This is a genomic window from Streptomyces sp. NPDC054834 (assembly GCF_053611185.1).
In genome coordinates this window covers 170,671-223,612 of the sequence record NZ_JBSGZV010000012.1, presented here as the reverse complement: position 1 = coordinate 223,612, position 52,942 = coordinate 170,671, and the positions used below count along the sequence as shown (strand labels likewise).

The 52,942-nt window shown below is 71.3% G+C and carries 46 protein-coding genes and 1 pseudogene (1 of these 47 cut by a window edge); 24 read left to right on the top strand and 23 right to left on the bottom strand.

Annotated elements, in window-relative coordinates; genetic code table 11:
* Positions 1-322: 322 nt before the first annotated feature.
* Both ACWGJM_RS19060 and ACWGJM_RS19055 read right to left on the bottom strand, forming a co-directional pair.
* Positions 323-1,537 carry a hypothetical protein gene (locus tag ACWGJM_RS19060; RefSeq protein WP_453412824.1) on the bottom strand — a complete coding sequence of 405 codons (1,215 nt, stop codon included), beginning with the start codon at positions 1,535-1,537 and terminating at the stop codon, positions 323-325.
* Between the two features lie 112 nt (positions 1,538-1,649).
* The gene (locus tag ACWGJM_RS19055; RefSeq protein ID WP_453412823.1) at positions 1,650-2,777 is read right to left on the bottom strand and encodes an alpha/beta hydrolase; all 1,128 of its coding nucleotides are present in this window, start codon (positions 2,775-2,777) and stop codon (positions 1,650-1,652) included.
* 229 nt (positions 2,778-3,006) lie between these two features.
* Between ACWGJM_RS19055 and ACWGJM_RS19050 the strand changes: the two genes are divergently transcribed.
* The 6 genes from ACWGJM_RS19050 to ACWGJM_RS19025 all read left to right on the top strand — a co-directional run bounded on the left by ACWGJM_RS19050 (position 3,007) and on the right by ACWGJM_RS19025 (position 8,031).
* Entirely contained in the window at positions 3,007-4,824 is a 1,818-nt protein-coding gene (locus ACWGJM_RS19050; RefSeq protein WP_453412822.1) for a phosphatidylglycerol lysyltransferase domain-containing protein, read from the top strand.
* 89 nt (positions 4,825-4,913) lie between these two features.
* The gene (gene folP / locus ACWGJM_RS19045; RefSeq protein WP_453412821.1) at positions 4,914-5,774 is read left to right on the top strand and encodes a dihydropteroate synthase; all 861 of its coding nucleotides are present in this window, start codon (positions 4,914-4,916) and stop codon (positions 5,772-5,774) included.
* Positions 5,771-6,274, top strand: coding sequence for a nuclear transport factor 2 family protein (locus ACWGJM_RS19040; protein ID WP_453412820.1), 504 nt, complete (start codon positions 5,771-5,773; stop codon positions 6,272-6,274). The genes folP and ACWGJM_RS19040 overlap by 4 nt, the downstream gene beginning before the upstream one ends.
* Before the next feature lie 247 nt (positions 6,275-6,521).
* Complete coding sequence (folB, locus tag ACWGJM_RS19035; protein WP_390737177.1) at positions 6,522-6,881, top strand: dihydroneopterin aldolase; 360 nt, start codon at positions 6,522-6,524, stop codon at positions 6,879-6,881.
* Positions 6,878-7,489 (top strand): 2-amino-4-hydroxy-6-hydroxymethyldihydropteridine diphosphokinase, encoded by a 612-nt coding sequence (gene folK / locus ACWGJM_RS19030; protein WP_453412819.1) that lies wholly within the window; start codon positions 6,878-6,880, stop codon positions 7,487-7,489. The genes folB and folK overlap by 4 nt, the downstream gene beginning before the upstream one ends.
* 53 nt (positions 7,490-7,542) lie before the next feature.
* Positions 7,543-8,031 carry a DUF3180 domain-containing protein gene (locus ACWGJM_RS19025; RefSeq protein ID WP_453412818.1) on the top strand — a complete coding sequence of 163 codons (489 nt, stop codon included), beginning with the start codon at positions 7,543-7,545 and terminating at the stop codon, positions 8,029-8,031.
* 9 nt (positions 8,032-8,040) lie between these two features.
* On the opposite strand, the gene folE is transcribed toward ACWGJM_RS19025, so the two are convergent.
* The 6 genes from folE to dacB form a co-directional block, all read right to left on the bottom strand.
* Complete coding sequence (folE, locus tag ACWGJM_RS19020; protein ID WP_453412817.1) at positions 8,041-8,646, bottom strand: GTP cyclohydrolase I FolE; 606 nt, start codon at positions 8,644-8,646, stop codon at positions 8,041-8,043.
* Between the two features lie 103 nt (positions 8,647-8,749).
* A complete protein-coding gene (gene ftsH, locus ACWGJM_RS19015; RefSeq protein ID WP_453412816.1) occupies positions 8,750-10,789 on the bottom strand; it encodes an ATP-dependent zinc metalloprotease FtsH in 2,040 nt (679 codons plus the stop codon).
* A 196-nt stretch (positions 10,790-10,985) separates the two neighbouring features.
* Positions 10,986-11,546 carry a hypoxanthine phosphoribosyltransferase gene (gene hpt / locus ACWGJM_RS19010; RefSeq protein ID WP_453412815.1) on the bottom strand — a complete coding sequence of 187 codons (561 nt, stop codon included), beginning with the start codon at positions 11,544-11,546 and terminating at the stop codon, positions 10,986-10,988.
* Between the two features lie 75 nt (positions 11,547-11,621).
* Positions 11,622-12,653, bottom strand: a complete 1,032-nt coding sequence (gene tilS, locus ACWGJM_RS19005) for a tRNA lysidine(34) synthetase TilS (RefSeq protein ID WP_453412814.1) — start codon at positions 12,651-12,653, stop codon at positions 11,622-11,624.
* Positions 12,654-12,845: 192 nt separating this feature from the next.
* Positions 12,846-13,985, bottom strand: a complete 1,140-nt coding sequence (locus ACWGJM_RS19000; RefSeq protein WP_453412813.1) for a zinc-dependent metalloprotease — start codon at positions 13,983-13,985, stop codon at positions 12,846-12,848.
* Between the two features lie 113 nt (positions 13,986-14,098).
* A complete protein-coding gene (gene dacB / locus ACWGJM_RS18995; protein WP_453412812.1) occupies positions 14,099-15,769 on the bottom strand; it encodes a D-alanyl-D-alanine carboxypeptidase/D-alanyl-D-alanine endopeptidase in 1,671 nt (556 codons plus the stop codon).
* 79 nt (positions 15,770-15,848) lie between these two features.
* On the opposite strand from dacB, the gene ACWGJM_RS18990 reads away from it, so the two are divergent.
* Positions 15,849-16,340 (top strand): inorganic diphosphatase, encoded by a 492-nt coding sequence (locus ACWGJM_RS18990; protein WP_046730908.1) that lies wholly within the window; start codon positions 15,849-15,851, stop codon positions 16,338-16,340.
* Between the two features lie 115 nt (positions 16,341-16,455).
* Complete coding sequence (locus tag ACWGJM_RS18985) at positions 16,456-18,114, top strand: threonine/serine ThrE exporter family protein (RefSeq protein ID WP_453412811.1); 1,659 nt, start codon at positions 16,456-16,458, stop codon at positions 18,112-18,114.
* A gap of 3 nt (positions 18,115-18,117) precedes the next feature.
* Here the strand turns inward: ACWGJM_RS18985 and ACWGJM_RS18980 are convergent, their stop codons facing one another.
* On the bottom strand, positions 18,118-19,068 hold the full coding sequence (locus ACWGJM_RS18980; protein ID WP_453412810.1) for a VTT domain-containing protein: 951 nt from the start codon (positions 19,066-19,068) through the stop codon (positions 18,118-18,120).
* Positions 19,069-19,340: 272 nt separating this feature from the next.
* On the opposite strand from ACWGJM_RS18980, the pseudogene ACWGJM_RS18975 reads away from it, so the two are divergent.
* A pseudogene (locus ACWGJM_RS18975) lies at positions 19,341-19,478 on the top strand (heavy metal-binding domain-containing protein); the annotation flags it as partial.
* A 15-nt stretch (positions 19,479-19,493) separates the two neighbouring features.
* On the opposite strand, the gene ACWGJM_RS18970 reads toward ACWGJM_RS18975, so the two are convergent.
* On the bottom strand, positions 19,494-20,264 hold the full coding sequence (locus tag ACWGJM_RS18970) for a MerR family transcriptional regulator (protein ID WP_453412809.1): 771 nt from the start codon (positions 20,262-20,264) through the stop codon (positions 19,494-19,496).
* A 112-nt stretch (positions 20,265-20,376) separates the two neighbouring features.
* Here ACWGJM_RS18970 and ACWGJM_RS18965 point away from each other — a divergent pair, with 112 nt between their 5' ends.
* Together ACWGJM_RS18965 and ACWGJM_RS18960 are read left to right on the top strand one after the other, a co-directional pair.
* On the top strand, positions 20,377-21,666 hold the full coding sequence (locus ACWGJM_RS18965; RefSeq protein ID WP_453412808.1) for an ion channel protein: 1,290 nt from the start codon (positions 20,377-20,379) through the stop codon (positions 21,664-21,666).
* Between the two features lie 34 nt (positions 21,667-21,700).
* Positions 21,701-23,113, top strand: a complete 1,413-nt coding sequence (locus ACWGJM_RS18960) for a glutamate decarboxylase (RefSeq protein WP_453412807.1) — start codon at positions 21,701-21,703, stop codon at positions 23,111-23,113.
* 19 nt (positions 23,114-23,132) lie between these two features.
* Here ACWGJM_RS18960 and ACWGJM_RS18955 read toward each other — a convergent pair whose 3' ends face one another.
* The 3 genes from ACWGJM_RS18955 to ACWGJM_RS18945 form a co-directional block, all read right to left on the bottom strand.
* On the bottom strand, positions 23,133-23,669 hold the full coding sequence (locus ACWGJM_RS18955) for a DinB family protein (protein ID WP_453412806.1): 537 nt from the start codon (positions 23,667-23,669) through the stop codon (positions 23,133-23,135).
* A gap of 87 nt (positions 23,670-23,756) precedes the next feature.
* Positions 23,757-25,217, bottom strand: a complete 1,461-nt coding sequence (locus tag ACWGJM_RS18950) for an aldehyde dehydrogenase family protein (RefSeq protein ID WP_453412805.1) — start codon at positions 25,215-25,217, stop codon at positions 23,757-23,759.
* 169 nt (positions 25,218-25,386) lie between these two features.
* The gene (locus tag ACWGJM_RS18945) at positions 25,387-26,211 is read right to left on the bottom strand and encodes a helix-turn-helix domain-containing protein (protein ID WP_453412832.1); all 825 of its coding nucleotides are present in this window, start codon (positions 26,209-26,211) and stop codon (positions 25,387-25,389) included.
* A gap of 333 nt (positions 26,212-26,544) precedes the next feature.
* Here ACWGJM_RS18945 and ACWGJM_RS18940 point away from each other — a divergent pair, with 333 nt between their 5' ends.
* Positions 26,545-27,042: an ATP-binding protein gene (locus tag ACWGJM_RS18940; RefSeq protein ID WP_453412804.1), complete on the top strand. Its 498-nt coding sequence runs from the start codon at positions 26,545-26,547 to the stop codon at positions 27,040-27,042.
* A gap of 94 nt (positions 27,043-27,136) precedes the next feature.
* Here the strand turns inward: ACWGJM_RS18940 and ACWGJM_RS18935 are convergent, their stop codons facing one another.
* Together ACWGJM_RS18935 and ACWGJM_RS18930 are read right to left on the bottom strand one after the other, a co-directional pair.
* The gene (locus tag ACWGJM_RS18935) at positions 27,137-27,406 is read right to left on the bottom strand and encodes a DUF397 domain-containing protein (RefSeq protein WP_388793180.1); all 270 of its coding nucleotides are present in this window, start codon (positions 27,404-27,406) and stop codon (positions 27,137-27,139) included.
* Between the two features lie 159 nt (positions 27,407-27,565).
* Positions 27,566-27,787 carry an SRPBCC family protein gene (locus ACWGJM_RS18930; protein WP_453412803.1) on the bottom strand — a complete coding sequence of 74 codons (222 nt, stop codon included), beginning with the start codon at positions 27,785-27,787 and terminating at the stop codon, positions 27,566-27,568.
* Between the two features lie 336 nt (positions 27,788-28,123).
* Here ACWGJM_RS18930 and ACWGJM_RS18925 point away from each other — a divergent pair, with 336 nt between their 5' ends.
* Together ACWGJM_RS18925 and ACWGJM_RS18920 are read left to right on the top strand one after the other, a co-directional pair.
* Positions 28,124-28,609 (top strand): hypothetical protein, encoded by a 486-nt coding sequence (locus ACWGJM_RS18925; protein WP_453412831.1) that lies wholly within the window; start codon positions 28,124-28,126, stop codon positions 28,607-28,609.
* 81 nt (positions 28,610-28,690) lie between these two features.
* On the top strand, positions 28,691-29,206 hold the full coding sequence (locus ACWGJM_RS18920; protein WP_453412802.1) for a DUF4232 domain-containing protein: 516 nt from the start codon (positions 28,691-28,693) through the stop codon (positions 29,204-29,206).
* Positions 29,207-29,225: 19 nt separating this feature from the next.
* On the opposite strand, the gene ACWGJM_RS18915 is transcribed toward ACWGJM_RS18920, so the two are convergent.
* The gene (locus ACWGJM_RS18915) at positions 29,226-30,335 is read right to left on the bottom strand and encodes a DUF2786 domain-containing protein (protein WP_453412801.1); all 1,110 of its coding nucleotides are present in this window, start codon (positions 30,333-30,335) and stop codon (positions 29,226-29,228) included.
* 177 nt (positions 30,336-30,512) lie between these two features.
* Between ACWGJM_RS18915 and ACWGJM_RS18910 the strand changes: the two genes are divergently transcribed.
* From ACWGJM_RS18910 to ACWGJM_RS18900, 3 genes are all read left to right on the top strand, one after another.
* A complete protein-coding gene (locus ACWGJM_RS18910) occupies positions 30,513-31,139 on the top strand; it encodes a LysE family translocator (protein ID WP_453412800.1) in 627 nt (208 codons plus the stop codon).
* A gap of 61 nt (positions 31,140-31,200) precedes the next feature.
* On the top strand, positions 31,201-31,932 hold the full coding sequence (locus ACWGJM_RS18905) for a Clp protease N-terminal domain-containing protein (protein ID WP_453412799.1): 732 nt from the start codon (positions 31,201-31,203) through the stop codon (positions 31,930-31,932).
* Between the two features lie 35 nt (positions 31,933-31,967).
* Complete coding sequence (locus ACWGJM_RS18900; RefSeq protein WP_453412798.1) at positions 31,968-33,653, top strand: bifunctional 3'-5' exonuclease/DNA polymerase; 1,686 nt, start codon at positions 31,968-31,970, stop codon at positions 33,651-33,653.
* Here ACWGJM_RS18900 and ACWGJM_RS18895 read toward each other — a convergent pair whose 3' ends face one another.
* From ACWGJM_RS18895 to ACWGJM_RS18880, 4 genes are all read right to left on the bottom strand, one after another.
* Positions 33,654-36,866 carry a BTAD domain-containing putative transcriptional regulator gene (locus tag ACWGJM_RS18895; protein WP_453412830.1) on the bottom strand — a complete coding sequence of 1,071 codons (3,213 nt, stop codon included), beginning with the start codon at positions 36,864-36,866 and terminating at the stop codon, positions 33,654-33,656.
* 448 nt (positions 36,867-37,314) lie between these two features.
* Entirely contained in the window at positions 37,315-38,208 is an 894-nt protein-coding gene (locus ACWGJM_RS18890; RefSeq protein WP_453412797.1) for a glycosyltransferase family 2 protein, read from the bottom strand.
* A 256-nt stretch (positions 38,209-38,464) separates the two neighbouring features.
* The gene (locus ACWGJM_RS18885; RefSeq protein ID WP_453412796.1) at positions 38,465-40,849 is read right to left on the bottom strand and encodes an FtsX-like permease family protein; all 2,385 of its coding nucleotides are present in this window, start codon (positions 40,847-40,849) and stop codon (positions 38,465-38,467) included.
* Positions 40,846-41,607, bottom strand: coding sequence for an ABC transporter ATP-binding protein (locus ACWGJM_RS18880; protein WP_453412829.1), 762 nt, complete (start codon positions 41,605-41,607; stop codon positions 40,846-40,848). The genes ACWGJM_RS18885 and ACWGJM_RS18880 overlap by 4 nt, the downstream gene beginning before the upstream one ends.
* Before the next feature lie 221 nt (positions 41,608-41,828).
* Between ACWGJM_RS18880 and ACWGJM_RS18875 the strand changes: the two genes are divergently transcribed.
* Both ACWGJM_RS18875 and ACWGJM_RS18870 read left to right on the top strand, forming a co-directional pair.
* A complete protein-coding gene (locus ACWGJM_RS18875) occupies positions 41,829-43,196 on the top strand; it encodes a sensor histidine kinase (protein ID WP_453412795.1) in 1,368 nt (455 codons plus the stop codon).
* The gene (locus tag ACWGJM_RS18870) at positions 43,193-43,888 is read left to right on the top strand and encodes a response regulator (RefSeq protein WP_453412794.1); all 696 of its coding nucleotides are present in this window, start codon (positions 43,193-43,195) and stop codon (positions 43,886-43,888) included. Before ACWGJM_RS18875 ends, ACWGJM_RS18870 begins: the two co-directional genes overlap by 4 nt.
* 270 nt (positions 43,889-44,158) lie before the next feature.
* On the opposite strand, the gene ACWGJM_RS18865 is transcribed toward ACWGJM_RS18870, so the two are convergent.
* Positions 44,159-45,025, bottom strand: coding sequence for a choice-of-anchor K domain-containing protein (locus ACWGJM_RS18865; protein WP_453412793.1), 867 nt, complete (start codon positions 45,023-45,025; stop codon positions 44,159-44,161).
* A 20-nt stretch (positions 45,026-45,045) separates the two neighbouring features.
* Complete coding sequence (locus tag ACWGJM_RS18860; protein WP_453412792.1) at positions 45,046-45,657, bottom strand: hypothetical protein; 612 nt, start codon at positions 45,655-45,657, stop codon at positions 45,046-45,048.
* A gap of 636 nt (positions 45,658-46,293) precedes the next feature.
* Here ACWGJM_RS18860 and ACWGJM_RS18855 point away from each other — a divergent pair.
* The 5 genes from ACWGJM_RS18855 to ACWGJM_RS18835 all read left to right on the top strand — a co-directional run bounded on the left by ACWGJM_RS18855 (position 46,294) and on the right by ACWGJM_RS18835 (position 52,069).
* Complete coding sequence (locus ACWGJM_RS18855; protein ID WP_453412791.1) at positions 46,294-47,910, top strand: serine/threonine protein kinase; 1,617 nt, start codon at positions 46,294-46,296, stop codon at positions 47,908-47,910.
* 176 nt (positions 47,911-48,086) lie between these two features.
* On the top strand, positions 48,087-49,172 hold the full coding sequence (locus tag ACWGJM_RS18850; protein WP_453412790.1) for a hypothetical protein: 1,086 nt from the start codon (positions 48,087-48,089) through the stop codon (positions 49,170-49,172).
* Positions 49,165-50,817, top strand: a complete 1,653-nt coding sequence (locus ACWGJM_RS18845; RefSeq protein ID WP_453412789.1) for a polyprenyl synthetase family protein — start codon at positions 49,165-49,167, stop codon at positions 50,815-50,817. The genes ACWGJM_RS18850 and ACWGJM_RS18845 overlap by 8 nt, the downstream gene beginning before the upstream one ends.
* Entirely contained in the window at positions 50,814-51,491 is a 678-nt protein-coding gene (locus ACWGJM_RS18840) for a hypothetical protein (RefSeq protein ID WP_453412788.1), read from the top strand. Before ACWGJM_RS18845 ends, ACWGJM_RS18840 begins: the two co-directional genes overlap by 4 nt.
* 107 nt (positions 51,492-51,598) lie before the next feature.
* Positions 51,599-52,069, top strand: coding sequence for a hypothetical protein (locus tag ACWGJM_RS18835; protein ID WP_453412787.1), 471 nt, complete (start codon positions 51,599-51,601; stop codon positions 52,067-52,069).
* 513 nt (positions 52,070-52,582) lie between these two features.
* Here the strand turns inward: ACWGJM_RS18835 and ACWGJM_RS18830 are convergent.
* Positions 52,583-52,942, bottom strand: partial view of an alcohol dehydrogenase catalytic domain-containing protein gene (locus tag ACWGJM_RS18830; protein WP_453412786.1) — the end only. Its footprint extends 852 nt past the window's final position; the window shows 360 of its 1,212 coding nt (coding positions 853-1,212); its start codon lies off the right edge, out of view — the gene reads right to left on this strand; its stop codon occupies positions 52,583-52,585.

Here is a 52,942-nt window from a genome sequence, read left to right as displayed (position 1 = left end):
CCCCCAGACCCCCGGTCTATGCCCACCCACCACCCGTGCGGGCGGGCTGGAAGGCACGCTCCCTTCTCAGCCCGCCCGGCGTCCGAGGCCGAGGCCGTTCAGGCCGACGGGGTCCGGGGCGAAGCCCCGGCGGGGCGCAGGGGCGGAGCCCCGCAAGGGTCCAGGGGGCGGTAGCCCCGGCGGGGCGCAGGGGCGGAGCCCCGCAAGGGTCCAGGGGGCGGTAGCCCCCGGCGGGGTCGAAGGGGCGGAGCCCCTGGGGACGGGAATGGGTAGGGGCGGCGGAGGCGAAGAACGGACCCCCACCGCGCCGCCCCGGCAAGGCTCAAGAGGCCGCGCTGCGCAGCCCCTGCATGTCGATCTGCTCCGTCTCGTCGTGGGCCGTCAGGTCGATGACCTGGCCGACGCCACGCGACCCCTCGTCCGCGGGCTTGAAGTGGGCCTCCGACTCGGCCTTGTGGAGGGCGAGGGCCTCCTGGCCGACCACATCGGCCAGATCCTCGTTCTGCACGGCGTCCAGCGCGGCGGACGGCGCCTCCTTCTGCGTACCGAAGAAGTCGAAGCCACCCTCGACCGCCGGACGCCGCACGGGCGCGGCCGGCACGACGGCCACCGCGGTCGGCACCGTGAAGTGACCCGCGGGCTGGGACGCGGCCTGGGCGGGCTCGGCCGACGCCGTCGTGGTGGTGGCGGCGGCCGCGTGCTCATGCCCGTCGACCGCCTCGGGCTGCCCCTGCTCCTCGTCCTCCGAGGCGGGCTCCGGAGCGGATGCCGTCACGCCCTCGCCGACGCCCTCTCCTTTGGCGACGACTTCGCCACCTTTTCCGGCTCCTTTGGCGACGACTTCACCCTCGGGCGCCTCGTCACCGGTGCCGAACCGGGCCAGCGCCACCCTGGCCCGCAAAAACAGCTGGGAGCCCTCCGGGGAGAACACCCCGGAGACCCCGGAAGCCGCCGGCCCGTCCTCGGCGACCTCGGTCTCGGCGTCGACCTCGGTCTCGGCGTCGACCTCGGTCTCGGCGTCGACCTCGGTGTCGGAGTCGACCTCGGCGTCCACCTCGGCCCCCTCCGCCGCACGCGCGGGCGGAAGCGCAAGGGACGACGGCGACGGCGACGGCGCGGCCTCTATCTCGAGCAGCCGCCGCCCCTCCAGCGCGCTGGCCCGCTCGGTCTCCGCCGTGGCGTACCGCCGCAGCAGCGCGGCGTGCTCGTTGCGCAGGCCCGCCAGCTCCGCCCGCTTGGCCCGCAGCCGCTGCTCCAGCTTCCCGCGCACCTCGCGGGACTCCTCGAGATCGGTCTCCAGTTCGGCGACCCGCTCCTCGAACCGCCACTCGTCACTCGCCCGCGCGCGCGTGAGGTCGGCCACCTCCTTGCCCGCATGGATGTCCCAGCGGCGCATGACGACCGCACCGACGACAGCCGTCGCCGCGGCGGCCGCGGCCAGGGTGCGGAGCATCGCCTGCTCCGAGAACACCCAGGGGCCCAGCGCGCAGACGACGGAGACGCCTGCGATCGCCGACGGGGGCAACAGCCTGTGCAAAGGCGGGGAATGGCGATGACGTCCACGTGGCATGGCCAGAAACTTACCGCGAGTAGGCGAACCTTGGCGCCCCACCCCGTAAAAACACAGCCATGATGAAGTCTTCAAATTTTCAGCGGTCGCTGAGCCGGCCGCTCATCCACTGGAGTGTCGGCGGGATCTCCCGCCGCCAGGTGTTGAAGTTGTGGCCACCGCTGTCCAGGATGATCGAGGAGATCCGGGTCAGGTTCGTGGCTCGCACCTGATCTATGAATTTCAGCGTGGCCTTGTAGTTGGATTCTCCGATCCTGCTGCTGGTGACGAGCAGTGAGGTGTCCGGCGCGGCCTCGTGCTTGAGGAACCACCGCAGATCGGAACGATTCCGCAGCTTCCTGTCACCGTGGAAGAGGTCACCGGTCGTGGGGTCGGTCGGCGCCTTGTAGTAGGGGGACAGGCCCGCCCCGGCCGCATACACGCCCGGGTGGTGCATGGCGAGCTTCAGCGCACAGTAACCACCCGTCGAGTCCCCGATGATTCCCCAGCTCCCGGGCTTTTTGCCCACCCTGTAGTGAGCCAGTACGGCATCGGGCAGATCCTTGGCGAAGAACGTCTCCGTCTGCGGCCCGCCCGGAATGTCCATGCACTCCGTGTCGCGCGGCGGAGCCACCGTCGGCCGCAGCATGATCAGGATCATCGGCTGCATCCGCCCGTTCTTGGCAAGCTCCTGCGCCGTACGCGGATAACGCAGTTTGTCCACCAGAGCCTGCGCGGTGCCCGGATATCCGGTGAGGACGACGGACGCGGGGAACGTACGCGTGCGGTACTGCGGCTGGAAGTACTCCGGCGGCAGATACACGTACGCCGGTGTGGCGATATGGGTCGTACGGCCGACGATGTCCACCTTCTGGACCTGACCGGCCGTCTGCGGCCGTCTCCCGTCCACCCCCTGCACCAGCGCCGTGGTGCGCACCTGGAGCGGGCCGCCGCTGCCGCCGCCCGGCGCGTAGTCGACGACGACGCCCTGGGCGGTCTCCCGGCCGAACAGGTCCGCCCAGCTGGCGTAGAAGCCGAAGGCCTGGTTGGCGGCGATGCCCACGGAGGCGAAGACCGCCAGCTGGGTGGCGAGGAGCAGGCCGACCCGCCCGCTGACGGGCCGCCAGCCGCGCCTCGCCAGCCGCGGCCACTGCCACACCGTGCCGACGAACAGCAGCACGGCCAGCACGATCGCCATCACCAGCACTTTGTTGCTCGTGAGTCCCATGAGCTGTTCCTGCCTGCGCTTTCCGCCCACAGCTCGGCCACGCGATCGTCGCAATGGCTTGCCCCGGGCTTTCCTTGGGCTTTGAACCGGCTTTCCGGCGAGGAAGGAACCTTCTTCCCCGAGACACCGTCCTAGAGGGCGCAATGTCGCCGGATGCCCGAAAGGGGCACCGGGCTCAAGGTCTCTCGCGGAACTACGGGATGCGATGTCTGTCAGGATAGATGGGGAAATGTCGGGCGGGGTTCCGAGCCGATCAAGCCGAGCGCGGCGCATAGTCCGCGGTCCGCGTCCCGAGGCCGTCCCCGCTCTGGTCGGCAGGGCCGGCGCGGTCGTGGGGCTCCTGGACATCGCCGCGGGCGTGTTCCCGCGCTTCCGTCACAGCCGTATGCACGCCATCGCGGAGGTGCTGCCGGGATCCTTCGGCCCCTTCGCCGCGGCCCTCTCGCTCAGCGCGGGCGTGCTGTTGCTGCTCCTCGCACACGGGCTCAAACGGCGCAAGCGCCGGGCCTGGCGGGCCGCGGTGGCGCTGCTGCCGGCCGGCGCGGCGGCGCAGTTCGTGTACCGGCACTCCGTCGTCGGGGCGCTGATCTCACTGGCGCTGCTCGTACCGCTGCTGCGCCACCGCCACGAGTTCGAAGCCCTGCCCGACCCACGCAGCCGGTGGCGCGCGCTCGCCAACTTCGTCCTCATGGGCGCCGGTTCCCTCGTCCTCGGACTGGTCATCGTCAGCGTCCACCCGGACCGGATGGTCGGCGACCCGAGCCTGGCCGATCGGCTGACCCACGTCATCTACGGCCTGTTCGGCTTCGAGGGCCCGGTGGACTACCAGGGCAACACCTCCTGGACGGTCGCCTTCTCCCTCGGCGCCCTCGGCTGGATCACCGCCGCCACCACCATCTACCTGGCCTTCCGCCCCGAACACCCGGCCGCCCAGCTGACCGAGGAGGACGAGACCCGGCTGCGGACGCTGCTGGACAAGCACGGCGGCCGCGACTCCCTCGGCCACTTCGCGCTGCGCCGCGACAAGGCCGTCGTCTTCTCCCCCAGCGGCAAGGCGGCGGTGACCTACCGGGTCGTGTCCGGCGTGATGCTCGCCAGCGGTGACCCCATCGGCGACGTCGAGGCCTGGCCCGGCGCCATCGAGCGGTTCATGGACGAGGCCAAGGCCCACTCCTGGACCCCCGCGGTCATGGGCTGCTCGGAGACCGGTGGCGAGGTCTGGACCCGTGAGACCGGCCTGGACGCCCTCGAACTGGGCGACGAGGCGGTGGTGGACGTCGCGGATTTCTCGCTCGCCGGACGCGCGATGCGCAACGTGCGACAGATGGTCAAGCGCATCGAGCGGGCCGGCTACGAAACCCGGGTACGGCGTATCCGTGACCTCGGCGAGGCCGAACTGGACCGTATCCGGCGCGCGGCGGAGGACTGGCGCGGCACCGACACCGAGCGCGGCTTCTCCATGGCGCTCGGCCGCATCGGCGACCCCTCGGACGGCGACTGCCTGATCGCCACCGCGCACAAGGCGGACGACCAGCCCGGCGAGTACGGCGACCTGAAAGCGATCCTGCACTTCGTGCCCTGGGGCACCGACGGCGCCTCCCTGGACCTGATGCGGCGCGACCGCTCGGCCGACCCCGGCATGAACGAACTGCTGATCGTCGCCGCGCTCCAGGCGGCCCCGAAGCTCGGCATCACCCGCGTGTCACTGAACTTCGCGATGTTCCGCTCGGCCCTCGCGCGCGGGGAGAAGATCGGCGCGGGCCCGGTGCTGCGGGCCTGGCGCGGACTGCTGGTGTTCCTCTCCCGCTGGTTCCAGATCGAGTCCCTGTACAAGTTCAACGCCAAGTTCCAGCCACGCTGGGAGCCGCGCTTCGTGGTCTACCGGGCCTCCGGCGACCTGCCCCGCATCGGCTTCGCCGCCATGCAGGCGGAGGGCTTCGTCAACCTCGCCCTGCCGCTGCCGCGCTTCCTGCGGCGCCGCACCGCCGCCCGCCCGTGCTCCCACGGGCTCGCGGAGCACGAGGTCCGCGACGTCCGCGCGGCATGACCCCGACCGGCCCGGCCGGAAGCCCCACCCCCTCAAGCCCCGGGGACTTCCGCTCGGGCCGCCTCCGTGGCAGGCCCTAGGCTGAACGTATGAGCAACCAGAGCGGGCGCGGCACAGTGGCGGGCCTTCCGGCATGGGACCGCTGCGCGGTCATGGGCGTCGTGAACGTGACCCCCGACTCCTTCTCCGACGGCGGCCGCTTCTTCGACACCACGGCCGCCGTCAAGCACGGGCTCGACCTGGTCGCCGAGGGCGCCGACCTGGTGGACGTCGGCGGCGAGTCCACCCGCCCCGGCGCCACCCGCGTCGACGAGGACGAGGAGCTGCGGCGCGTCATCCCCGTCGTCCGCGGCCTCGCCTCCGAGGGCGTCGTCGTCTCCGTCGACACCATGCGCGCCTCGGTCGCCGCGCAGGCCCTCGCCGCGGGCGCGGCACTTGTCAACGACGTCAGCGGCGGCCTCGCCGACTCCGCGATGATCCCGGTGGTGGCCGAGGCGGGCGCCCCCTTCGTCGTCATGCACTGGCGGGGCTTCCTCCAGGGCGGCAACGTCAAGGGCGTGTACGAGGACGTCGTCACCGAGGTCGTCGACGAGCTGCACGCGCGCGTGGAGGCCGTCCTGGCGGGCGGTATCGCCCCCGACCGGGTCGTCGTCGACCCCGGCCTCGGCTTCTCCAAGGGGGCCGGACACGACCTCACCCTCCTCGCCCACCTCGACCGGCTGCGCCCCCTGGGCCATCCCCTGCTGGTCGCCGCCTCCCGCAAGCGTTTCCTCGGCCGCGTCCTCGCCGGCCCCGAGGGCGCCCCTCCCCCCGCCCGGGAACGCGACGCCGCCACCGCCGCCGTCTCCGCCCTCGCCGCCCAGGCCGGCGCCTGGGCGGTCCGGGTCCACGAGGTACGTGCCACGGCGGACGCGGTCCGGGTGGCGCGGGCGGTGGAGGGGGCGAGGTGAGCGCTCCCCACACCGACGTCGAGCAGGTCGAGCTCGCCAACACGGCCTTCTACGAGGCCATGGAACGCGGTGACTTCGAAGAACTGTCCTCACTCTGGCTCACCCCGTCCGATCTGGGCGTCGACGAGACCTACCACGACCCGGCGGACGCCGGCGTGGTCTCCTGCGTGCACCCCGGCTGGCCGGTGCTCACCGGCCGCGGCGAGGTTCTCAGGTCGTACGCGCTGATCATGGCGAACACCGACTACATCCAGTTCTTCCTCACCGACGTGCATGTCTCCGTCACCGGCGACACCGCCCTCGTGACCTGCACGGAGAACATCCTCAGCGGAGGCCCCGCGCCGGAGGGCGGCGAGGAGCTGGGCCCCCTCGTCGGCCAGCTCGTCGTCGCCACCAACGTCTTCCGCCGCACGCCCGTCGGCTGGAAACTCTGGTCCCACCACGCCTCCCCCGTTCTGGCCGAAAACGACGAGGACGAGGACGACGACACACCCGCCTGAGTGGGTAGGCGGCCCGCAGGGGCCAAGAAGTGGTTGGAATCACGAACTCACGGGTAGGTGCGGCTACCAGCCCGTGAGCCGCCGGGTTCCGCAGGGGAAACGCGCGATGAACCCTCCTGGTCCCATCGCCGGCCCACGCCCCCGCAGCCTGGCTCTGTCCGCGTCCGCGGGTAGATTCGTCCGAGGCCGGTGTGCCGCCCGCACACGGTACGGACGGCCGGTACCGACGACAGCAGGAGTGATTCGCGTGGATCGTGTCGCGCTGCGCGGCCTGAGGGCCCGCGGGCACCACGGTGTGTTCCCCGAGGAACGCGAGAAGGGCCAGACCTTCGTCGTGGACCTCGTGCTGGGACTGGACACCCGGCCGGCCGCCGCCACCGACGACCTCGCGAAGACCGTGCACTACGGCATCGTGGCCGAGGAGGTCGTGGCCGTTGTCGAGGGCGAGCCGGTGAACCTCATCGAAACGCTCGCCGAGCGCATCGCCCACGCCTGCCTGAAGCACGAAGGCGTCCAGGAGGTCGAGGTCCGCGTCCACAAGCCGGACGCACCGATCACGGTCCCCTTCGACGACGTCACCGTCACCATCACCCGGAGCCGAGTATGACCGCATTCTTCACGCAGGGTCCCACCGACCCGACCGTACAGCCGGTGCCCGCCTCCGTCGTGGCGCAGGTCGACGCCGCCGACACCACTCTTCAGAACCCGAAACGGGCCGTGCTCTCCCTCGGCTCCAACCTCGGCAATCGCCTGGAGATCCTTCAGGGCGCCATCGACGCCTTCGAGGACACCCCCGGCGTCCGCATCAAGGCGGTCTCCCCCGTGTACGAGACGGAGCCGTGGGGCGTGGAGCCCGGCAGCCAGCCGTCGTACTACAACGCGGTCGTGGTCCTGAAGACCACCCTCCCCCCGTCCTCCCTGCTGGAGCGCGCGCACGCCGTCGAGGAGGCCTTCAACCGGGTACGGGACGAGCGCTGGGGGCCGCGCACCCTCGACGTCGACATCGTCGCGTACGACGGTGTCACCTCCGACGACCCGTACCTCACCCTGCCCCACCCGCGCGCCCACGAGCGCGCCTTCGTCCTGGCGCCCTGGCACGACGTGGACCCCGACGCCCAGTTGCCCGGCCGCGGCACGGTCGCCGACCTCCTCGGCATCGTCACCCGTGACGGTGTGGCGGCCCGGGGGGACCTGGAACTCCGACTGCCCGAGTAGTCGTTAAGGTCAAGACGACCTGGACACCGGCAAGCAGGAGCTGAAGGGACACCGTGAGAGAGCTGCGCATCAGGGTGCTGGCCGGCGTTTTCGTCGTGGCCGGCGTCCTGTCCTGGGCGGGCGCCCGCCTGTGGAATTCGATCGGGACCCTGCCCAGCGTCCCGCTGGCCGCGCCCATCGTCCTCGCCCTGATCGCCGTGGTCCTGCTGTCCACGGCGTTCTCCTTGCGCGCCCGCCTCAAGGCCCAGCGTGAACGCCGCCCCGAGGCCAAGGGCGTCGACCCCCTGATGGCCGCCCGCGCGGTCGTCTTCGGCCAGTCCAGCGCGCTGGTCGCCGCCCTCGTCGCCGGCATGTACGGCGGCACGGGCGTCTTCCTCCTGGAACTCCTCGACATCCCCGCCCGCCGCGACCAGGCGCTCTACGCCGCCTTCTCGGTCCTGGCCGGCATCGCCGTCGTAGCGGCTGCCCTGTTCCTGGAACGGGTCTGCAAACTCCCCGAGGACGACGACGAGAACCACCCGGGCGCGGAACCGGTGGCGTGACCGAACGGGCTATCGCGCCATGATCAGGCTCATTGCCTCATTGCGCGTAGCCGAGTCACGAAGCTGACCGCGCACCGCCGAGGTGATGGTCTTCGCTCCGGGCTTGCGGACACCCCTCATCGACATGCACATGTGCTCACACTCGACGACGACGATCACGCCCCGGGGCTCCAGGATCTCCATGAGAGAGTCGGCGATCTGTGTGGTGAGTCGTTCCTGCACCTGCGGGCGGCGGGCATAGACATCCACGAGCCGGGCGAGCTTGGAGAGGCCTGTGATCTTGCCGTCGATGGACGGAATGTACCCGACATGGGCAACTCCGACGAATGGCACGAGGTGATGTTCACAGCTGCTCAGGACCTCGATGTCCTTCACGAGCACCATCTCGTCGTGCCCGAGGTCGAACGTCGTGGTCAGCACGTCTTCGGGCTTCTGCCACAGCCCCGCGAAGATCTCCTTGTAGGCCCGCGCCACCCGCGTCGGGGTCTCCTTGAGGCCCTCGCGGTCCGGGTCCTCGCCGACCGCGATCAGGAGTTCACGGACGGCGTTCTCGGCGCGCTTCTCGTCGAACTCGCCGATCGTGCCCTCGCCGTCCAGCGTCACGGGGTCGGTCATGGTGAAGCCTCGTTCCTTCGTCACTCAGCGGCGGGCATGTGAAACGCCGCGCCCCCCAGGCTAGAACCTGGGGGGCGCGGCAATCATTCCGGTCCGGGAACGGTCAGCTCTCGGGACGGTCCTCCGGGGACGGTTCGGTCGCCGGGGCGGACTCCGTCGCCGTGGACTTCGCCGTGCTGATCGCCGGGCTCGCGCCGTTCGCACCGTTGGTCAGTGCGAGCTCCTTGGGGGAGAGCACCGGCGGGCGGGTGGACGGCGTACGCCGGGACGAACCGGTCCAGGCGGGCCGCGGCGGGCGCTTGTGGATCGGGGCGAAGATCTCGGCGATCTCCTCCTTGCCCAGGGTCTCCTTCTCCAGCAGCTGGAGCACCAGGTTGTCGAGGACGTCGCGGTTCTCGACCAGGATCTCCCAGGCCTCGTTGTGCGCGTTCTCGATGAGCTTCTTGACTTCCTCGTCCACCAGCGCGGCGACCTCTTCCGAGTAGTCGCGCTGGTGAGCCATCTCACGGCCGAGGAACGGCTCGGTGTTGTCGCCGCCGAACTTGATGGCACCCAGGCGCTCGGTCATGCCGTACTGGGTGACCATCGCGCGGGCGGTGGCGGTGGCCTTCTCGATGTCGTTCGCCGCGCCCGTGGTCGGGTCGTGGAAGACGAGTTCCTCGGCCGCGCGGCCGCCCAGCATGTACGCCAGCTGGTCCAGCATCTCGTTGCGCGTGGTCGAGTACTTGTCCTCGTCCGGGAGCACCATCGTGTAGCCGAGGGCACGGCCTCTGGACAGGATCGTGATCTTGTGGACCGGGTCGGAGTTCGGGGAGGCCGCCGCGACCAGGGCGTGACCGCCCTCGTGGTACGCGGTGATCTTCTTCTCCTTGTCCGACATGATCCGGGTCCGCTTCTGCGGGCCCGCGACCACGCGGTCGATCGCCTCGTCCAGCATCTTGTTGTCGATGAGCTTCTGGTCGCTGCGGGCCGTGAGCAGGGCCGCCTCGTTCAGCACGTTCGACAGGTCGGCGCCGGTGAAGCCCGGCGTGCGGCGGGCGACCGCGGCCAGGTCCACGTCCGGGGCGACCGGCTTGCCCTTCTGGTGGACCTTGAGGATCTCCAGACGGCCCTGCATGTCCGGGCGGTCGACCGCGATCTGGCGGTCGAAGCGGCCGGGGCGCAGGAGGGCCGGGTCGAGGATGTCGGGCCGGTTCGTGGCGGCGATGAGGATCACACCGCCCTTGACGTCGAAGCCGTCCATCTCGACGAGCAGCTGGTTCAGCGTCTGCTCGCGCTCGTCGTGACCGCCGCCCAGGCCGGCGCCGCGGTGGCGGCCGACCGCGTCGATCTCGTCGACGAAGACGATCGCCGGGGCGTTCGCCTTGGCCTGCTCGAACAGGTCACGGACTCGGGAGGCACCGACACCGACGAACATCTCGACGAAGTCGGAACCGGAGATCGAGTAGAAGGGCACGCCCGCCTCGCCGGCGACGGCGCGCGCGAGCAGGGTCTTGCCGGTGCCGGGCGGGCCGTACAGCAGCACGCCCTTGGGGATCTTGGCGCCGACGGCCTGGAACTTGGCCGGCTCCTGGAGGAACTCCTTGATCTCGTGGAGCTCCTCGACGGCCTCGTCCGCGCCCGCGACGTCCGTGAACGTCGTCTTCGGGGTGTCCTTGGTGATGAGCTTCGCCTTGGACTTGCCGAAGTTCATGACCCGGGAGCCGCCGCCCTGCATCTGATTCATCAGGAACAGGAAGACGACCACGATGAGGACGAAGGGGAGCAGGGAGAGCAGGACGCCGAGGAACGGGTTCTGCTTGGACGGCGACACCGTGTAGCCGTCCGGAATCTGCTTGTCCTGGTACTTGGTCTGTAGCGTGCTGGCGATGGCCACGCCCTGGTCGCCGATGTAGCTCGCCTGGATCTTCGAGCTGCCGTCGACCTTCACGCCGTCCTTGAGCGTGACCTTGACGGTCTGCTCGTCGCCGGTGGTGAGCTTGGCCGACTCGACCTTGTTCTCATTGATCGCCGCCACGACCTGGCCGGTGTCCACCGTCTTGTAGCCGCCGGACGAGCCGACGACCTGCATCAACACGACCACGGCAAGGACGGCCAGCACGATCCACATGACCGGCCCACGGAAGTATCGCTTCACGTCCATCCATACGGAGCGGTGCCGCCCCGTCCCTCCTGCCATAGTGAGTTTGATAAGACAGTTCTTCTGACGGTACCCCAGCCTGGTTGCCCGAAGCCGCCTGAAGGTGCTCGGACGGCTGGCTGTCCCGTCTCTGCATCCTCCAACGGTAAGAAACCCGCTGGGGTTCCCGATCGTCTTACGTGCTTGGGCCCTCTAAGGCTCAGCCGCCGTAGACGTGAGGGGCGAGCGTACCGACGAATGGGAGATTGCGGTACTTCTCGGCGTAGTCGAGGCCGTAGCCCACGACGAACTCGTTGGGGATGTCGAAGCCGACCCACTCCACTTCGATGGCGACCTTCGCGGCGTCCGGCTTGCGCAGCAGCGTGCACACCTTGAGCGAGTCGGGCTCGCGCGAGCCCAGGTTGGACAGCAGCCAGGACAGCGTCAGGCCCGAGTCGATGATGTCCTCGACGATCAGGACGTGCTTGCCCTTGATGTCGGTGTCGAGGTCCTTGAGGATCCGCACGACTCCGGAGGACTGGGTGCCCGCGCCGTACGACGACACGGCCATCCAGTCCATCGTGACGGGGGTGGACAGCGCCCGGGCGAGGTCCGCCATGACCATCACGGCGCCCTTGAGCACGCCGACGATCAGCAGGTCCTTGCCCTCGTACTCAGCGTCGATCTTCGCGGCCAGCTCGACCAGCTTGGCGTCGATCTCTTCCTTGGTGATGAGCACCTGCTTGAGGTCGGCACCCATGTCTTTCGCGTCCACCCGCATCACTTTCGGTCGTCCCGCACTTACGGCCCGCCGGCTGCCCGAGACCGCCGGACGGTTCTCCGGGAGGTACGGGATTCAGCCTTGCCGAATCACCAGTCTGCCACCCTGCCGCTGGGCGACGACTTTGCCCGGGAGATTGATGACTCCCTGACCTCGCCAGCCAGTGATCAGCCGGTCGACTTCCTCGATGTGGCGGGCGAACAGCGAACCGGCCGGGGCGCCGGCCTCGATGGCGGCGCGGCGCAGGATGCGGCGGCGCACGGCGGGCGGGAGGGCGTACAGCTTGGCGCACTCCAGCAGACCGGCGGCGTCGCGGACGGAGGCCTCGGCCTGGCGGGCCCAGGCGTCGAGGGCGTCGGCGTCGTCGCGGGAGAGCTGGGCGGTGCGGGCGAGGGCTTCGACGACGCCCTTGCCGAGCGCCTTCTCCAGGGCGGGCAGGCCCTCGTGGCGGAGCCGGGAGCGGGTGTAGGCGGGATCCGCGTTGTGAGGATCGTCCCAAACGGGGAGGGACTGGACCATGCAGGCCTTGCGGGCTGTCTGCCGGTCGAGCTGGAGGAAGGGGCGCCGGTAACGGCCGCCGGCCCCCGAGACCGCGGCCATTCCGGACAGGGAGCGGATGCCGGAGCCACGGGCGAGGCCGAGCAGGACGGTTTCGGCCTGGTCGTCGCGGGTGTGTCCGAGCAGGATCGCGGTGGCGCCGTGGCGTTCGGCGGCGGCGTCGAGAGCGGCGTAGCGGGCGTCCCGGGCGGCGGCCTCGGGCCCGCCTTCGCGGCCGACGGTCACGGCGGCGGACTCCACCGGGTCGAGGCCGAGCTCGCGCAGCCTGAGGGCGACCTCTTGGGCGCGCAGGTCGGAGCCGGGCTGAAGGCCGTGGTCGACGGTGACACCGCCGGCGCGGATGCCGAGCTTGTGGGCTTCGAAGGCCAGGGCGGAGGCGAGGGCCATGGAGTCGGCGCCGCCGGAGCAGGCGACGAGCACGAGCGGGGAGGGGGGCCGCTCGGCTGTGTCGTCCGGGTCCGGGCCGGAGGTCTGGTGGTCGTTGAGGATGTCGTGGAGGACGCGGCGGACCGCCAGGCGTATCGCCGCGACCGCAGGATGGGGACCCATGTCCGGTTCCCTTCATGAAGTTTTCGGGGGATGAGCCCGAGATCGGTCACTCAGAGTGTGTAAATGGTGACAGAGACGGGCCGTTCCCCGAGCATTGCACGCCTACCCATCGCTCACGGTCCCTCGGACGGGTGATTGGAGGGGCGTTCGCCTGCCGTCGGCCGGATTCGCTTCACAACTTCCGTACGGTGTTCACGACTCGGCTTTGCGGTGCACCCGCGCGACCCAGTCCGCCGGTTTGGCGATCTCCGCCTTGGTGGGCAGGGTGTTGGGGGAGGTCCACACCCGGTTGAAGCCGTCCATGCCGACCTGGTCGACGACGGCCCGTACGAAACGTTCGCCGTCCCGGTACTGCTTGAGCTTGGCGTCCAGGCCGAGCAGCTTGCGCAGGGTCATGTCGAGGCGGGAGGCACCCTTGGCGCGGCGTTGCTGGAACTTCTCGCGGATCTCGGCGACGGTCGGCACGACCTGTGGGCCGACGCCGTCCATCACGAAGTCGGCGTGGCCCTCCAGGAGCGACATCACGGCGGTGAGGCGGCCGAGGATCTCGCGCTGGGCCGGGGTCTGCACCAGTTCGACGAAGGACCGGCCGCCGTCGTCCTCCTCGGCTTCGGGGCGGCCCCCGGCGAGCGACTGGGCGGCCTCCCGGACGCGTTCCAGGATGGTCATCGGGTCGACGTCCGTCTCGGCCAAGAAAGACTGGATTTCGCCCTCAAGGTGGTCGCGCAGCCAGGGCACGGCGGTGAATTGGGTGCGGTGCGTCTCCTCGTGCAGGCAGACCCACAGGCGGAAGTCGTGGGGCTCCACGTCGAGTTCGCGCTCCACGTGGACGATGTTCGGCGCGACCAGCAGCAGCCGGCCGCCGCCACTCGGTGAATCAGGGCCGCCGGCCGGCAGGTCCCGGCCGGCCGGGGCGAAGGTCTCGTACTGGCCGAGGACGCGGGAGGCCAGGAAGGACAGCAGCATGCCGAGTTCGACGCCGGTCACCTTGCCGCCGACGGCGCCGAGGACCGCGCCGCCGGGGGTGCCGCCGCGCCGCTCCTGCATCTTGTCCAGCAGCGGCTTGAGGATCTCCCGGAACCCCGCGACGTTGGCCTGGACCCAGCCGGGCCGGTCGACGACCAGGACGGGGGTGTCGTGGGCCTCCTCGGTCTCCATACGAGTGAAGCCCCGGACGTGTCCCTCCGAGGCTTTGGCGTGGCGGCGCAGCTCCGCGACGACGGCCCGGGCCTCGTCGCGGCTGACCTCCGGTCCCGGCCGTACCAGCCGGGTCGCGGTCGCCACCGCGAGGTTCCAGTCGACCATCCCTGAAGAGGCACCGATGCTCGTCATGTGTCAACCGTACGTGAGCGCTGCCGCTTGGGGCAGGGCGTACGGGGCCGGCGGGACGTCGGGGGGCTGCCGGGGACGGTGTCGAACGTGCCCCGGCCCTTGCGCACGGGTGGTTACCGGGCGCAGCCGCAGCCCGCCAGTGCCGTGGCTGTGCGGTCCAGGGCCGCCTGGGCCTCGGCCGGGTCCGTGGTGTCGGAGGTCAGGAAGGCGAAGGCCAGGAGGCGGCCGTCACGGTCGACCGCCGTGCCCGCGAGGGTGTTGACGCCGGTCAGCGTGCCGGTCTTGGCGCGGACGACGCCGGCCGCGCCGTCGGTGTAGCGGTCGGCCAGGGTGCCGGTGAAGCCCGCGACCGGGAGGCCGGTGAGGACGGGGCGGAGTTCGGGGTGGGAGGGGGATCCGGCCTTGACGAGCAGGGCGGTCAGCAGGTCCGCCGTCATCTTGTCGTCGCGGTTCAGGCCGCTGCCGTCGTGGAAGTCCGCTCCGGTGACCGGCAGGCCGAGCCTGCTCAGCCGGGCGTCGATCGCCGCGGCACCGCCGTCGAAGCTCGGGCGCTTGCCGGTCGCGAGGGCGGTCTGCCGGGCCAGGGCCTCGGCGATGTCGTTGTCGCTGTTGGTCAGCATGCGTTCGACCAGGGCGGACAGCGGCGGCGAGGAGACGGTGGCCAGGGTGGTCGCGCGGCTGGTGGCCTTGGAGGGGCCGGGGGACGTCGTCTTGATCCCGTCGTCCGCCAGGAACCCCGCGAACGTGGCCGCCGCGGCCGCCGCCGGGTCGCTCACGCGGGTCACCGGACCGCTGGTGGAGTCGTCGGTGCGGCCCTCGTCGGCCATCAGCGCGCCGACGGGGGCGAGGTTGTCGTTCACCCCGATGGGATGCAGCTCGGAGCCCGCGTACAGGGTGGCGTCGTACGAGAGGGTGACCTTGTGGACGCCGCGCTTCTTCAGCGCGGCAGCCGTGTCCCGGGCCAGCGTGCGCAGGCTCGCCCAACTTCCCCCACTCTCGGCTTCGCTCGAGCGGGAGGTGCCCCCATCTTCCTTGTGGGCGGTGAGGGTCGGGTCGCCGCCGCCGACCAGGACGAGCTCCCCGGTGTCCGGCAGGAGCGCGGCGCGGGTGGTGAGGCGGTGGTCGGCGCCCAGGGCGGACAGCGCGGCGACGGCGGTGGCGATCTTGGTGGTGGAGGCGGGGGTCATGGCCCTGTCCGCGTCGACGCCGTACAGGCGCCTGCCGGTGGCCACGTCGACGACCGACGCCGTGTGGACCCTGCCGAGCGCCGAGGAGTCCAGGAGGGGGCCCAGGAGGTCCGTGACGGCCTTTGCGGCGGGTGCGGACTTCACGGTCGTCGCGGTGTCGCCGAGGCCGGTCAGGACGGACGCGGCGCTCGGGGCGGGGCGGGGGCCGTCCGCCCTCGTGCCGGAGCCGTCGTCGTGATCTTTGCCACCTGTCCGCTCCTGGGCGGTTGCCCGCTCCCGCTCGGCCGTACGCTGACCGTCGGCGTCCCAGGGACCCGCGGCGGTCACCACACCGGCAGCCAGCGCCAGTCCGGCGGTGGCGGCGGCCGCGGTGTACTGCCAGGTCCTCGAGGCCGTCGGCCGGGAGACCGCCGGGAACCGCGTGAGGGACGCGGGCGGCGTGATCCGTGCCAGCCGTGGTCCCACGGCCCGCGTCACCCGCGCGACCCGCGGTTTCGCGGCCGTCACGGCCCGTGCCAGTCGCGGTCGTACGGCCTCCGCGATCCGCACCACGTGCGGTCTCGCGGCACGCCAAGGCCTCAGTTCTGGCACGACCAACAGCCCCTTTCGCGATCACACACCTGCGTGAGGGACACTTAATCACCAGAACTATGTGCTGATCATGGAGGAGCCACCGGTGGAGTTCGACGTCACGATCGAGATCCCGAAGGGTTCGCGCAACAAGTACGAGGTGGACCACGAGACCGGTCGGATCCGCCTGGACCGTCGCCTCTTCACCTCGACCGCCTACCCGACCGACTACGGCTTCGTCGAGAACACCCTCGGCGAGGACGGCGACCCGCTGGACGCGCTGGTCATCCTGGACGAGCCGACCTTCCCGGGCTGTCTGATCAAGTGCCGCGCGATCGGCATGTTCCGGATGACGGACGAGGCGGGCGGCGACGACAAGCTGCTGTGCGTGCCGGCCACCGACCCGCGTGTGGAGCACCTGCGGGACATCCACCACGTGTCGGAGTTCGACCGCCTGGAGATCCAGCACTTCTTCGAGGTGTACAAGGACCTGGAGCCCGGCAAGTCGGTCGAGGGTGCCAACTGGGTGGGCCGCACGGACGCCGAGGTGGAGATCGAGCGGTCGTACAAGCGCTTCAAGGAGCAGGGCGGTCACTGACCTGCCGGTTTGATGATCGCGGGCCGCGGCACCCTACTGGGGTGACGCGGCCCGTTCGTATGCCCATGCGCATACTGAAGCTTTACGGAAGGTGTCGTTCAGGGAGCGTTGAGGAGTGACGGAGGCGGAGGACCGCAAGCCTCGGTCGGACGAGGCGAGAAGCTCGTACGACCCCGAGATCACGTCCGAGTTCGCCATTCCGGCCGGGCTCGCGGTGCCCAGGACGGGCGGTGAGTCCGAGACGACGTCCGAGTTCGCCGTGCCCCGGGGGCTGGGCGCGCCGCAGCCGCCGAGTCCCGAGGAGGGGTCGGCGTTCAGCACGCCCAGCACCTACAGCGCCGACCAGGCCCCGCCCGCCTTCACCCCGGCGGCCGGGATACCGGTGGTCAGCCTGGTGAAGGACGCGCCCTGGCAGGACCGGATGCGCGCGATGCTGCGGATGCCGGTGGCGGAGCGGCCGGCGCCGGAGCTGGTGCACAAGGTGGAGGAGGACGGTCCGGCCGTCCCGCGCGTGCTCGACCTGACCCTGCGTATCGGCGAGCTGCTGCTCGCGGGCGGCGAGAACGCCGAGGACGTGGAGGCCGCGATGTTCGCGGTGTGCCGCTCCTACGGGCTGGACCGGTGCGAGCCGAACGTGACCTTCACGCTGCTGTCCATCTCGCACCAGCCCTCCCTGGTGGACGACCCGGTGACGGCGTCCCGGACGGTGCGGCGCCGGGGCACCGACTACACGCGTCTGTCGGCCGTCTTCCGGCTGGTGGACGACCTGTCGGACCCGGAGACCCACATCTCTCTGGAGGAGGCCTACCGGCGCCTCGCCGAGATCCGCCGGAACCGGCACCCTTACCCGGGCTGGGCGCTCACCGGGGCCGCGGGGCTGCTGGCGGGGGCGGCCTCCCTGCTCGTCGGCGGTGACGCGCTCGTGTTCGTGGCCGCCGCGCTGGGCGCGATGCTCGGCGACCGGCTGGCGTGGCTGTGCGCGGGGCGCGGGCTGCCGGAGTTCTACCAGTTCACGGTGGCCGCGATGCCGCCCGCGGCGATCGGCGTGGCGCTCACAGTGGCCCACGTCGACGTGGTGGCCTCCGCGGTCATCACCGGTGGGCTGTTCGCGCTGCTGCCGGGGCGGGCGCTGGTGGCGGGCGTGCAGGACGGGCTGACCGGCTTCTACATCACCGCCTCGGCGCGCCTGCTGGAGGTCATGTACTTCTTCGTCGGCATCGTCACCGGCGTGCTGGTGGTGCTGTACTTCGGCGTGAAGGTGGGTGCCGAGCTCGATCCGGACGCGGCGGTGAACATCGCCGACCGCCCGGTGCTCCAGATCGTCGCGTCGATGCTGCTGTCGCTGACCTTCGCGGTACTGCTCCAGCAGGAACGGTCCACCGTGCTGGCGGTGACCCTCAACGGCGGTGTCGCGTGGTCGGTGTACGGGGCGATGCACTCCGTCGGCGGTATCTCCCCGGTGGCCTCCACGGCCGTGGCGGCGGGCCTGGTGGGCCTGTTCGGGCAGTTGCTCTCCCGCTACCGGTTCGCTTCCGCCCTGCCGTACACGACCGCGGCGATCGGGCCCCTGCTGCCGGGCTCGGCCACCTACTTCGGGCTGCTGTCGATGGCGCAGAACAAGGTGGACGAGGGCCTGGTGTCGCTGGCCAAGGCGGCGTCGCTCGCCATGGCCATCGCGATCGGGGTGAACCTCGGGTCGGAGATCTCGCGGCTGTTCCTGCGGTTCGGCTCCGCGGAGGGGCGCCGGGCGGCCAAGCGGACGCGCGGCTTCTGAGGGCTACTGGCGGTAGTTGCCCTGGTTGTAGTCGTACGGGTACTGCTGCTGGCCGTAGTCCTCGGGGTATTGCTGCTGCTGGCCGTGGTCCTGCGGGTACTGCTGCTGGCCGTGGTCCTGCGGCGGGTACTGCTGCTGGCCGTAGTCCTGCGGGTACTGCTCCTGGCCGTGGTACTGGTCGTGGGAACCGTACGACTGTTCCCGGCCGTAGGACTGCTCCGGGTACTCCGGGTGCTCCGGGTACTCCGGCTCGATGCGGCGCAGCCGGGTCGTCGCGTCGTCCATGGCGGGGGGCTGCTGGAGCGGCTGATGCTGTTCGGCGGGCGGGGCGTTCCCGGCCTTGGAGCGGGCACGCAGGAACTCGATGGCGATCGGGATCACCGAGATCAGGACGATCAGGATGAGGAAGGTTTCGATGTGGTCCCTGACGAGCGCGTGCTTGCCGAGCCAGGAGCCGAGCAGGGTGACGCCCGCGCCCCACAGGACGCCGCCGATGACGTTGAAGGTCAGGAACGAGCGGTACCGCATGCCGCTGACGCCGGCGATGATCGGCGTGAACGTACGCACGATGGGCACGAAGCGGGCCAGGACCAGGGACTTGGGGCCGTACTTCTCGAAGAACTCGTGTGCCTTGGTGACGTTCTCCTGCTTGAACAGGCGGGAGTCCGGGCGGTTGAAGAGGGACGGGCCGACCTTCCTGCCGAACATGTAGCCCGCCTGGTCGCCGAGGATCGCGGCGAGGCAGATCAGGGCGATGGCAGCCCACAGCGGGAAGTCCAGGTCGTTCGTCGTGATCAGCAGGCCGCAGGTGAACAGCAGCGAGTCACCCGGCAGGAAGAAGCCGATGAGCAGGCCGGACTCGGCGAAGACGATGAGGAGCAGGCCCCAGATGCTGTACGTGTCGAGCAGATAGTTGGGGTCCAGCCAGCTCGGGCCGAGGGCGAGTGTCATCACGGGTCCGGGCTCCTGAGGGGGTGAAGTCGATCGCGGCGTCCTTGTGCGCCCGCACAAAGCTATCAACGCGATGTGTCCGCCCCAGGTTCCACCAGTGCCTCCAGGATGCACTGTGCGGCGACTGGCACAAAGCTATGAGCCATGGGAACCGACGGCTACGGCGGCGTCGCCTGGTTGCGGGTCTGCACCAGCGTCCTGGTGAGCCCCTCCAGCTCGCGGCCGATCATCGACTTCAGGCCCGCGCCGATCTGGCTGCCCACGTGCCGGGAACGATGGAACGGCTCGTCGAGCACGCACGCGCGCGTGGGGCCAACGGGGTGCTGATGTTCCGCTTCGACGTCACGGAGGCGGCGGATGTCGGCACGGAGCTGTGCGCCTACGGGACGGCGGTGGTCCTGGCCCGGGCGTGAGCCCGGGCCAGGAAGTCACACGGTGTGGCGGGCGGCGTTCGCCAGGATGGCCTCCTTGAGGTGCTCGGCGAGGCCCGGCCGCATGGCGTCGTAGTACGCCTTGAAGCGCTCGTCGGCGACGTACATCTCCGCGAGGCACCGGTGCATCTCGTAGGGGCACTCGAAGTACCACGTGCCGATGTGCCGGCGGTGTTCCTCGGCCAGGCCCATGGCGGCCTCGTCGGTCGGCGGCCCGCCGGCCGCCATCATGGCGACGTAACGCTCCTCCCACGCGTCGACCTCGGCCTTGATGCGCTGCCAGTCGTCCTTCGTGTAGCGGGCGGCGCGGCGCTGTGACTCGGCCCACTCCTGAGTTCCGCCCCAGCGCTCCTCCGCCTCGTCGGCGTACCGCGCGGGGTCCTTGTCCCCGAAGACTTCGAAGCGTTCCTCGGGCGTGAGGTTGATGCCCATCTTGCGTGCCTCCATGGCGTGTTCCACGGCCTCGGCCATCTTGCGCAGCTTCTCGATCCGGGCGGTCAGCAGTTCGTGCTGGCGGCGCAGGTGCGCACGCGGGTCACCTCTGCCGGTGGCCAGGTCGTCGAGCAGGACCGCGACCTCGTCGAGCGGGAAGCCGAGCTCCCGGTAGAACAGGATCTGCTGCAACCGGTCGAGGTCGGCGTCGCTGTAGCGCCGGTGGCCCGCGTGGCTGCGCTGGCTCGGGGTGAGCAGGCCGATGTCGTCGTAGTGGTGCAGGGTGCGCACCGTGACTCCGGCGAAGCCGGCGACCTGTCCCACGGAGTAGCTCACTTCGTCCGCTCCCTTCTCGGTACGGCACCAGGCTGGGTCCTCACGCCACGTGAGGTGCAAGCCCACGGCTCTTCGGGATGTTCCGCCCGCTTTGCCCACTTATGGTGAGCTGGTGGCCCAGGACACCGCGCCGCAGGCGCCCCCGACCGCGCCGGCGACGCCCGCGCGTGACCTCCTGCCGCTGATCCTGCCCGCGGTCCTGGTCGGCGCCGGTTCGAGCCTGCTGTATCTGCTGGTGAGCGGGCTGGCCGAGCGATTGCAGGGCGTCCTTTGGGGGCCACTGCCCGACGCGCTGGGCATCGGCCGGTACTCCGTGCTGTGGATGCTGGTCATGCTCACCGCGACCGGGGTCGCCGTGGGGCTCGTCGTGTGGAAGGTCCCCGGTCACGCGGGTCCCGATCCTGCCACCCTGGGGATCAGTGCCCCGGTGCTGCCCGCCGTGGTGCTGCCCGGTCTGCTGCTGGCGACCGCGCTGACGCTGGCGGGCGGTCCGAGCCTGGGTCCGGAGAACCCGGTCATCGCGGTGAACGTGGCGCTCGCCTTCTGGCTCGGCCGCAGGCTGGCGCCGCGGATGCCGGGGGCGGTGTGGCCGATGCTGGCGGAGGCGGCGACGATCGGCGCCCTGTTCGGCACGCCGGTGGCGGCGGCCCTGGTCTTCTCCGAGGCACTGGCCGGCCGGCAGCTCAGGGGCGCCCTGTGGGACAACCTCTTCGCGCCGCTGGCCGCGGGCGCCGTGGGTGCCATGACCACCACCCTGGTGGCCCACCCCACCTTCGACCTCGGGCTGCCTCCGGTCGGCCGCCACCCCGGCTGGGGCGACCTGTCGGCCGCGCTGGTGGTGGCCCCGCTGGCCGCGCTGTTCGGCATGTGCGCGGTGTACGCCTTCCCGTACGTCCACAGCGCCTTCCGGCGGTTGCGGCACCCGATGCTGGCCCTTCCCGCCGGCGGGTTCGTCCTGGGGCTCCTGGGGGCCCTGGGCGGCCATCTGACGCTCTTCAAGGGGCTGGCGGAGGTGGAGGAGCTGGCGAAGAGTCCCGACGGCTGGTCGGCGGGGCAGTTCGCGACGATGACGGTGGTGAAGCTGGCCGCGCTGGTCGTCGCCGCCTCCTGCGGTTTCCGCGGCGGGCGGATCTTCCCGTCCGTCTTCATCGGCTCCGCCTTCGGGCTCACCGCCCACGCCCTCGTACCCGGGGTGCAGCCGGCGGTCGGCGTGGCGGCGGGTGTGCTGGGCATGCTCCTCGCCGTCACCCGTCAGGGCTGGGTGAGCCTGTTCACCGCCGCGGTCCTCGTGGCCTCACCGACGATCATCGCCCTGCTGTGCATCGCCTCGCTGCCGGCCTGGCTGCTGGTGACGGGGCGGCCCCAGATGCAGTTGCGCGATGACGGAACCCCGATCCGCTGACCCCCGCTCCTCCAGGAAGGCAGGAAGGCACCCCATGGCACTGCACAAAGGCACCGGGAAGCCCGACGAACGCCCCATGTCCGTCAACCCCTTCTTCGGGGAGGCGAACCCGGTCGTCGAGATGACCGAGGCCCCGCCCAAGCACCGGCTCCCCGACGGGCCCCTGCCGCCGACCACGGCGGCGCAACTCGTGCACGACGAGCTGATGCTGGACGGCAACGCCCGCCTGAACCTGGCCACCTTCGTCACCACCTGGATGGAGCCGCAGGCCGGGCTGCTGATGGCGGAGTGCCGGGACAAGAACATGATCGACAAGGACGAGTACCCGCGCACCGCCGAACTGGAGCGGCGCTGTGTGGCGATGCTCGCCGATCTGTGGCACGCGCCCGATCCGGCGGCGGCCGTGGGGTGTTCGACGACCGGCTCCAGCGAGGCGTGCATGCTCGCCGGGATGGCGCTCAAGCGGCGCTGGATGCGGCGCAATGCCGACCGCTACCCGTCGGCGGACGCCCGCCCGAACCTCGTCATGGGCGTCAACGTCCAGGTCTGCTGGGAGAAGTTCTGCAACTTCTGGGAGGTGGAGGCCCGTCTGGTGCCCATGGAGGGCGACCGGTACCACCTCGACCCGCAGGCGGCGGCCGAGCTGTGCGACGAGAACACCATCGGGGTCGTCGGCATCCTCGGCTCCACCTTCGACGGGTCGTACGAGCCGATCGCCGACCTGTGCGCGGCCCTGGACGACCTCCAGGCCCGCACCGGGCTGGACGTCCCGGTGCATGTGGACGGCGCGTCCGGCGCGATGGTGGCGCCCTTCCTGGACGAGGACCTGGTGTGGGACTTCCGCCTGCCGCGGGTGGCCTCCATCAACACCTCGGGGCACAAGTACGGGCTCGTCTACCCGGGCGTCGGCTGGGCTCTGTGGCGCGACAAGGAGGCCCTCCCTGAGGAGCTGGTGTTCCGCGTCAACTACCTGGGCGGGGACATGCCGACCTTCGCCCTCAACTTCTCCCGGCCGGGCGCCCAGGTCGTGGCCCAGTACTACACGTTCCTGCGGCTGGGCCGGGAGGGCTTCCGGGCCGTGCAGCAGGCCACGCGTGACGTCGCGCGCGGGCTGGCCGACCGGATCGAGGCGCTGGGCGACTTCCGGTTGCTGACCCGGGGCGACGAGCTGCCCGTCTTCGCCTTCACCACCGCCGAGGACGTCACGGCGTACGACGTGTTCGACGTCTCCCGGCGCCTGAGGGAGAGCGGCTGGCTGGTGCCGGCCTACACCTTCCCGCCGAACCGGGAGGACCTGGCCGTCCTGCGGGTGGTGTGCCGCAACGGCTTCTCCGTCGACCTCGCCGAGATGTTCGTCGAGGACCTGGGCCGCCTGCTGCCGGAACTGCGCCGGCAGCCGCATCCGCTGACGCGGGACAAGGAGGCGGCCACCGGGTTCCACCACTAGCCGGACCTCTGGCAGGAGCTCAGTTTCCGGCGAGGGCGACCAGCTCGAACGCCGTCTTGCCGTCGAGCGACTCCCGGATGATGTCGGCGTGGCCCGCGTGCCGGGCGGTCTCGCGGATCAGGTTCAGGCAGAGCCAGCGCAGCGAGACGGCCGCGTCCGGCGGGAACCAGGGGTCGTTGGGCAGCGGGAAGGTGTCGTCGAGGCTGGGGGCGGAGCGGATGAAGGCCTCCGTCTCGGCGGCGACCTCTTCCCAGTACGCCAGATGGGAGGCGAGCGTCTCGCCGTCGACCAGCTGGAAGCACTCGTGCCAGTTCGACTCGTCCCGCTTGACCGCCGGCGCCTCGCCCTTCGCCCGGGCGACCCAGCCCTGCTCGACCTCGGCGACGTGCTTGACCAGCCCGGCCAGCGACAGCTCGCTCGCGCTGGGCCGGCTCGCGGCCTGCTCCTCGGTCAACCCGAGCACCGCCCGCCGGATACCGCCGCGCTGTTCGGCGAGGAAGGAGAGCAGCGCTCCACGCTCGTCGCCCCGCACCTCTGCGCTCACGTGAGTGACCATGACCGGCCGCCTTTCGTCGGGTTGGCTCCTGCTGCCTGACACCGACGACGTTACGGACCCTTGCGGTCAGGTTCTGTCCGCAAGTACCTAGAAGGGGAACACGCTCCGCCCGTACTGCACCGAGATCCACTTCAGCGTGGTGAAGGCGTCGAGCGTCGTCTCGCCGTTCAGCCGGCCGATCCCGGAGTGCTTCTCGCCGCCGAAGGGGACCAGCGGCTCGTCGTGGATCGTGCCGTCGTTCACGTGGAACATGCCGGTGTCGATGCGCTTGGCGAAGGACACCCCTCGTTCGACGTCCGCGGTGTGGACGGCACCGCTCAGGCCGTACGGCGTGTCGTTGACGATGCGGACCGCCTCCTCCTCGCCGTCGAAGGGGACGAGCAGGGCGACGGGGCCGAAGATCTCCTTGTGCAGGAGGGAGGAGCCGGACGGCACGTCCGTCAGGACGGAGGGCTCCACCAGGTTGTCGGTGGTCGAGCCGCGCACCAGGAGTGTGGCGCCCTCGGCCACGGCCTGGTCGATCGCCGCCGAGATGGTGTTCGCCTGGAGGGAGTTGATGACCGGGCCGATGAGCGTCTGCGGGTCGCTCGGGTCGCCGGTCTTGAGCGTTCTGACCTTGGCGACGAACTTCTCGGTGAACTCGTCCGCGACCGAGCGGTCCACCAGGACGCGGTTGGCGGCCATACAGACCTGGCCCTGGTCGGCGTACCGGCTGAAGACGGCCGCGTCGACCGCGTAGTCGATGTCGGCGTCGTCCAGCACCACCAGCGCGCTGTTGCCGCCCAGTTCCAGGACCGTGCGCTTGAGCTGCGCGGCGCACACGGTGGCGATGTGCCGGCCGACCTTGTCGGAGCCGGTGAAGGAGATCAGCTTGGGGACCGGGTGCTCGATGAAGGCGTCGCCTATCTCGGCTATGTCCGTGAGCACCACGTTCAGCAGGCCGGGCGGCAGGCCCGCGTCCTCGAAGAGCTTGGCGAGCAGCGTGCCGCCGCAGACCGGGGTGTCCTGGTGCGGCTTGAGGACGACGGCGTTGCCGAGGGCGAGGGCCGCGGCGACCGGCTTGACGGACAGCAGGAACGGGAAGTTGAAGGGGCTGATCACGCCCACCACGCCGACCGGGACGCGGTAGAGACGGTTCTCCTTGCCGTCGACCGGCGACGGCAGGAACCGGCCCTCGCAGCGCAGCGCCAACTGGGCCGACTCGCGCAGGAACTCCTTGGCCAGGTGCAGTTCCAGCTGCGCCTTCATACGGGTGCCGCCGAGCTCCGCGATGATCATCTCGGTGATCTCGGTCTCCCGCTCCTCGAGGAGGCGCAGGACCTTCTCGAAGAAGACACGGCGGGTGTAGGGGTTGGTTTCGGCCCATTCCCGCTGGGCGCGGGCGGCCGCCCGGTAGGCCTCGTCGACCTCGTCGGTGGTGGCTATGGTGATCGAGGCCAGCTTCTCACCGTTGTACGGGTTGAAGTCGATGATGTCCCAGGAGCCGGTGCCCGGGCGCCACTCACCGTCGATGTACTGCTGGGCCAGGTCGGTGAAGCAGGACGACATGTGATCCCTCGATCCCTTGCTGCCGAAGCAGTCGGGACAGACACCCGATCAACTTCACGGTCCGATGAGACTGATCACACGTCATCGTACTTGTGATACCGGTGAGTTGGGGTGCCACCTGGGGAGACGACGTCATGAGATGTCCATGGGACATCAAGGGCGCCGCGTGTCAGGACAGCTGAAGCAGTCCTCGCAGCAGGTCCCGGCTCTCGCCCGGTCCGGGGCTGTCCTGCTGGAGCTCCTTCAGGGCCTGTTCGTACTGGGCGACATCCTCGCGTTTGTCCAGGTACAGGGCGCTGGTCAGCTGCTCCAGGTAGACCACGTCCGACAGGTCGGACTCGGGGAAGCTGAGGATGGTGAAGGCCCCGCTCTCGCCCGAGTGGCCGCCGAAGCTGAACGGCATGATCTGAAGCCGGACGTTGGGCCGCTCCGAGATCTCGATCAGGTGCTGGAGCTGCCCGCGCATCACCTCGCGGTCGCCGTACGGCCGGCGCAGGGCGGCCTCGTCGAGCACGATGTGGACGTCGGGGGCGTTCTCGGCGACGAGGTACTTCTGCCGCTCCAGGCGCAGCGCCACGCGCCGCTCGACATCGGCGGTGCTCGCCCCCTTCATGCCGCGCCGCACCACCGCGCGGGCGTACTCCTCGGTCTGGAGCAGGCCGTGCACGAACTGCACCTCGTAGGCCCGGATCAGGGAGGCCGCGCCTTCCAGGCCCACATAGGTGGGGAACCAGCTCGGCAACACGTCGGAGTAGCTGTGCCACCACCCGGCCACGTTGGCCTCCTTGGCGAGGGAGAGCAGGGAGTCGCGCTCGGCCTCGTCCGTGATGCCGTACAGCGTCAGCAGGTCTTCCACGTCCCTCGTCTTGAAGCTCACCCGGCCAAGCTCCATCCGGCTGATCTTCGACTCGGAGGCACGGATGGAGTAACCCGCCGCCTCGCGCGTGATCCCCCGCGTTTCACGCAGTCGCCTGAGTTGTGATCCGAGCAGCATGCGCCGCACCACCGATCCCGGCTCTCCCGCGCTCACGTTCGCCAGCCTCCCCAACCGTCTTCAGGGGCCGCAGTCTGCCACTAAAACACTTCGAGCAGTACTCGTCCGGTTACGGAAACGGAAAGAGGCCATCGATTTGGCACAGGAAGTTGCAAGGGAGAGGTGTGGGACGTGGAGGAGGTTGGCGGAAAAAATGGCCTACAAGCGGTACGGGGCGGCTCAATTCGGTCTCGTGCACGTGCATCTGCCCTTGCATCTGCTGTGCGCATCCGAAACCATGGTGCAGCGCCACCGCTGCATCGCAACGACCGCGAATTCCCGGGAGTGCCTCGCATGGGGACGAATGGATCGACCATGCTCGAGCCGTTACGGCAGGGCCTTCCGCCGCTGGATCCCGCGGCCGTGTCCAGCGCCGCCTCCTGCGCCTTGCCCGCCCGCTACGAAGCGGTGCGCGAAGCACGTGTGTTCACCCGCCGGACGCTCGACCAGTGGGACGTGGGCGACCGCTTCGACGACATATGCCTGGTCGTCTCCGAACTGGTGACCAACGCCCTGCGGCACGCGCTTCCGGGCGACGCCGGGCGGTGTCAGGACCAGACGTCGCCGGTGCGGCTGCACCTGATGCGGTGGACCGAGCGGCTGGTGTGCGCGGTGCGCGACCCCAGCCATGACACCCCGGTCGCACGCGACTCGGACGACTTCTCGGCGGAGTCGGGCCGCGGCCTGTTCCTCGTCGACTCCTTCAGCGACAGCTGGGGCTGGCACCCGCTGGCCGGCACCCTCAACGGCAAGGTCGTCTGGGCGCTGTTCCGGCTGCGGCCGGCCGAATGACGAAACGCGGCGTCGTCTGACGCCGCGTTTCTACGCGCGTCCACGCAAGCGCTTTCTACAAGTGCGAGCGAGTGGGACGACCGGTGCGAGCGGATCAGCCCGCTATCAGGTGGTCGAACTCGCCGTCCTTGACCCCCAGCAGCATCGCCTCGATCTCCGCGCGCGTATAGACGAGCGCGGGGCCGTCCGGGAAGCGCGAGTTGCGCACCGCCACGTCTCCCCCGGGCAGCCGGGCGAACTCCACGCAGGAACCCTGCGAATTGCTGTGCCTGCTCTTCTGCCAGGCCACTCCGTCCAGCTGCGTGGCAGCCATGCCGTTGTACACGTCGTACCCCCCGTACACGCCGTCAACGTCGCGGTCCACAGGTCGCTCCCCGGTGGTGCACTTGGCTGTAGTGGCCATAGATGCGGTGGTCAACTGACCCGGATCATAACCCCGTTCACGTGCAGATGCATGGGCAGATGCACGTGCACGCGGGGTGCTCCTCCGGTTACAGCTTTGACGAGTGCTTTACCGACCGTTTCACCGAAGCTGTTGCAGCGCCTGCCCCAGAGCTTGTAGGACATGCGAACGCCAGCCCCCGTCCACGTTCTTCCTTGCCGTCAGCTGCGCCGGGTCGTCCGGATCGAATCCTTCGTGCACTAGGAAGAGACGCATACCGCGCCCTTCCTGTTCCAGCGTCCACGTGATGGTCCAGTCCGCGGGATCGGCCGGATCGGGGTCCGTCCAGCGGATGGACAGCATCCGCTCGCTGTCGTAGCGAGAACCTGCACGTCGACGACGCCGGAGAAGCGGGCGCCCGGCAGCGGGACCGCTTCCAGGCGGTGGATGCGGCCCGCGTTCGCGCAGCAGCCGCAGTGCCTCGAGGCGTACGTGAGCGCGTAGGGAGCCTCCTTCAGTGGGCGCGGGAGCGGGCACATAGCGGATCCGTGCCGGGCGCCCGGAGTTCCTCCTGGGAAGTGCTGGTAGCTTGCTGCGGTCCCACCGGCCAACCGGCGGCCGTTTCCGGCTACAGCTTGGGAGCATGCAGTGACTTCGCCGACTGAGAAGGTGGCGCCGACGGCGCCCACGAGGGTGCGGATGGCGGCCGCGGCGGCTGGGCTGGCGGGCGCGCTGGCGCTGACCGCGTGTGGTGGCGGGGGCGACTCCAAGGACGACTCCTCGACGGGCCCGAGCGCGTCGGAGTCCGCTTCGGCCTCCTCGGCCGCGGACACCGGGGGCGGCACGGGCGGGGTCACGGGCTCGTCCGGCAACCTCCAGGGCAGCTGGCTCGCCACGACCGACGGCAAGCCCGTCGCCCTGGTGGTCACCGGCAAGAAGGCCGGGCTGTTCTCGACCGGCGGGACCGTGTGCAGCGGCACCGCGGGCGAGGAGGCCGGGATGGAGATGATCCACCTGAGCTGCGCCGACGGCAGCAAGGACCGGGCGACCGGGATGGTCGACTCGGCCGGCAAGAACTCACTGAAGGTCACCTGGTCGGGCAAGGCCGGCAAGGAGACGTACATCAAGGCCGAGGGCGGCAAGCTGCCGTCGGGGCTGGCGACGGCGAGCTTCCCCGCGTCCTGACCGGTGGGGCGTGCGGCGGGACTCCGCGCGCAGGCGCAATGATGCTGGGGCACCGTCACGCTCTCGACAGGGACACCATTCATGCGCGCCATTCCGCTCACCGTCACCGCCCTCGCCGCCGCCCTCGTCCTGACCGCCTGCGACAACGGCGGCGGCAGCGGCGACAAGGGCAAGAACAGCTCCGCCTGCGAGATCGGCGGGGTCTCCGTGCAGATCGGCTCCGCGAGTGTGGCGCCGGCCGCCGGGGACACGGGCGAGGTGCCCGTCAGCATCACCAACCAGAGCGCGCCGTGCACCCTGGAGCACTTCCCGGGCGTCACGCTGGAGGGGAGCGGGGCCTCGGTGCGCCTGTCCGCCCAGCAGGGCGCGAAGGCGCAGAAGCTGAAGCTCGCCAAGGGTGACTCCGCCTCCTTCACCATCACCTACGTACGGGGCGCGGCCGGCGGCAAGAACAGCCTCGCGGCCAAGACCGTGAAGATCACCCTGCCCGGCGGCACCGACGGCCAGAGCTTCCCCTGGAAGTACGGTCCCGTGGCCGGGAAGACCAAGGCCGGCGATCAGGCCTCGGTGAGCGCCTTCCAGCAGGTGGGCGACTGAGGCTCGGCCCGGCCGAGGCTCAGTCCAGGCGCGGGCGGGCCCTGACCTGGGCCCGGTCCGCCGCCCGTGCGCCCTCCGACCAGCCCGCCGCGTCGCTCACGCCGCGCAGCCGGGTCGTGGTGGTCTCCGGGAACAGGCGCTCCAGACGGTCGGTGACGGCTGTCTCTCGGGTGGCCAGGACCGGGAGCAGGTCCTGGGTGACCTGGGTCTCGGCGGCGGCCGCGAGGCGCTCGCCGACGCGGTGGGCGTAGGCCGCGAGGAACGACTGCCGGAAAGTCTTCGTCCGCTTCCGGCCGCCGGCGCGCTGGGCCGCCTCGGCCTTCGTCATCGCGTGCGTGGCCTGCACGAGGAGTGAGGTGTAGAGCAGTTCGACCGCCTCCAGGTCGGGCTCGAAGCCGACGACCGTGGAGAAGGCGAGCGGTTCGTTCCACACCGCCCGGCAGTGGTTGGCGGTGGCGACCGCGTCGAGCAGGACCGCCTTGGCCTGTTCGTACGGCGGCTCGACGCCGATCCGGCAGGCGCCGGGCGCGTCCGCCGAGGGCGCCCCGGCCGCGAGCAGTGCCTCGTCGATGCTGTGCCGGGCCATCAGCTCCTGCGCCTTGGCGCTCAGCGCCTCCGCCTCGTCCGGGTAGCCGGTCGCCTCCGCCTTGGCGAGCAGCGCACGTATCCGGGTGAGCATGCGGGAGGCGGGCCGGTGCTGCTCCTGGCGGGGCTCCTCCAGAGGTTCCAGGGCGGGCAGCCGCAGCAGCAGGCGGTACAGCTCGAGGACGGCGGTGGCGTGCGAGAAGCGGTCGCCGCGGGGCGCGGGCGGGGTCGCCGGGAGGGCGTCGAGCTGTGCGGCCCAGCGCCGGCCGCGCGGCCGGTCCCTCGACGCCTGCGCCCGGATCAGCTCCGCCGTCAGGGCCACGTGCACGTCGTCCAGCTCGCGGCGTACCAGCCGCACGACGTCGGCCGGCTGCCACCCGCGCCGCCAGGCCGTCTCGACGAACTCCTCCCCGCGCCGAGCCAGTTCGGCATCCGCCCCGTTGTCGGCCGCGAGAAGGGACGCACCCGTGTCCAGTCCGGGTTCCGAATCGTCGTACAGGGCGACCCGGAAGGCCCGCTCGACGGTGCTGGTTTCGCTGCTCACCCGTCGATCGTGCCATGGGGCACCGACAGCGGGCCGTGGTCGTCCACAGCCTGTGGAAAACAATTCGCGGTCGTATCGCACCAGCTGAGCAGCCTGACGTCGCACTCGGAGAGCCCGGCGTCTCGCCCTCCGATATTCGTTCGCCGTCCGTCCGGTGCCGGGTCGAGCATGGTTGGCATGGTCGACACATCTCTCTACGCGGCCTTCCTCGTCGCCGCCTTCGCGCTCTGTGTCACTCCCGGTCCCGACATGATGTTCATCGTGGCGATGGGCGGCCGGGGCGGACCCTCGGCGGGGGTGACGGCCGCCGTCGGGGTGGCCTGCGCGATGTTCGTGCACGCGGTCGCCGCGGCGCTCGGACTGTCGGCGCTGTTCCTGACGCTGCCGCTGCTCTACCACGTGCTGCGCTGGGCGGGCGCCGCCTATCTGCTGTACCTCGCGGTCAAGGCGTTCCGCGGCGGCTCGATGCCGGTCGAGGCGGACGGGACCGCGGACGCGGGGAGGCGGCGGGCCTTCTGGCGAGGGGCCGTCACCAATCTGCTGAACCCCAAGGTGATCCTCTTCAACGTGTCCTTCCTGCCGCAGTTCGTGGACCCCGGGCTGGGTCATGTGCGGGAGCAGTTCCTCCTGCTCGGCGCCACGATCACGGTGATGGGCCTGGTGGTGGACGGCTCGGTCGGGCTGCTTTCGGGGAAGCTCGCCGGGCTGCTGCGGCGCAGTCGGCGGGTGGCGCGGGGACTGGACCTCTTCAGTGGGACGGTGTTCGCGGGGCTGGCGGTGCGGCTGGCGGCGGCGCCCAAGTAAGGGATCCGAGCGCTGTCAACTTCCGGTTGACACTCTCTCGGTGTCAACCTACGGTTGACACATGTCGACGAACCCGACCACGTCATCCGTACGTCTCGACGACCTCATCGCGGCGATCAAGAAGGTTCACACCGAACCCCTCGACCAGCTCCAGGACGCGGTGATCGCCGCCGATCACCTCGGCGAGGTGGCCGACCACCTGATCGGCCACTTCGTGGACCAGGCCCGGCGCTCCGGTGCCTCCTGGACCGACATCGGCCAGAGCATGGGCGTCACCCGGCAGGCCGCGCAGAAGCGGTTCGTGCCGAAGGAGTCCACCGACCTGGACCCGAACCAGGGCTTCGGGCGGTACACCACGCGCGCCCGCAACGTGGTGATGACCTCGCACAACGAGGCCAAGGCCGCTCCCCACAGCGAGGTCGTGCCGGCCCATCTGGTCCTCGGCCTGCTCGCCGAGCCCGACGGCCTGGCCGCCAAGGCGATCGCCGCCCGGGGCGTCTCCGCCGACGCCGTGCGGGCAGCCGCGACCGCCGCGCTCCCACCCGCCGCCGAACAGGCCCCGGAGCTCGTCCCGTACAGCTCCGACGCCAAGAAGGTCCTGGAACTCACGTTCCGCGAGGCCCTCCGCCTCGGACACAACTACATCGGCACCGAGCACATCCTGCTGGCTTTGCTGGAGTTCGAGCACGGCACCGGCGTCCTGTCCGGCCTCGGCATCGAGAAGGAGCCGGTGGAGACCGAGCTCGCCAAGGCCCTGGAGCAGTATCTGCAGGCCCCGCCCCAGTCGAGCTGAGGCCATTGTCAGACCCCCCTGCCACACTCGCAGTCATGACCGACCGCTGGGCACTCGCCCCGGCCGAGGACGGTGGCGTGGAGCTCGCCCCCCTCGGCCCGGACGGGCTGCCCTGCGGGCCGGTGCGGCGGGAGCCGGATCTCGCCGGGGCGGTGCGGAGCCGCCCGGAGGTGACGCGCTGGGTGTGGCGGTCGACCGCCGAGGTCTATCCGCGTCTGCTCGCCACGGGGGTGCGAGTGGAACGGTGCTACGACATCGAGGACGCCGAGACACTTCTGCTGGGCCACGAGGGGCGGTCCGGCGAGCCGCGTTCGGCAGCCGCCGCCCTGGCCCGCCTCCGGGGCGGCCCCGTACCGCCCGATCCACCGCAGCGCGCCGCCGAACCGGGCGCGCAGTCCCCGCTGTTCGAGCCGCAGGGCACCCGCCTGCCGCTGGCGGACCTCCTCGCGGTCTACGCCGAGCAGCAGCGGCGGCACGACCGGGCCGCGCACCCCGACCGGATGCGGCTGCTGACGGCGGCCGAGTCGGCGGGGATGCTGGTGGCCGCCGAGATGAACCGCGCGGGCCTGCCGTGGGGCGCCGACGTCCACCGCGAGCTGCTGCGCGACCTGCTCGGCGAGCGGTACGCGGGCGGGGGCGAGCCCCGCCGCCTGGCCGAGCTGGCGGACGAGGTCTCCGCGGCGTTCGGCCGCCGGGTGCGGCCCGACCTGCCCGCCGACGTGGTCAAGGCCTTCGCCCAGGCCGGCATCAAGGTGAAGTCCACCCGCCGCTGGGAGATCGCCTCCCTCGATCATCCGGCCGTGAAGCCGCTGCTGGAGTACAAGAAGCTGTACCGCATCTGGGTCGCGCACGGCTGGGCCTGGCTACAGGACTGGGTGCGCGACGGGCGGTTCCGGCCGGAGTTCCTCGCGGGCGGGACGGTCACCGGACGCTGGGTCACCAACGGCGGGGGCGCGCTCCAGATCCCCAAGGTGATCCGGCGGGCGGTGGTCGCCGACCCCGGCTGGCGGCTGGTGGTCGCCGACGCCGACCAGATGGAGCCGCGGGTGCTGGCGGCGATCTCCCGGGATCCGGGGCTGATGGAGGTGGCCGGCCGGGCGAGCGACCTGTACCAGTCCGTCTCCGACCGGGCCTTCTCCGGCGACCGCGCGCAGGCCAAGCTCGCCGTGCTCGGCGCGGTCTACGGCCAGACCTCCGGGGACGGCCTGAAGAACCTCGCCGCGCTCAGACGCCGTTTCCCCAAGGCGGTGGCGTACGTCGACGAGGCGGCGCGGGCCGGCGAGGAGGGCCGGCTGGTGCGCACCTGGCTGGGGCGGACCTGCCCGCCCGCGGCCGGGGCCGACCAGGACGCGGCGGAGGAGGCGGGCATCCCGGTCGGGGACGAGGAATCCGACGGGCAGCAGTGGGTCCCCGGTTACGCCTCCACCAACGCCCGCGCCCGTGGCCGCTTCGCCCGCAACTTCGTCGTGCAGGGCAGCGCCGCCGACTGGGCCCTGCTGCTGCTCGCCGCGCTGCGCCGAACCTGCGCGGACATGGCGGCCGAGCTGGTCTTCTTCCAGCACGACGAGGTGATCGTGCACTGTCCCGAGGAGGAGGCCGAGACGGTGGTGTCGGCGATCCGGGAGGCGGCGGACCTGGCGGGGAGGCTGACGTTCGGGCAGACGCCGGTCAGGTTTCCGTTCACGACCGCGGTGGTGGAGTGCTATGCCGACGCCAAGTGATCACCCGTTCCCCGCGAGCAGCTCCCGCAGCTGTGCCACGACCGCCTTCTCGTCCGTGCCGTCCAGCGCGGCGAGCGCCTCGCGCCAGGCCTCGTACGCCTCCCGCATACGCCCCTCCTCGCGCAGCAGGAACCCGTGCTGGTGGCGGGCGAGGCCGCCCATGTAGCGGTCGGCGCGGGCGTCCGCGCGGCTCAGCAGCTCGGCGCACTCGCGCCCGGCGCGTTCCACGCGGCCCAGCTGCCTGAGCGCGCGGACCAGGCCGAGCCGGGTCTGGGACTCGCCGTGCCAGTCGCCGTGGGCGCCGAGGATGCGCAGGCTCACCTCGAAGTGTGTGGCGGCGGCGGCCGGTTCACCCAGGGTGAGGTGGGCGTAGCCGATGTTGCAGTGCGCGGAGTGCTGCACGATGACGGCGCCGACCGCGTCCCCGATCGCCAGCGAGCGCCGGTGCTGCTCGATGGCGGCACGCGGGTCGGTGTGCTCGTACAGATTGCCGAGATGGCTGTAGGTGATGGCCTCACCGTAGGGATCGTCGAGCTGCCGCGAGTACTCCAGGCTCTGCCGCAGTGCCTCGCCGGACTCCGCGTACCGGCCGAGGCTCTCCAGCAGCAGGCCCCGGTTGTTGAGGCAGCGCCGGATCCAGGAGACCGTGCCCAGGCGCCGCCAGATCGTCAGGGCCTGGTCGGTGAGGGCGAGGGCGTCGTTCTGCCGGCCGGTCAGGAAGTGCAGCCCCGCGAGGTCGCCCAGCGCGTACCCCTCGGCCGCCTGGTCGCCGAGCCGCCGTGCCACGCCCAGGGCGGCCCGGCCGAGCACCTCCATCTCGGCCACCCGGCCGCCGCGCTGGAGATAGGGGAAGAACAACCGCAGGAGAGTGGCGAGATGGGCGGCCTGCCGGTCGTCGGGGGTCTCGGCGTACCGCTCGGCCAGGGCGACGACGCTCTCCAGTTCCTCGTCGCCCCAGGCGAAGGCTTCCTCGGCGGAGGCGAAGGGCGGTACGGCCCGTACCTCCGCCGCGTGCGCGGGCGGCTGGGCGGCCGTCGGGCGGCGGCGGTCGTCCTGGTCGAGGCCCTGTTCCACGATCGCGGTGAGGGTGCGCTCGGCCACGGCGGCGTACCAGCGCAGGGCGGCGGTGGCAGCGGCGGTGTCCTCGCCGGCGGTGGTGAGTTCCCGGGCGAAGTCGCGGACGAGGTCGTGGGGCGCGTAGCGGCCGTACGCGGTCTCCTCCAGGAGGGCGACGTCGACCAGGCGGTCCAGGGCGGCCTCGGCCCGGCGCTCGTCGGTGCCGGTGAGACGGGCGATCAGGGCCACGCCGTACGCGGGCAGGTCGAGGGCTCCGATGCGGCGCAGGGCGCGGGCCGCGTCCCGGTCGGCCTCGCGCACGGAGGCGGCGAGCGCGTCGTGCGCGACGGCCAGGGAGCGGCGGACGCTCAGGTCGTCGTACTCCAGGTGGTGCAGGCGGCCTTCGGTGGCCGCCAGCTGGCCGGCGAGGACGTCCGGGGTGAGGGCGCGTCGGGCGGCGAGCCGGGCGGCGACCACCCGCAGGGCGAGCGGCAGACGGCCGGTCAGCTCGACGAGCGGGTGCCCGGCGTCGAGCCCGTCGCGGCCGGAGACCGTGCGCAGCAGCGCCGCGCTGTCCTCACCGGTCAGCGGCCCGAGCGGGAAGCGGGCGGCGCCGTCGAGGGCGGTCAGCGGGGAGCGGCTGGTGACGATCACCGCGCATCCGGCGCCGGCCGGCAGCAGCGGCCGTACCTGAGCGGCGTTCGCGGCGTCGTCCAGCACCATCAGGGTGCGGGTCGGCGCGAGCAGGGAGCGCAGCAACGCGGCGGCCGCGTCGGGGTGTTCGGGGATGCTGCGGGGGTCGACGCCGAGGTCGCGCAGGAGGGCACCGAGGGCTTGGGCGGGGGGCAGCGGGGACATACCGGGGGTGGCGCCGTGCAGGTTGACGTACAACTGCCCATCCGCGAAACGTTCCCGCAGTTGGTGTGCCACATGCAGGGCCAGGGCGCTCTTGCCGACGCCGGCCATACCGCTGATGACGGCGACGACGGGGGTACGTGCGTGGCCGTCGTCCGCACCGGGACGGGCGAGAGCGACGCGCAGGTCCTGGAGCGCGGTCGTGCGGCCGGTGAAATGGGCCGGTGGCGGTGGGAGTTGGGCGGGCCGGGGCGTCTGGGCCGTCGGAAGGGTGTCCTTGCGCGTGGACGCGGGGGCGTGCGGCGGGTCGGGGGTGTTCTCTTCGGGGGTGTCCTCCTGGGACGGCGAGCTGTCGTCATCCTCCCGGCCCACGAGGGTGGTTGCCGCCTTGGCGCCGGTCCGCTCGGTGCCCGTCCGCTCGGCCTCCGCCCGCTCGGTGTCCGGGGCCCCCCGCAGCACCTCGACATGGGCTTTGCGTATCGCCGGGCCCGGCTCGATGCCCAGTTCCTCGACCAGGCGGGTGCGCAGGTCGCGGTGGACGGCGAGGGCCTCGGCCTGGCGGCCCGTGCGGTGCAGGGCGAGCATGAGCTGGCGGTGGAAGGCCTCGCGCAGGGAATGCTCGGCCACCAGGGCGGCCAACTCCGGGACCAGGGCGGACACTCGGGGGCCACCGAGGGCCAGCTCGGCGTCGTACCGCCACTCCAGCAGGAGCAGCCGTGCCTCCTCCAGGCGCTGGGCGAAGGCGTATCCGCCGAGTTCGGCGGGCAGCCCGCTCAGCGGCGCGCCCCGCCACAGCGCGAGCGCCGCCGTGCAGGCGCGCAGCACGCCCGCCCAGTCCCGGCGGCCGTGCGCGGCCCGTGCATCGGTCACCCGCGCGTCGAAGACATGCACGTCCAACTCGCCGTCGCGGACGCGCAGCTGATACCCCGGGGGTACGGCCCGCAGCCGCTCCGGATCGTCGAGGATCCGGCGCAGCCGGGTGACGTGGTTGTGCAGCGAGGCCCGCGCGGAGGCGGGCGGCGCACCGCCCCACAGCGCGTCCTTGAGCGAATCGACCGACACGACCCGGCCGGCCTCCAGCAGTAGCGCGGCGAGCAGGGCGCGCACCTTGGGACTGCCGATCGGCCGGACCGAGGGGGCCGCTCCGCTGCGGTCGCCGGTGTCGTGGATGCGGCTCGTGCGGGATTCGTGGACGAGCGGGGCGTCGGCGTCCTCCACGGCGTCGTACGAAATACCGTACGCCGCACGGTCATACAGGACGGGTGGTCCCAGCAGTCCGAAGCGCAGCTCGCACCGCCGCATCTCGCCGTTCACTGCCTTCCCACGCGGTCACGCCGGACCGTGGTCCGCGGCGGGCGCGTGCCCGCCGTCCGTGGCGGAATTCCGCCCTGCCTCAGACGGTTTCCCGCCACCTGCCCTCTGTCGGTTACCGCCGGAATCCGTTACGGTTCCGGCCTACGGCCGTCGTCGCCCGGCGAGTTCACGCCACCCGATCAGCTGCCTCAGAAGAAACCGTTGGCCACATGTTAGCGATCCGTTGGCGCGTTCTGATGTGATCGTTCCATCGGATCGGGTCCGACGGCGCGCGCGTACGACGCGTAACTCGGGGGAGTGCCGCCGCAGGCCGGATCCGGGGACGCAAGAGGGCCCCGGTCGTCGGAGGTGAACGACCGGGGTCCTTGTCCCGTCCGTCTCCCCGTCAGCCTCCCCCGTCCCTCTCTCCCGTCTGCCGCCCCCGTTCGGCTTCCTGTCAGATGACGGGCGGGCGTCCCAGGCGGGTCAGGCGCCACACCGTCCGCCAGCGCATGGGCCGCCGCTCCCCGGCGGGTTCGCGCAGCCCTTCCACGAATCCGCCGAACCAGGCTCTGAGACCGGCGGCCGACCGGCTGCGTACGAGGGTGAGGAGCGTCCACACGCCCAGGTGGACCGGGATCAGCGGCAGGGGCAGCCGGCGCCGGACCAGCCAGACGCGGTTGCGGGCGGTCACCCGGTGGTAGACGGCGTGCCGGGCGGGCGAGGTCTTGGGGTGCCGCAGGAGCAGTTCGGGCGCGTAGAGGATGTTCCAGCCGGCGTCGGCGGCCCGCCACGCCAGATCGGTCTCCTCGTGGGCGAAGAAGAACTCGGCGGGCCAGTCACCGGTTTCGGCCAGCATCCGCATGCTCAGGGCGTGCCCGCCGCCGAGGAACCCGGTCACGTACCCGCCCCGCATCGGATCCGAGGCGCCGACCCGGGGCACGTGCCGCTGCTGGGTCTCGCCGTTCTCGTCGGCGATGCGGAAGCCGACGATGCCCAGGCGCGGGTCGGCGGCGTACAGGTCCCGCACCCGGCGCAGTACGTCGGCGTCGGCCAGCAGCCCGTCGTCGTCGAGGTCGACCACGACGTCCACGTCACCGAACTCCCGCAGCCGGGCGAGGGCGACGTTCCGCCCGCCGGGGCAGCCGAGGTTCTCGTCCACGTCGATCGTGGTGACCTCGCCGGGCAGTGCCAGCCGCCGGGCGAACTCGGGCAGCCGGCAGCCGTTGCCGACGATGACGATCCGGGCGGGGGCGAGGTCCTGCTTGGCCACGGACTCCAGCAGGGCGTCGACTTCGGCGGGCCGGTTGCCCATGGTCACCACGGCGACGGCGATCCTCGGCTCCACCACGTCCCTCACCCCATCCGGCCGACGGCGGCCCCACGCCCTGCGCGCGCGAGGCCCCCCGTTCACCAAGATGTTGCCTCAGAGGATCCCGTTCTCCTGATTCCGGTTTACTTCGTGGCGGCTTTGCTCCGCTTTCGGAGCTGTTTTTCCTGACGCCGCTCGCCCTCGTTCGCTCCCCCGCGGCTGCCCCGCGACCCCTCCGCGCGCCGGGCGCACGCGTCCGCTTCACGTCCGTATACGGCCCCGGGCGCGCGCCCGCTCATTCGGCGCGCAGTGCACCGACGGTGTCCCCTCCGGCCGCCCACCCGGCCGGCAGCAACGCGCCCGCGACCGCGATGACCAGCCCGCCGAGGGCGAGCAGGACGAGCTGTGGCGCGTGGTAGACGGCGATGTCCGACGGGGGCAGGGTCAGGCCGACCTCGTCACCCATCAGGGGTGTGACGTACCGGTGCAGGGCGACCCCCGCCGGGACCCCCGCCAGACCGGCGAGCAGCCCGATCACGGCGACCGAGGTGACGACCATGGCCACGGTCTGGCGCGGGCTCATCCCGAGGGCCTTGAGGACGCCGAGGTCGTGGACGCGGTCGCGGGTGTCCAGGAGGACCGTGTTGAGCACGCCCAGGCCCGCCACCGCGACGAGCATCAGGGTGAGCGTGCCGATCAGCGCGTCCATGGTCATGATCACGCTGGACTCGTTCTCCGTGTTGGCCATGGCGACCGCGCCGACCGGCTGGAGGGCGGTCCGGAGCGAGGCGAGATAGTGCGCGAGGTTCGTACCCGGCTCCGTCCGCACGTTGTACCGGCCCGGTGTCGCGTCGAGTCCCAGGTCCGCGAGGGTCGAGGTGCGGGTGAGGAGTTCCATGCCCTCGCCCTCGGTGAAGAACGCCTCGCCGACGATCCGTACCGAGGTGTGCCGCCCCTGCTCGGTCAGGGGCACCGTGTCGCCGACGTGGATTCCGGCGGCGTCGAGGAAGCGGCGGGTGACCACCGCCTGCCCCGGGCCGTCGAGCCAGTGGCCCGAGACCATTCGGGGGGCGGCCCAGGAGGCGTCGCCCTGGTACGCGACCACGGTCGTGGCGCCGGTGATCCCGGACGCGTTCACCCGCGCCTGGGCCGTGCCGTAGAAGCGGGCGGTGCCGGGCCGGGCGCGGAGTGCGGCGGCTACCCGGGCAGGGTCGGCCTTCGGCTGGTCCTGCCCACCGTCCGCGGGGACCGCCTGGGCGCCGGCCGGAGCCTGCGAACCGCCCGCCGCCACGACCACCGAACCTGCCGAGCCGAGCATGCGGCCCGACTGGACCGCCCCGAGCGTCAGCGCGAGCCCGACCCCGAAGGTGACGGTGACCGCGCCGAAGACGACCGCGGCGGCCGTCGTGGCCGAGCGCGCCGGGCGGGTGAACGGGTGTGCCAGCCCCAGCCCGACCGCGCGCGGTACCGGCAGCCGTCCCGTCAGCCGCCGCACCGCACGCCCCCGTCCCGCGCGGGGCGTGCGCCCCACCGTGATCGCCTCCACGGTGCGCTGCCGCCCGGCGCGCAGCGCGGGCGGCAGCGCTGCAAGGGCCACCAGGGCGAGGGCGGCGGCGGGCACCGCGACGTCGATCCACACCGGAATCGACGCCGACGGCCCGTCGAAGGCCTCGCCGACGTCACCGAGCACCGGGACGGCCAGCAGATTGCCCAGCGCCAGCCCCAGCACACAGCCGACCCCCGCCGGGATCAGGGCCTGCCCGACATAGGCCCGTACCACCTGCCCCGGAGTGAAGCCGAGGGACTTGAGAATGCCGATGCGCCGGGTCGCGGCGCCCACCGCGCCGCTCACCACGATGCCGATGACCAGCACCGACAGCAGCAGCCCGAGGACACCGAAGGCGGCCAGGAAGGGCACGAACGCCATCGCGTTGGCGGTCTCCCGCTGTCGGACGGTCAGATACGACTGCGCCCCGGTCATCGCCCCCTTCGGCACCGCCGCGCCGATCACGGCACGGTCGGCGGCCACTTCGGCGTCCGTACCGGCGTGGCGGAAGCGGTAGAGCATCTCGTACGAGGGTGTGCTGCCCGTCCCGGCCAGGGCCTCGGCCTGCGCGGGGGTCACCCAGGCGTCCGCGGTGCCGGTGACCGAACGGGCGACGCCCACCACGGTCAGGGCCGGGCTGCCCGGTGCGTCGGGGATCCTCAGCCGGGCGCCCGGGCTCAGCGGAATCGTGCCGGCCGCCAGCACGATCTGGCCCGGGCGGGTGGCCCAGGTGCCCTCCGTGAGGGTGACCCGGTCGACCGAACCTCCCGCGGCGGTCCGGCCCGCGACGGTCAGCGGCGGCAGGCCGACACCGGCGGGCAGCATGTCCGACGCGGAGACCGTGCGGGGGCGCGCGGAGAGGGTTGCGAAGGGGCCCGCCACGTCGGTCACCCCGGCCGCGTGCGCGGTGGCCGCGAGCCGCGCCGGCGTCACCTTCGTCCCGTCGAACCGTGCGCTCAGGTGGGCGCCGTGGCGCTGGGCGAAGGCGTGGTCGAAAGGCGCCCGGGACGCCAGGAGGAGCCCGGCGGCGAGGACGGAGGCCGTGACGGACATGAACGTGGTCAGGATCAGCACGGCGGTCTGGACGCGTCGACGGCCCACTCCGGCGCGGATGACTCGGGCGAGGGCGGTCATCGGGGGGTTCCGGGGGTTCGGCGGGCGGTGTCCGGGGTGCTCGTGGTCCCCGCCGTCTCCGCGTGACCGCCCGCATGCCTGCTGTCGCGGACGATGCGGCCGTCGACCAGTTCGACGGTGCGGGTGGCGCAGGAGCGGGCCAGGTCCAGGTCGTGGGTGACCAGGACGATCGTCTGCCCTTCCGCGTTGAGGTCGGTCAGCAGCTCGCGGACGTCCTCGCCGGCGGCGGTGTCCAGCGCGCCCGTCGGCTCGTCGGCCAGCAGCAGGGCCGGACGGTTCATCAGGGCCCTGGCCACGGCTACCCGTTGCCGTTCACCGCCGGACAACCTGCCGGGGTAGGCGTCGGCGTGCCGGTCGATGCGGAGGTGCTCCAGCAGCCCGGCGGCACGTTTGCCGGCCTCGGCGCGGGACAGGCCGGCCAGTTGGGCCGGGAGGAGCACGTTGTCGGTGACGGTCAGGTCGTCGAGGAGGTTGAAGAACTGGAAGACCATGCCGATCCGGGTCCGCCGGTACTGCGCCGACCCGGCCTCGCTCAGTTCGTCCACCCGCAGGCCGGCGACCGTGACACTGCCCGAGCTCGGCCGGTCGAGCCCGGCGATCAGGTTGAGCAGCGTCGACTTGCCGCTGCCGGACGGGCCGAGGACGGCGACCGCCTCTCCGGCGCTCACGCTCAGGGTCACGTCGGCGAGGGCCGGGGGGCCTTCGCCGTACGTTCTGGTGGCGTCCCGGATGTCGATGACGGGCGGGTTCGTGGTCATGGTCATGGGGCCTCCAGAGACGGGGCGGCGTTGGGAACGGCCCGAAGGTAGGCGCCGGACGGTGCCGGGGGCGTCGGCCGCGACGGCGAACCCGGCTGCCGTTTCCGGATGACCCGGCGGGGGCGTCATCCTCGCGATGTACGCGGGGGTTGTAGCGCCCTGCCGTGCCGTCCGCGCCGCGAGGGATGTGGGCGGGAGCGGGGGGTTGCCACACTGGGCGCATGGCCGGGGCTGTGGGGGCGGGGATCGCAAGGATCGCGGAGCGGTGGCGGTCGGGCGTCGCCGCGTCACTGGCTCGGGTTCCGCTGCCGGCCCCGCTGCCGCTGCTGGGCCGGGGCCCGCTGCCGCGCCCGTCCCGCTGGGCGTGGGCGGCCGACGGGATCCTCGCCGTCGTGCTCGCCGCCTGCACGGTGGGCAGTACGCAGCGGCAGGACCACGGCCCGTTTCCGGTTCCGCCGGATGCGCCCGCTCCTCCGAACCCGCCGCCGGTGCCCGGTGGCGTACGGGACCTCGATCCGACGGCGGCCGTCTCGCCAGGGCTCCTGGTGCTGGCGGCTCTGACGGCGCTGCCCCTGGTCGCGCGGAGAAGGTATCCGCTGGCCTCGTTCTGGGCGGTGACGGCCGTGAGCTTCGCGTTCGGCCGGCGCCTGGGCGGAGGCGACGCGACCGTGTACACCTTCCTCTCCTGCGTGGTCGCCGCCTACAGCGCCGCCGTGTACAGCCCGCGCCGGGTGGGCGCCCTCGCCAGTGTGGTGGCCGGCGCCGGCCTGCTCGCCGCGTTCCACGACGAGACCTTCCCGCACCTCACGCCTGGTCTGCTGCCGTTCCTCGCGCTGCTCGGAGTGGGGTTCGGTGCCGGGGCGGTGCACGCCTGGAGACAGCGCGTACACCTCTTGCGGGAGGAGCAGCGGGCCGCCACCCGGCTGGCCGTCGACCGCGAACGCTCCCGTATCGCACGTGAGTTGCACGACATCGTCACCCACAATGTGAGCGTGATGGTCATCCAGGCGGGCGCGGCCCGCAAGGTGATGGACGCCGCGCCGGACCGGGCCCGCGAGGCTCTGCTCGCCGTAGAGGCCGGCGGGCGCACCGCGATGGCCGAACTGCGCCATGTGATGGGCCTGCTCACCATGGCGGCCTCGGACGTTCCCCCGGGCCAGACGTCGGACGCCGAGCTGGCGCCGCAACCGGGCCTGGCGCAAGTGGGTGCCCTCGTCGCGCGCATGCGGGCGACCGGCGTCCCCGTCGAACTGACGGTCACCGGCACCCCGGCGCCGCTGCCCGCCGGGGCCGACCTGGCCGCGTACCGCGTGGTGCAGGAGGCGCTGACCAACACGGTCAAGCACGCCGCCGGCGCCCGTGTCCGGGTCGCCGTCGACCACACCCCGGACGCCGTCCACATCGAGGTGTCCGACACCGGCGGCACCCCCGCGGCACCGGCCGGCCCCGGCGGCGGCCGTGGCCTGACCGGCCTGCGCGGACGCCTCGCCGTCTACGGAGGCACGCTGGAGGCGGACGAACGCCCCATCGGCGGCTTCCGGGTCCGAGCGGTCATTCCGGCCGCCCCACCGGCCCAGGAGCTCTCATGACCCCACCGCCGCGCGTGGTGATCGCCGACGATCAGGCGCTGGTACGTACGGGCTTCGGCATGATCCTGACCGCGGACGGCGTCGACGTCGTAGCCGAGGCCGCCGACGGCGACGAAGCGATCGAAGCCGTCCACCGCACCCGCCCCGACCTGGTCCTGATGGACATCCGGATGCCCGGCACCGACGGCCTCGAAGCCACCCGGCGCATCCTGTCCGGCGCCCTGCCCGAGCCGCCCCGCGTCATCATGCTGACCACCTTCGACCTCGACCGCTACGTCTACGCCGCGCTCACCGCCGGCGCCAGCGGCTTCCTCCTCAAGGACGTCACCCCGGAACACCTGGTCGCCGCCGTCCGCCTCGCCCGCAACGGCGACGCGCTGCTGGCCCCCGCCATCATCCGCCGCCTCATCGAACGCTTCGTCTCCCACGCCCCCGACTCCCCCGCCCTCCACCGCGACCTGGCGGCCCTCACCCCCCGCGAACTCGAAGTCCTCCGCACCCTCGCCACCGGCCTCAGCAACGCCGAACTGGCCACCCGCTTCCACCTCAGCGAGGCCACCGTGAAGACCCACGTAGCCCGCATCCTCGCCAAACTCCGCCTACGCGACCGCGCCCAGGCGGTGGTCGTCGCCTACGAGACGGGGCTGATCGTGCCGGGGGCGAGCCCGCGACAAGGGGATCAAGAGGATTGAGTACTCGTGTGGGGTCGCCACGGGCTGGCAGGCCGGCCACATGGATCATGCGGAAGTACTGCTCATCGCCACGCTGACACAGTTTGTGGAGATCACACAGACCGCCGGCACCGGGAGCAGCACAGCACCCGCAGCAACAGGCGGTGCAGTTCGTAGGACCGTACGGGGACAGCGGCCTCGTTCGGCGAGGCGGCGCCCCCTGTGCCACCGTCAAAGACTGGTGAAGCCCGCTACGGCCTCACCAGTCGCTGAAGGCCCGACGAGGCCCGTCTACGGTGTGCCGGTCGCGTTGAAGCCCCTGTCGAGATAGGGGTACTGGTCCGGGACGTGGCCGTCAGCTGCGACCAGACGGGCGATGCCGCCCTTGTCCCGCCAGACCTGTTGTGAGGAGCCGAAGGTGAATCCGCCGAATTGCGGGTGGGATTCGTTGGTGTAGATGCGGTAGCGCTGGCCGGGCTGGATGACCGTCCCCGGAGGGAAGGGGAAGTCACGTCCGGTGGGCTTGGACTCCACGACCCAGCCGGTCAGGTCCTGGGGCGCACCCCCCTGGTTCAGGATCTCGACGTATTCGTCGGACTGGCCCGGGCCGGTGCCGAGGTACCGAAGGTCGGAGATGATCACGTCGGGCCCGTCGAGCGTGAACATGCAGACGACTTCGGCGAAGTTGATACCGCCTTCGGGGCTGCGGAACTGCCGGACGATCTGACCGTTGCGCTTGAATCCGCTCAGGACCGCCTGGTACTGCTTGCCGCCGACCGTGACGGGCTGGGGGTGGACGAAGGTCTGGAGGTCGACCAGGTCGTCGTCCACGGGACTGCTGCCGGTGCTGTTGGGCGTCTCGTTGTGGTGGAAGCTGAAGTTGAGGTCGGTGGTGCTGCCGTCCTCGAACATGACGTTGATGGTGAGTTGGACGTCGAACTGGCTCGGGCTGACGCTGGTGGGGACGTTGCGGTGCACGAAGGTGCCGACGACGAACTCGGTGCCGTCAAGTTCGACATCCGCGGCCGCACCACGGAACTGGTAGCCGCTCTGGGAGCCGCTGCTGCCCCACCTGACGTCTGCGGTACCCAGGCCGCTGATCGGCGAGGCGGCCGGGTTGGTGGATGGGAAGACGCCGGAGGTGACGACGGTGGTCATGGTGTCTGGTTCCTGCTCTCTCAGTCCTCGTCCTCGATGACCTCGGCCTTGAGTTTGGCCGGGGGTGCGGTACCGACCTGGGCGACGCCGTCGGTGAAGCGGCCGGGTGCGGCGCCGTCGACGGCTTCGAGACCGCAGGTGTAGACGATGCAGTCCTTGTCCTCGCTGTTTGTGTTCAGGTGTACATGACAGGTGAAGGCCAGCGTGCGTCCGTCGTCGCTGACCTGGGCCCGGACGGGGGGCAGGTTGCCCCCTGTGGTCTGGTCCATGCGCTTGTACTGGGCGCCCACCGTGCCGTTCCAGCGGAATCCGGTGGGGGCCGTGAAGACGTGCTCGCGTTCGCCGGCGTCGACGGTCTCGCTCCAGTTCGGCGTGCGGACACAGATGTTGATGGTGGTGCCGAGGCCCCCTGGGGCGTCCTCGACTCCGCCCTCCTGCCACACCACGACGTCCAGCTTCTGCGCGCGGCCTTGCTCGTAACCCCAGTCGTAGCCGTTCGCGTACTGGTCCTTCTCGCCGCGTGTGCCGTCGCGCGGCGGGTCGGCGTGGGGCTGGCCGGCGAGCGCATCGGCCCGCCCCTGTTCCTCTCCCCGCGCATAAGCTGCCTTCTTTGACTGCACGTCAGTGGCCATCTCGGTGTCCTCCTGGGGCTGTGATCCGAAGCATGCGACGAAAAGGGACGTACTGACACGGGTCACCCCCTGCCCGCAGGCGGCGGAGCAGGGCTCGGGACCGCACACCGCACGGTCCCCCCTTCATGTGAATGTCATGGGGAGCTGCGTCCGGAAGACGGAGGCAGGTCGCCGCCTGCGGCCTCGTGCGGGGCGTTCGCGCAGGCACCACGGCTCGCACCGGGCCGTCATCCGAGTCCATCGTTAGCCCGGGCGCACGGGTGGTATGCCGCCATTCCCCCGTTTGGAATGACGGATCGATTCCGCGTCACTTGTTCGAGTGGAGTTGAGGCATGCGACGGCGCACAGATGCAGAGCGTGCAGCCCCGCGCCCCGCCGAAGGTGTGGGCTGCACCTGCCGGCCGTCTCGATCGACTCCCGCCGGTACCGGGCAACCATCGTCCGTCCCCGTGGCTTCTCCCTCGTGCGGGTGGACCGGCCGGTGCGCCGCTCCTGCGGGGCCGGCCCGGCCGGTATCCAAGGGGGAATGCCAACGAAGGCTCGGAAGGTGACGGACATGCGGGAGACAAAATCGTGGAAGCGGAGGGTGCCGGGCGCCGCCGAGGCCGCACCGTGCCGCCGCCGGATGGTGACGGCGTGACGGCGAAGTCCACGGCTCGGCAGCGACAGCCGGTCTCCCTGGACGGGGGCGGACCGCTGGCCACGGTGGCGGGAAACGGCGCCGCCGGATTCTCCGGCGACGGCGGGCCCGCGCCGGAAGGACAGCTGGCCTTCCCCGCAGGCGTGGCCGTGGGCGACGGGGCGGTCTTCATCGCCGACCATGCCAACCACCGGGTCCGCCGGATCGACGACTCCGGCACCCTGACGACGGTCGCCGGCGACGGGCTGCGCGGCTTCGCCGGGGAGGGCGCGGACGCGGTGCGGGCGCGTCTCGGCTTCCCGGCCGCACTCGCGGTCGGCCCGGACGGGGCTGTGCTCGTCGCCGACGAAATGAACCACCGGGTCCGCCGGATCGATCCCTCGGGTGTCATCGACACCATCGCGGGAGACGGCTCCCGTGGCGGCGACGGCGACGGCGGCCCCGCCGACCGTGCCCGGTTGAATGCCCCGTGCGCCCTGGCCGCGGACGGCGCCGGGACCCTGTACATCGGCGAAGGGGGCAGTCCCAGGGTGCGCAGGATCGGCGATGACGGCGTCATCGACACGGTCGTCGCGGCATCCGGACGGGCCGAGGGCTCCGGTGCGGCCGACGCCGGTGAGACGTTCCTGCCCGGGGGCCTGGCGGTCGACGCCGCCGGGCAGCTGTACATCGCCGACCCGGCAGGCCGCCGGGTGCTGCTGCTGGGCACGGACGGGACGCTGCGGGTATTGGCGGGACCACCGGACGGAAGCGCCGACGCCATGACGGTCGACTGGAGTGCCCCTTGCGCGGTGGCGGTCGACGCCCAGGGGGACGTCTACGTCGCCGACATGAACGGACACCGTGTGTGGCGGCTGGCCGATGGCGCGGCCCGAGTCGTCGCCGGGCCGGATCCGGAGGCAACCGAGGCAACCGAGGCAGCCGAGGCCGGTGACACGGCCGACAGCGCCGTCCGCGCTCCGCTCGCCTATCCGTGCGGCCTCGCCGTGGACCCGGCCGGGCGGCTGCTCGTGGCGGACAACTTCCACCACCGCATCGCGGCACTGCCTCTCCCCGGCGCCCCCTCCCAGGACGCCGAGCCGGAGATCGACGAGAAGCCGGAACCCGAGCCGGAGGGGAAACCGGAACCGGACCGCGGGGCCGGTGACACGCAGGACGGCGACAGTGGTGCCACGACCGCGACGGCCGCGCGGTTGCTGGTCCGTCAGGAAGTCGGGGTGGAAATCCCGCGTGGCGGAAGCGAGGTGATCCATGTACGGGTCTCGTCCACCGATCCATGGGTCCCGGGGAGGGTGGAGCACCGCTTCACGGCCCCGACGGGTTTCGTCTTCGACGGCCGGGCGACCTGCGCGTACTACCGGGCGGATCGCACGGTGCTCCCGGGTAGGGCACCGACGGCGACCGTGCGGGACGGCGGCAGATCACTGGCCGTCACGGACGAACCGCGCTTGAACACTCCCGGCCATCCGGCGGCGGCCCTCGTGTACACCCTCGGCGTCCGGGCCGGGACGGATGCCCCGCCGGGCCGGTACACCGACGGACGAGCGGTGATCGCGGGCCAGCCGGAAGTACGCCTGAAAGCGAGCATTCTGGGGGACGACGAGGACCAGTGAGAAGTTCAGGAGGCCGGCGCGAGACCTTGAGCCGTCCGTGGCGGAGTGTCCGCCGTAGGCGGCTCTTTGCGATTTCAAACCTCGATTACGCAAGTGAACGTTTCTGTGCTCCCTTGTCACCCGGCTGATCTTCACAGAATGTGCCAGTTCGGGCACAATGCGTTAGTTTTCGAATCGTGTCCACGCCGACCCTCACCAGGCTCGGGCCCCCAGGCCCTTTCCCGTACGCCCCGCTCACCCATCCACTCGACCGCAAATGGCTGCACTACGCGTTCCTGTCCCGGTGCGGCCGGCAGGCCCTGGTCGCCAACCTGTCCGTCCTGGGGTCCTCCCGCGGCGCCGTCTTCGCGGATCCGGGCGCTCCGGCCACCGGGCACCGCAGCGGGACCGGCACGGCGGCCGAGGGACAGCACATGGCGATCCTTCTCGTCTATGGGGAGGGACACGGCTGGAGCGCGACGCAGTTCAACGCCGACCAACCCGAACTGCCTTGGTCCGCCTTCCGGTTACCGCATGAGCACGGTGAGCCCGGCGCGTTCCGGGTGGCGGCCCGGTCGGCGTCGCCGGCGGTCGACGTACGGCTGACCCGGACCAGCAGGCCGTGCACGTCGCAGTGCGCGCCGTTCGGCGAGGACGAGTATCTGCGGTGGCAGTCGGAGCCCGGCGTCCTCGGCACTGGCATCCTGCGGCACGGCGACGGCACGGTCACGGCGACGGACCTGCTGGGCTACCACGAACGGGTACGGGGCCGCTGGTCCTGGCCCACGCTGGGGGGCTGGGTGTTCGGGTTCGTCAACGACCCTTCCGGCCCCGCCGACGCCGCTCCGCCTTCGGCGGTGGTCTTCACCCTGCTCCAGCCCGCGCGTCCGGCGGGCGCGGCCAACGGGTCGGTGATGCTGTGGCGCGACGGGCGCATGATCCGTCACTTCCCGCGCCGCAACCTGCGGGTGGCGGTCAGTGGCTGTCTGGACCGCGACCGGGTGGTGATGGTGCCGCCGCTGGCGGACGTGCTGGGCACCCCGCCGATGGCCGCGGTGCCCGGTCGGCTGCTGATCACCGCCCGGCTCGGCGACGACCGTCTCGTCCTCGACTTCCGCTCGCGCACGGCGGGCCGGATCGCCAACCCCTCCGAGACGAGCCTGCCCCCGTTCAGCGTGCACGAGACCCTCGGCCCCTGCACGGTGGAGGGCCGTATCGGCGGGCGCCGTATCGGCTTCCACACGGGGGGCATCGTCGAGTTCGCCGGTGGTGCCCATGCCTGAGACCGCGACCGCGTTCACGGGTGCCCGGCTGCTGGACGAGACCGTCGCCGCGCTGTCCGACCGGGCGCCGGCCATCCTCGCCGCCGCCGCCGACCAGTTGCGTGACATCCGGCTCGGCCTGCACTTCAACGACGGCAGCCACGCCACGCTCACCGCGCGGCACAGCCGTATCGTCGTAACCCGGGAGCGCTGCACGGACCCCGACGTCGAGGTCGCCTTCGACAACCGGGCGATGAACCTGCTGTTCGACCTCCAGCGCCCGCCCGTCGACCAAGTCCTCCCGGAAAGCCTCGACGTCCGCGGCTCCCCGGAGAACACCCTCGCCGTGTGGCGGGCCTTCACGCTGCTGTCCCAGCGCGCGGCGGGGCTGCGCAGCATGCAGGAACTCTGGGGGGCCTACCGTGAAGCGGCACCTCAACTGTGGGGCAGCGCGGTACCCGCCGCCCGGGACCCGGCCGGCGACCGGGTCGACTGGACGGCGCTGGACTTCCTCGCCCGGCGCTCCCCCGAGGACGTGTCCGCACCACCCGCGCTGATCGGCGACACCACCATCAGGGCGCCGCGCCTGCTGTGGGACGGCCGCACCAGCACCAGCTGGTCGCTGGAGGACACCGTCCGCGACGCGGACCTGATGGAGACCATGCGCCGGTGCCGGGCCCGCACCAACGAGGAGATCGAACGGCTGTTGCCGGACCGCGAGCCGCGCGCCGAACTGTACGACCTCATGCGCTCCTACCCCGCCCGGCAGGGCAAGGGCCTGCGGCCCACCCTCACCATCGCGACCTGCGCCGCCTTCGGTGGGCGCCCCGACGACGCCGTACGAGCCGCCGCCGCGCTGGAGCTGTTCCACAACGGCTTCCTCGTCCACGACGACATCGCCGACGAGTCCACCCATCGGCGCGGCCTGCCGACCATGCACGAGGAACACGGCCTGGGCCTGGCCGTGAACGTCGGCGACGGTCTGAACCTGCTCGCCGTCGACGCCGTCCTCTCCAACCTGGAAACGCTCGGCCTGGCCCGCACCCTCGGCCTCATCCACGAGGCGATCCACATGTGCCGGGAGTCCATCGAGGGCCAGGCCATGGAGCTGGGCTGGATCCGCCACGAGGTCGTCCCCGAGACAGACGACGCCTACTTCACGATGAGCACCAAGAAGACCGGCTGGTACACGTGCATCAGCCCGTGCCGCATCGGAGCCGTCTGCGCCGGCGTGACCGACCCGGCCGTACTGGGCCGCTTCGACGAGGCGTTCCGCCTGATCGGCATCGCCTTCCAGATCCAGGACGACATCCTCAACCTCGTAGGCGAGGAAGCCCTCTACGGCAAGGAACCCCTCGGCGACCTGCTCGAAGGCAAGCGCACGGTGATGCTGATCCACCTCTTCCGCACCGCCTACACCCACGAGCGTCCCCGCCTCCTCGACATCCTGCGTCAACGCCGTACCGACAAGACCCAGCAGCACGCCGAGGAACTCCTCGCCGCCATGCGGCGGCACGGCTCCATCGAGTACGCCACCGACCTCGCCGACCGTCTCGCCGCCGAAGGCATCGCCCGCTTCGAGGAAGACCTCCGGATCATCCCCGAGAACGAAGGCAAAGCCGTCCTGCGGCAGATCGCCCACTACGTCACCTCGAGGCCACTGTGAACACCCCCACGACCACGCCACCGCCGGCCGATTCCACCGTCACCGGCCCGCTGACCCCGACCGACCACCGGGCGTTCGCCTTCCTCGGCCAGGTCAACAGCTGTCTGCGCCAGTGCCTGTGCACTCTGGCACGGCACGGCGTGGCCCTGCGCCGGCGCGACCCCGAACGCGCCCGTGCCCTGCTCGACACGGTCCGTCCCTGGCCCCTCTACAAGGGTGGCCAGTTCCTCTTCGACCTCATGGAGTGGGAGGACCTCATGGTCGACGGCGACCCCCCGCCCCTGGTGCCCGCCGAGCGGATCGTCTCCGCCTGCGCCCTGCCCGTCCAGTGGCTCGCCGCCGCCACCGCAGAGGCTCCCGCCGCGACGAGATACGTCCCCGGCCAGCGCACCGCCGCCGCCCTCGACCTCCCCCTGCGCCTGCTGGCCGCCACCGCCCGCACCGCCGTCCTGGGCGCGGCGCGGGACCTCACCGACCTACTCGGCGCGCCCGCCACCCAGGCCGAGACCGATGACGACTCCGTATACGACGCCACCACGCCGGAGCCCGGCGAGGAAGGCATGGACGCCGAGCTGCCGCCCCTCGAGGCGGGGTTCTACCTCTACGAGGACATCACCCTCGGCGCCCTCGCCGTCCTCGGCCCGTCCCTGGGCGACCACGCACCCACCGGCTAGCTCATGGAGTCGGTCGCCGACCCCGACGGTCCATGAGCGGGCCCGGCCCCAAGCCCGCCACCGGCGGATCCGCCCACGCGGACACCACCACCCCCAGAAGGGAAACCATGGCCACGCAAACCCAGGAACCCGTCAAGCCGGGAGCCGAGAACAAGCTGTACATCCTCCAGCAGGGCATCGTCGAGGACGCGCCGGGAGGGGTGCCGGCCCACCTCAGCTTCGGCATCCTCAGCACCGTCCCGGACCCGGTGAACCCCGGCGACATCACCTTCACCCTCAAGGCACCCACGGGCTTCGTGTTCACCGGCTGGCTTTCCTGGGCCTACCACGACGTGAACACGCTCCAGGCCAAGGGCAACCTGAAGACCACCCAGGGCACCCTCGGCAACGGAGGCCGCACGCTGACCTTCACCCACAACCCGTACCTGTCCACCAACCAGGAGTGCCTCGGCTACGCGGCCCAGGTCACCGCCACCGACGGAGCAACGCCGGGCCGCTACACCGACGGCGAGCTACGGGTGGGCGCCGCCAGTCCCATCAAGCTCAAGGGCCGCGTCCTCGACCCCGACGAGGACTGATCCCCCCTGACAGACCGTCCCGTCGGTGGTTTCGCCAATTCGACCGGGAGCCACCGACGGGATACGCGGCAGGGAAAGGCTGAAGCGCGGACGAAGCAGGAACCACACCAGCGGGCCGCGGCAGGGGCGCCGCCATGCCAGTACGGCGACTGACCCGACGCCCTGGACCGGGCCCACCGCGCCACCCGCGCCCGTTGACCTTGTCCACCGACGCACCGACACGCCAACCACCACAAGACGTCAGCCGACGGAGCCACCGTCATAAGCAAAAGGCCAGGTCAGAGACTATCCGACCTGGCCTTGAGTGGAGCCGCTTTCGGGATTCGAACCCGAGACCTACGCATTACGAGTTGTCCGATCTTGATCCAGGGGAGTCCACGGCCATCCACGAGAGGGGTATCACGCCTGCTCGAAGCGGTTCTCGGAGCCCAGCGCACGGCAACGGACGTCCCCGGAACGAGCAGCGGTTGAGACCACGATTGAGACCACCGTTAACCCGGGCCGATATTCGCCCTACCCCGAGGGCAGTAGCACGGTCTTCATACCGATTCGGTCGCGCGGCACGGCCCTACGAAGCGCAGTGAGTACGGCCGGGGAATTGTCAGGCGTAGCCCAGCTTCGGACGACTTCCGGGAAGCGGGAGATCGCCTCTGGACTGTCGATGCTCGGGATGACGTGAGTGATCATCCGGTCCAGGGTCACGGAGTGATCTGCGGCCCAACGGATCGAATCATCGAAGAGCTGCTCGGCGTACCCACTGTGTCCGGCAATCGTACGGTGAACCTCTCCCACAGCAGAGAGGTACTGCCCCCGCCTGTGTACGTCCTCGTAGTAATAGAGGCCTGAGCGGTCTTGCACCAGGCGTCCCTCCGG

Coding starts and splice junctions, on each gene's coding strand:
- ACWGJM_RS18835 (WP_453412787.1), top strand. CDS start 51,599: ATGGCCACGCAAACCCAGGAACCCGTCAAGCCGGGAGCCGAGAACAAG.
- folP (WP_453412821.1), top strand. CDS start 4,914: ATGAGCAACCAGAGCGGGCGCGGCACAGTGGCGGGCCTTCCGGCATGG.
- folK (WP_453412819.1), top strand. CDS start 6,878: ATGACCGCATTCTTCACGCAGGGTCCCACCGACCCGACCGTACAGCCG.
- ACWGJM_RS19050 (WP_453412822.1), top strand. CDS start 3,007: ATGTCGGGCGGGGTTCCGAGCCGATCAAGCCGAGCGCGGCGCATAGTC.
- ftsH (WP_453412816.1), bottom strand. CDS start 10,789: ATGGACGTGAAGCGATACTTCCGTGGGCCGGTCATGTGGATCGTGCTG.
- ACWGJM_RS18920 (WP_453412802.1), top strand. CDS start 28,691: ATGCGCGCCATTCCGCTCACCGTCACCGCCCTCGCCGCCGCCCTCGTC.
- ACWGJM_RS18845 (WP_453412789.1), top strand. CDS start 49,165: ATGCCTGAGACCGCGACCGCGTTCACGGGTGCCCGGCTGCTGGACGAG.
- ACWGJM_RS18945 (WP_453412832.1), bottom strand. CDS start 26,211: ATGCTGCTCGGATCACAACTCAGGCGACTGCGTGAAACGCGGGGGATC.
- ACWGJM_RS18895 (WP_453412830.1), bottom strand. CDS start 36,866: ATGCGGCGGTGCGAGCTGCGCTTCGGACTGCTGGGACCACCCGTCCTG.
- ACWGJM_RS18930 (WP_453412803.1), bottom strand. CDS start 27,787: ATGCTGTCCATCCGCTGGACGGACCCCGATCCGGCCGATCCCGCGGAC.
- ACWGJM_RS18880 (WP_453412829.1), bottom strand. CDS start 41,607: ATGACCACGAACCCGCCCGTCATCGACATCCGGGACGCCACCAGAACG.
- ACWGJM_RS18865 (WP_453412793.1), bottom strand. CDS start 45,025: ATGACCACCGTCGTCACCTCCGGCGTCTTCCCATCCACCAACCCGGCC.
- ACWGJM_RS19055 (WP_453412823.1), bottom strand. CDS start 2,777: ATGGGACTCACGAGCAACAAAGTGCTGGTGATGGCGATCGTGCTGGCC.
- ACWGJM_RS18910 (WP_453412800.1), top strand. CDS start 30,513: ATGGTCGACACATCTCTCTACGCGGCCTTCCTCGTCGCCGCCTTCGCG.
- ACWGJM_RS19000 (WP_453412813.1), bottom strand. CDS start 13,985: ATGACGAGCATCGGTGCCTCTTCAGGGATGGTCGACTGGAACCTCGCG.
- ACWGJM_RS18950 (WP_453412805.1), bottom strand. CDS start 25,217: ATGTCGTCCTGCTTCACCGACCTGGCCCAGCAGTACATCGACGGTGAG.
- ACWGJM_RS18905 (WP_453412799.1), top strand. CDS start 31,201: ATGTCGACGAACCCGACCACGTCATCCGTACGTCTCGACGACCTCATC.
- ACWGJM_RS18900 (WP_453412798.1), top strand. CDS start 31,968: ATGACCGACCGCTGGGCACTCGCCCCGGCCGAGGACGGTGGCGTGGAG.
- ACWGJM_RS18960 (WP_453412807.1), top strand. CDS start 21,701: ATGGCACTGCACAAAGGCACCGGGAAGCCCGACGAACGCCCCATGTCC.
- ACWGJM_RS18955 (WP_453412806.1), bottom strand. CDS start 23,669: ATGGTCACTCACGTGAGCGCAGAGGTGCGGGGCGACGAGCGTGGAGCG.
- ACWGJM_RS18870 (WP_453412794.1), top strand. CDS start 43,193: ATGACCCCACCGCCGCGCGTGGTGATCGCCGACGATCAGGCGCTGGTA.
- ACWGJM_RS18885 (WP_453412796.1), bottom strand. CDS start 40,849: ATGACCGCCCTCGCCCGAGTCATCCGCGCCGGAGTGGGCCGTCGACGC.
- hpt (WP_453412815.1), bottom strand. CDS start 11,546: ATGCGGGTGGACGCGAAAGACATGGGTGCCGACCTCAAGCAGGTGCTC.
- ACWGJM_RS18925 (WP_453412831.1), top strand. CDS start 28,124: ATGGCGGCCGCGGCGGCTGGGCTGGCGGGCGCGCTGGCGCTGACCGCG.
- tilS (WP_453412814.1), bottom strand. CDS start 12,653: ATGGGTCCCCATCCTGCGGTCGCGGCGATACGCCTGGCGGTCCGCCGC.
- ACWGJM_RS18940 (WP_453412804.1), top strand. CDS start 26,545: ATGGGGACGAATGGATCGACCATGCTCGAGCCGTTACGGCAGGGCCTT.
- ACWGJM_RS18860 (WP_453412792.1), bottom strand. CDS start 45,657: ATGGCCACTGACGTGCAGTCAAAGAAGGCAGCTTATGCGCGGGGAGAG.
- ACWGJM_RS18875 (WP_453412795.1), top strand. CDS start 41,829: ATGGCCGGGGCTGTGGGGGCGGGGATCGCAAGGATCGCGGAGCGGTGG.
- folE (WP_453412817.1), bottom strand. CDS start 8,646: ATGACCGACCCCGTGACGCTGGACGGCGAGGGCACGATCGGCGAGTTC.